The 56,770-nt window shown below is 74.7% G+C and carries 47 protein-coding genes and 3 pseudogenes (1 of these 50 cut by a window edge); 24 read left to right on the top strand and 26 right to left on the bottom strand.

The window, feature by feature from the left end; genetic code table 11:
* The 4 genes and pseudogenes from AB0910_RS25345 to AB0910_RS25360 form a co-directional block, all read right to left on the bottom strand.
* Positions 1-135: pseudogene (locus tag AB0910_RS25345) on the bottom strand (50S ribosomal protein L23); the annotation flags it as partial.
* Positions 93-1,058 (bottom strand): LLM class F420-dependent oxidoreductase, encoded by a 966-nt coding sequence (locus AB0910_RS25350; RefSeq protein ID WP_366746942.1) that lies wholly within the window; start codon positions 1,056-1,058, stop codon positions 93-95. The gene AB0910_RS25350 and the pseudogene AB0910_RS25345, both read right to left, overlap by 43 nt.
* A 70-nt stretch (positions 1,059-1,128) precedes the next feature.
* Positions 1,129-1,455, bottom strand: a complete 327-nt coding sequence (locus tag AB0910_RS25355; RefSeq protein WP_366746943.1) for a plasmid stabilization protein — start codon at positions 1,453-1,455, stop codon at positions 1,129-1,131.
* Between the two features lie 138 nt (positions 1,456-1,593).
* Complete coding sequence (locus tag AB0910_RS25360; protein WP_366746944.1) at positions 1,594-2,004, bottom strand: metalloregulator ArsR/SmtB family transcription factor; 411 nt, start codon at positions 2,002-2,004, stop codon at positions 1,594-1,596.
* Between the two features lie 100 nt (positions 2,005-2,104).
* On the opposite strand from AB0910_RS25360, the gene AB0910_RS25365 reads away from it, so the two are divergent.
* Both AB0910_RS25365 and AB0910_RS25370 read left to right on the top strand, forming a co-directional pair.
* Positions 2,105-4,162 carry a heavy metal translocating P-type ATPase gene (locus AB0910_RS25365; protein WP_366746945.1) on the top strand — a complete coding sequence of 686 codons (2,058 nt, stop codon included), beginning with the start codon at positions 2,105-2,107 and terminating at the stop codon, positions 4,160-4,162.
* A 106-nt stretch (positions 4,163-4,268) separates the two neighbouring features.
* Positions 4,269-5,834 (top strand): FMN-binding glutamate synthase family protein, encoded by a 1,566-nt coding sequence (locus AB0910_RS25370; RefSeq protein WP_366747006.1) that lies wholly within the window; start codon positions 4,269-4,271, stop codon positions 5,832-5,834.
* 18 nt (positions 5,835-5,852) lie between these two features.
* On the opposite strand, the gene AB0910_RS25375 is transcribed toward AB0910_RS25370, so the two are convergent.
* On the bottom strand, positions 5,853-7,421 hold the full coding sequence (locus AB0910_RS25375) for a glycoside hydrolase family 3 N-terminal domain-containing protein (RefSeq protein WP_366746946.1): 1,569 nt from the start codon (positions 7,419-7,421) through the stop codon (positions 5,853-5,855).
* Between the two features lie 739 nt (positions 7,422-8,160).
* On the opposite strand from AB0910_RS25375, the gene AB0910_RS25380 reads away from it, so the two are divergent.
* The 6 genes from AB0910_RS25380 (at position 8,161) to AB0910_RS25405 (ending at position 14,822) form a co-directional block, all read left to right on the top strand.
* Entirely contained in the window at positions 8,161-9,225 is a 1,065-nt protein-coding gene (locus tag AB0910_RS25380) for a phytanoyl-CoA dioxygenase family protein (protein ID WP_366746947.1), read from the top strand.
* Positions 9,207-10,538, top strand: a complete 1,332-nt coding sequence (locus tag AB0910_RS25385; RefSeq protein ID WP_366746948.1) for a DUF6271 family protein — start codon at positions 9,207-9,209, stop codon at positions 10,536-10,538. Before AB0910_RS25380 ends, AB0910_RS25385 begins: the two co-directional genes overlap by 19 nt.
* Positions 10,535-11,749: a type III PLP-dependent enzyme gene (locus tag AB0910_RS25390; RefSeq protein ID WP_366746949.1), complete on the top strand. Its 1,215-nt coding sequence runs from the start codon at positions 10,535-10,537 to the stop codon at positions 11,747-11,749. Before AB0910_RS25385 ends, AB0910_RS25390 begins: the two co-directional genes overlap by 4 nt.
* On the top strand, positions 11,746-12,360 hold the full coding sequence (locus AB0910_RS25395) for a GNAT family N-acetyltransferase (protein WP_366746950.1): 615 nt from the start codon (positions 11,746-11,748) through the stop codon (positions 12,358-12,360). Before AB0910_RS25390 ends, AB0910_RS25395 begins: the two co-directional genes overlap by 4 nt.
* A gap of 5 nt (positions 12,361-12,365) precedes the next feature.
* Complete coding sequence (locus AB0910_RS25400) at positions 12,366-13,658, top strand: MFS transporter (RefSeq protein WP_366746951.1); 1,293 nt, start codon at positions 12,366-12,368, stop codon at positions 13,656-13,658.
* A 294-nt stretch (positions 13,659-13,952) separates the two neighbouring features.
* Complete coding sequence (locus tag AB0910_RS25405; RefSeq protein ID WP_366746952.1) at positions 13,953-14,822, top strand: GH25 family lysozyme; 870 nt, start codon at positions 13,953-13,955, stop codon at positions 14,820-14,822.
* A gap of 77 nt (positions 14,823-14,899) precedes the next feature.
* Here the strand turns inward: AB0910_RS25405 and AB0910_RS25410 are convergent, their stop codons facing one another.
* Positions 14,900-15,541, bottom strand: a complete 642-nt coding sequence (locus tag AB0910_RS25410) for a phosphatase PAP2 family protein (RefSeq protein WP_366746953.1) — start codon at positions 15,539-15,541, stop codon at positions 14,900-14,902.
* Positions 15,542-15,797: 256 nt separating this feature from the next.
* On the opposite strand from AB0910_RS25410, the gene AB0910_RS25415 reads away from it, so the two are divergent.
* Entirely contained in the window at positions 15,798-16,619 is an 822-nt protein-coding gene (locus AB0910_RS25415) for an LLM class F420-dependent oxidoreductase (protein ID WP_366746954.1), read from the top strand.
* Positions 16,620-16,706: 87 nt separating this feature from the next.
* Here AB0910_RS25415 and AB0910_RS25420 read toward each other — a convergent pair whose 3' ends face one another.
* Together AB0910_RS25420 and AB0910_RS25425 are read right to left on the bottom strand one after the other, a co-directional pair.
* Positions 16,707-18,995, bottom strand: coding sequence for a prolyl oligopeptidase family serine peptidase (locus AB0910_RS25420; protein ID WP_366746955.1), 2,289 nt, complete (start codon positions 18,993-18,995; stop codon positions 16,707-16,709).
* Positions 18,996-19,414: 419 nt separating this feature from the next.
* Positions 19,415-20,821: an FAD-linked oxidase C-terminal domain-containing protein gene (locus AB0910_RS25425; protein WP_366746956.1), complete on the bottom strand. Its 1,407-nt coding sequence runs from the start codon at positions 20,819-20,821 to the stop codon at positions 19,415-19,417.
* A gap of 213 nt (positions 20,822-21,034) precedes the next feature.
* Between AB0910_RS25425 and AB0910_RS25430 the strand changes: the two genes are divergently transcribed.
* Entirely contained in the window at positions 21,035-22,000 is a 966-nt protein-coding gene (locus AB0910_RS25430) for a pyridoxal-phosphate dependent enzyme (protein ID WP_366746957.1), read from the top strand.
* Between the two features lie 18 nt (positions 22,001-22,018).
* Here the strand turns inward: AB0910_RS25430 and AB0910_RS25435 are convergent, their stop codons facing one another.
* A complete protein-coding gene (locus AB0910_RS25435; RefSeq protein WP_366746958.1) occupies positions 22,019-22,912 on the bottom strand; it encodes a helix-turn-helix transcriptional regulator in 894 nt (297 codons plus the stop codon).
* 140 nt (positions 22,913-23,052) lie between these two features.
* Between AB0910_RS25435 and AB0910_RS25440 the strand changes: the two genes are divergently transcribed.
* On the top strand, positions 23,053-24,072 hold the full coding sequence (locus tag AB0910_RS25440; RefSeq protein WP_366746959.1) for an aldo/keto reductase: 1,020 nt from the start codon (positions 23,053-23,055) through the stop codon (positions 24,070-24,072).
* A gap of 55 nt (positions 24,073-24,127) precedes the next feature.
* Here the strand turns inward: AB0910_RS25440 and AB0910_RS25445 are convergent, their stop codons facing one another.
* Both AB0910_RS25445 and AB0910_RS25450 read right to left on the bottom strand, forming a co-directional pair.
* Positions 24,128-24,733, bottom strand: a complete 606-nt coding sequence (locus AB0910_RS25445) for a TetR family transcriptional regulator (protein WP_366746960.1) — start codon at positions 24,731-24,733, stop codon at positions 24,128-24,130.
* Between the two features lie 98 nt (positions 24,734-24,831).
* Positions 24,832-27,489 (bottom strand): SpoIIE family protein phosphatase, encoded by a 2,658-nt coding sequence (locus AB0910_RS25450; protein ID WP_366746961.1) that lies wholly within the window; start codon positions 27,487-27,489, stop codon positions 24,832-24,834.
* Positions 27,490-27,734: 245 nt separating this feature from the next.
* Here AB0910_RS25450 and AB0910_RS25455 point away from each other — a divergent pair, with 245 nt between their 5' ends.
* Positions 27,735-29,327 carry an MDR family MFS transporter gene (locus AB0910_RS25455; protein ID WP_366746962.1) on the top strand — a complete coding sequence of 531 codons (1,593 nt, stop codon included), beginning with the start codon at positions 27,735-27,737 and terminating at the stop codon, positions 29,325-29,327.
* A gap of 184 nt (positions 29,328-29,511) precedes the next feature.
* Here the strand turns inward: AB0910_RS25455 and AB0910_RS25460 are convergent, their stop codons facing one another.
* Positions 29,512-29,949: an Lrp/AsnC family transcriptional regulator gene (locus tag AB0910_RS25460; protein WP_366746963.1), complete on the bottom strand. Its 438-nt coding sequence runs from the start codon at positions 29,947-29,949 to the stop codon at positions 29,512-29,514.
* A gap of 239 nt (positions 29,950-30,188) precedes the next feature.
* Between AB0910_RS25460 and AB0910_RS25465 the strand changes: the two genes are divergently transcribed.
* From AB0910_RS25465 to AB0910_RS25485, 5 genes and pseudogenes are all read left to right on the top strand, one after another.
* Complete coding sequence (locus tag AB0910_RS25465) at positions 30,189-31,331, top strand: acyl-CoA dehydrogenase family protein (protein WP_366746964.1); 1,143 nt, start codon at positions 30,189-30,191, stop codon at positions 31,329-31,331.
* 46 nt (positions 31,332-31,377) lie between these two features.
* Positions 31,378-31,521: pseudogene (locus AB0910_RS25470) on the top strand (hypothetical protein); the annotation flags it as partial.
* A 390-nt stretch (positions 31,522-31,911) separates the two neighbouring features.
* Complete coding sequence (locus AB0910_RS25475; protein ID WP_366746965.1) at positions 31,912-33,198, top strand: extracellular solute-binding protein; 1,287 nt, start codon at positions 31,912-31,914, stop codon at positions 33,196-33,198.
* A 101-nt stretch (positions 33,199-33,299) separates the two neighbouring features.
* Positions 33,300-34,250 (top strand): sugar ABC transporter permease, encoded by a 951-nt coding sequence (locus AB0910_RS25480; protein WP_366746966.1) that lies wholly within the window; start codon positions 33,300-33,302, stop codon positions 34,248-34,250.
* Complete coding sequence (locus AB0910_RS25485; protein WP_345642479.1) at positions 34,247-35,167, top strand: carbohydrate ABC transporter permease; 921 nt, start codon at positions 34,247-34,249, stop codon at positions 35,165-35,167. The genes AB0910_RS25480 and AB0910_RS25485 overlap by 4 nt, the downstream gene beginning before the upstream one ends.
* A 103-nt stretch (positions 35,168-35,270) precedes the next feature.
* Here the strand turns inward: AB0910_RS25485 and AB0910_RS25490 are convergent, their stop codons facing one another.
* Positions 35,271-35,837: a TetR family transcriptional regulator gene (locus AB0910_RS25490; protein ID WP_366746967.1), complete on the bottom strand. Its 567-nt coding sequence runs from the start codon at positions 35,835-35,837 to the stop codon at positions 35,271-35,273.
* Positions 35,838-35,920: 83 nt separating this feature from the next.
* Here AB0910_RS25490 and AB0910_RS25495 point away from each other — a divergent pair, with 83 nt between their 5' ends.
* Positions 35,921-36,841, top strand: a complete 921-nt coding sequence (locus AB0910_RS25495) for an SDR family oxidoreductase (RefSeq protein WP_366746968.1) — start codon at positions 35,921-35,923, stop codon at positions 36,839-36,841.
* Positions 36,842-36,898: 57 nt separating this feature from the next.
* Here the strand turns inward: AB0910_RS25495 and AB0910_RS25500 are convergent, their stop codons facing one another.
* Positions 36,899-37,477, bottom strand: a complete 579-nt coding sequence (locus AB0910_RS25500; RefSeq protein WP_366746969.1) for a helix-turn-helix domain-containing protein — start codon at positions 37,475-37,477, stop codon at positions 36,899-36,901.
* An 85-nt stretch (positions 37,478-37,562) separates the two neighbouring features.
* Here AB0910_RS25500 and AB0910_RS25505 point away from each other — a divergent pair, with 85 nt between their 5' ends.
* Positions 37,563-38,444 (top strand): SDR family oxidoreductase, encoded by an 882-nt coding sequence (locus AB0910_RS25505; protein WP_366746970.1) that lies wholly within the window; start codon positions 37,563-37,565, stop codon positions 38,442-38,444.
* Between the two features lie 295 nt (positions 38,445-38,739).
* On the opposite strand, the gene AB0910_RS25510 is transcribed toward AB0910_RS25505, so the two are convergent.
* Positions 38,740-39,429, bottom strand: a complete 690-nt coding sequence (locus AB0910_RS25510) for an HAD family phosphatase (protein WP_366746971.1) — start codon at positions 39,427-39,429, stop codon at positions 38,740-38,742.
* A gap of 163 nt (positions 39,430-39,592) precedes the next feature.
* Between AB0910_RS25510 and AB0910_RS25515 the strand changes: the two genes are divergently transcribed.
* The gene (locus AB0910_RS25515) at positions 39,593-40,645 is read left to right on the top strand and encodes a lactonase family protein (protein WP_366746972.1); all 1,053 of its coding nucleotides are present in this window, start codon (positions 39,593-39,595) and stop codon (positions 40,643-40,645) included.
* A 76-nt stretch (positions 40,646-40,721) separates the two neighbouring features.
* Here the strand turns inward: AB0910_RS25515 and AB0910_RS25520 are convergent, their stop codons facing one another.
* From AB0910_RS25520 to AB0910_RS25535, 4 genes are all read right to left on the bottom strand, one after another.
* Positions 40,722-41,648 (bottom strand): hypothetical protein, encoded by a 927-nt coding sequence (locus AB0910_RS25520; RefSeq protein ID WP_366746973.1) that lies wholly within the window; start codon positions 41,646-41,648, stop codon positions 40,722-40,724.
* A gap of 159 nt (positions 41,649-41,807) precedes the next feature.
* Positions 41,808-42,788 carry a BadF/BadG/BcrA/BcrD ATPase family protein gene (locus tag AB0910_RS25525; protein ID WP_366746974.1) on the bottom strand — a complete coding sequence of 327 codons (981 nt, stop codon included), beginning with the start codon at positions 42,786-42,788 and terminating at the stop codon, positions 41,808-41,810.
* Entirely contained in the window at positions 42,785-43,459 is a 675-nt protein-coding gene (locus tag AB0910_RS25530; RefSeq protein WP_366746975.1) for a uracil-DNA glycosylase, read from the bottom strand. Before AB0910_RS25530 ends, AB0910_RS25525 begins: the two co-directional genes overlap by 4 nt.
* A 114-nt stretch (positions 43,460-43,573) precedes the next feature.
* Complete coding sequence (locus AB0910_RS25535; protein WP_366746976.1) at positions 43,574-44,653, bottom strand: NADH:flavin oxidoreductase/NADH oxidase; 1,080 nt, start codon at positions 44,651-44,653, stop codon at positions 43,574-43,576.
* A 216-nt stretch (positions 44,654-44,869) separates the two neighbouring features.
* Between AB0910_RS25535 and AB0910_RS25540 the strand changes: the two genes are divergently transcribed.
* The 3 genes and pseudogenes from AB0910_RS25540 to AB0910_RS25550 all read left to right on the top strand — a co-directional run bounded on the left by AB0910_RS25540 (position 44,870) and on the right by AB0910_RS25550 (position 46,275).
* On the top strand, positions 44,870-45,217 hold the full coding sequence (locus tag AB0910_RS25540; protein WP_366746977.1) for an ArsR family transcriptional regulator: 348 nt from the start codon (positions 44,870-44,872) through the stop codon (positions 45,215-45,217).
* Positions 45,218-45,360: 143 nt separating this feature from the next.
* Positions 45,361-45,702 (top strand): annotated as a pseudogene (locus AB0910_RS25545) (DUF6214 family protein); the annotation flags it as partial.
* 18 nt (positions 45,703-45,720) lie between these two features.
* Entirely contained in the window at positions 45,721-46,275 is a 555-nt protein-coding gene (locus AB0910_RS25550; RefSeq protein WP_366747007.1) for a DUF6214 family protein, read from the top strand.
* 21 nt (positions 46,276-46,296) lie between these two features.
* On the opposite strand, the gene AB0910_RS25555 is transcribed toward AB0910_RS25550, so the two are convergent.
* From AB0910_RS25555 to AB0910_RS25575, 5 genes are all read right to left on the bottom strand, one after another.
* Positions 46,297-46,935: a helix-turn-helix domain-containing protein gene (locus tag AB0910_RS25555; protein WP_366746978.1), complete on the bottom strand. Its 639-nt coding sequence runs from the start codon at positions 46,933-46,935 to the stop codon at positions 46,297-46,299.
* Positions 46,936-47,098: 163 nt separating this feature from the next.
* On the bottom strand, positions 47,099-47,809 hold the full coding sequence (locus AB0910_RS25560; RefSeq protein WP_366746979.1) for an HAD-IA family hydrolase: 711 nt from the start codon (positions 47,807-47,809) through the stop codon (positions 47,099-47,101).
* A 19-nt stretch (positions 47,810-47,828) separates the two neighbouring features.
* Positions 47,829-48,479, bottom strand: a complete 651-nt coding sequence (locus AB0910_RS25565) for a phosphatase PAP2 family protein (protein WP_366746980.1) — start codon at positions 48,477-48,479, stop codon at positions 47,829-47,831.
* Between the two features lie 81 nt (positions 48,480-48,560).
* The gene (locus AB0910_RS25570) at positions 48,561-49,496 is read right to left on the bottom strand and encodes a M56 family metallopeptidase (RefSeq protein WP_366746981.1); all 936 of its coding nucleotides are present in this window, start codon (positions 49,494-49,496) and stop codon (positions 48,561-48,563) included.
* 119 nt (positions 49,497-49,615) lie between these two features.
* Positions 49,616-50,221: a DUF5134 domain-containing protein gene (locus AB0910_RS25575; RefSeq protein WP_366746982.1), complete on the bottom strand. Its 606-nt coding sequence runs from the start codon at positions 50,219-50,221 to the stop codon at positions 49,616-49,618.
* Positions 50,222-50,628: 407 nt separating this feature from the next.
* On the opposite strand from AB0910_RS25575, the gene AB0910_RS25580 reads away from it, so the two are divergent.
* Positions 50,629-51,894, top strand: coding sequence for a glycoside hydrolase family 71/99-like protein (locus AB0910_RS25580; protein ID WP_366746983.1), 1,266 nt, complete (start codon positions 50,629-50,631; stop codon positions 51,892-51,894).
* A 50-nt stretch (positions 51,895-51,944) separates the two neighbouring features.
* Here AB0910_RS25580 and AB0910_RS25585 read toward each other — a convergent pair whose 3' ends face one another.
* Positions 51,945-54,158: an ROK family protein gene (locus tag AB0910_RS25585; protein WP_366746984.1), complete on the bottom strand. Its 2,214-nt coding sequence runs from the start codon at positions 54,156-54,158 to the stop codon at positions 51,945-51,947.
* Positions 54,151-56,770, bottom strand: partial view of a glycoside hydrolase family 38 C-terminal domain-containing protein gene (locus AB0910_RS25590; protein WP_366746985.1) — the 3' portion only. Its footprint extends 545 nt past the window's final position; only the last 2,620 of its 3,165 coding nucleotides appear in the window; its start codon lies off the right edge, out of view — the gene reads right to left on this strand; it ends in the stop codon at positions 54,151-54,153. The genes AB0910_RS25585 and AB0910_RS25590 overlap by 8 nt, the downstream gene beginning before the upstream one ends.

The following is a 56,770-nucleotide window of genomic DNA, read 5'->3' on the forward strand; positions in this document are numbered from 1 at the left end:
GTTGGCCCGCGGGTCGACGACGAACGTGTACTTGTTCTCGTCGAGGAGCGCGTAGCTCTTCTCCGACACGACCGGCTTGACGCGGGACCGGCTCACAGCTCCCGCAGCGCGGGCAGCAGCTCCTTCTCCGCCCAGCCGAGGAACGGCTCCTGGTGGTCACCGCCGATCTGGACCAGGGCGACCTCGGTGAAGCCCGCGTCCGCGTAGGCCCGCACGGCGTCCACGAACGCCGCCACGTCGCTGCCGCAGGGAATCGCCTCGGCGATGTCGTCCCGGGTGACGTACTGGGTCGCGCCGTCGAACGCCGCGGGCGTCGGCAGCTGCGCGTTGACGGGCCAGGGCCCGACGGACCAGCGGAACTGCGCGTGCGCCCGCGCCACGGCGGCGTCGCGGTCCGTGTCGTAGCAGACCGGCACCTGGCCCACCCTGGGCTTTCCGGCGCCGCCGTGCCGGTCGAAGGCGTCGAGCAGGGCGCGCTTCGGCTCGGTGGCGATCACCAGGTCGCCGAGTTCGCCCGCGATGCGGCAGGAGCTCTCGCCCGAGACGGCGATCCCGATCGGGGGCGCGGTCTGCGGCAGGTCCCAGAGCTTGGCGCTGTCGACGGTGAAGTGCGTGCCGCGGTACGAGACGTAGCCGCCGGCGAACAGCCGCCTGATGATCTCCACGGCCTCGGCCAGCTTCTCCTGGCGCTCCCGTACGCCGGGCCAGCCGTCCCCGACGACATGCTCGTTGAGGTTCTCGCCCGAGCCGAGGCCGAGGCGGAAGCGGCCCTCGGAAAGCAGCTGGACCGTCGCCGCCTTCTGGGCGACCACGGCGGGGTGGTAGCGCGTCGTCGGGCAGGTCACATACGTCATCAGCGGGATGCGGGAGGTGGCCTGCGCGGCCGCGCCCAGCACGCTCCACGCGTACGGCGAGTGGCCCTGCTCGGTGAGCCAGGGGAAGAAGTGGTCGGAGGTGACCGAGAAGTCGAACCCGGCACGCTCGGCGCCCACCACGTGCCCGACGAGCTCGCGGGGCCCGGCCTGCTCCGTCATCATCGTGTATCCGATTCGCACCATGATCCGCGAGTAGCCCGCCGTCGCGAGGTGAAACGCCCCCGTCCGGGCGGGGCCGGGCTCCGGCCGGGGGTCAGCGCCCGAGCGCCCGCCGCAGCTGGTCCTTGTTCATGGACGAGCGGCCCTCGACGTTCTTCTTCCTCGCCTCGGCGTAGAGCTGGTCCCTCGTGGGGCTCTGCGGGCCCTTGTGGGACCGCTCGCCACCGCGCTGCGACGCGGACTTGGGGTCGCGCGTGGACACCTTGCCCGCGGAGCCGGCCTCGCCGCTGCGCGCGCGCTCCTTGTTCACGGTGCGCGCGGCGATCTCCTGCGCACGCCCCGGGGAGGCGCCGCGCTCCTGCGAGCTCTCCTTGATGTGCTCGTACTGCCGCTCACGCTTGCGGTTCGATCCTGCGGGCATCGGAGCCCCTCCTCACCAGTCGGACGCGGTGCGGTCCCGCACCGAGTGCCCGGCGGGCCACCGCTCATGCACCCGGGGTGTCCCGTGCCACCCGTACGGCGGCGCGCCGCGGTCGCGTACGGAAGGGGCGCGGCGGGATCAGCGCGCGGCCGGGGCGGCCGCGCGGCCTGCCGCACGCGCCGGCGGGTCCACCAGGCCGAGCCGCAGGTGCTCGACATGGTGGACGGCCTGGTCGAGGAGGGCGGCGACATGGCTGTCGTGCAGCGCGTACACGACGGAGCGGCCGGTGCGCGTGCCGGTGACCAGGCCGAGGTTGCGCAGCAGGCGCAGCTGGTGCGAGCAGGCGCTCTGCTCCATGCCGACCGCGGCCGCGAGCTCCGTCGCGGCGCAGGGCCCCTCGCGCAGGTGGGCGAGGATCAGCAGCCGCGAGGGCGTGGACAGGGCCTGGAGGGCGGTCGCGACCTGCTGCGCGTTCTGCGGCGTCAGCCGCGTGCGCGGCGCTTCGCCTTCGCCGTGACCGCCGTCCTGGGGAGCTGCTCCGTGGCCCATGGGCCCATCCTACGGACTCAGATCCATGAATGGATGTTCAAGTATTCCTGTTAGGGTGGCGCCGTCGGTCTCCGCTCCCGTGCGAAGGGCACGCTCCGCCATGACGCCCACCCAGGCCCCGCCCCTTCCGTCCGCCCCCGCGGGCCGCCTCGCCGCGCCGGCCCGCCGCACCCGCGCGCTCGCCCTGCCCGAGGCGCGGTGGGCGCTCGCCGCCCTGCTGCTGTTCCTCGCCGCGCTCCCGCTCGACCTCGCAGGAGCCCCCGCGTGGGCCTGGGGGCCGCTGTTCGTGGCGGTCTACGCCACCGGGGGATGGGAGCCCGGCCTCGCGGGGCTGCGCGCCCTGCGGGAGCGCACGCTCGACGTCGACCTCCTGATGGTCGTCGCGGCGCTCGGCGCCGCCGCCATCGGCCAGGTGCTCGACGGCGCCCTGCTGATCGTCATCTTCGCCACGTCGGGCGCCCTGGAGGCGCTGGCCACGGCCCGTACCAGGGACGCCGTGCGCGGCCTGCTCGACCTCGCGCCCGCCACCGCGACCCGGCTCGTGGCGGCGCCCTCGGGCGCCGTGCGGGAGGAGCGGGTGCCCACCGGCGCACTCGCGGTCGGCGACACCGTCCTGGTGCGCCCGGGCGAGCGGATCGGCGCGGACGGGCACGTCGCCGACGGGGCGAGCGAGGCCGACCAGGCCACCATCACGGGCGAGCCGCTGCCGGTGGCCAAGCGGCCGGGTGACGAGGTGTTCGCCGGGACCCTCAACGGCACCGGCGCGCTGCGCGTGACGGTCGGCAGGGACCCGGCGGACTCGGTGATCGCCCGGATCGTCGCCATGGTGGAGGAGGCGTCGGCGACCAAGGCCCCGGCCCAGCTGTTCGTCGAGAAGGTCGAACAGCGCTACTCCCTGGGCATGGTGGCCGCCACCCTCGCGGTCTTCCTGGTCCCGCTCGCCTTCGGCACCCCGGTCACGACCGCGCTGCTGCGCGCCATGACGTTCATGATCGTCGCGTCGCCGTGCGCGGTGATGCTCGCCACCATGCCGCCCCTGCTGGCCTCCATCGCCACCGCCGGGCGCCACGGCGTGCTGGTCAAGTCGGCGCTGGTGATGGAGCGCCTCGGCCAGGTGGACCGGGTCGCGCTCGACAAGACCGGCACGCTGACGGAGGGCACCCCGCGCGTCACGGACGTGCGCCCGGTGCCCGGCTGCGGGCTCGGCGCCGACGAACTGCTCGCCCTGGCGGCGGCAGCCGAGCACCCCAGCGAGCACCCGCTCGGCCGGGCCGTCGTCGCGGCCGCGGGGGAGCGCGGCCTCGCCCTGCCCGACGTCGAGGACTTCGCCTCGGAGCCGGGTGTCGGCGTCAGGGCGCGCGTCGGAGGGCGCACCGTCGAGGTCGGCGCGCCCGCGCGCCACCCCGCGGCCCGGGGCCCGCGCTCCGGCGCGGCGCCGCTGGTGGCGGAGATCGAGGCGGGCGGGCGCACCGCCGTGCTCGTCAGGTGCGACGGGCGGGCCGTCGGCGTGCTGGGCGTCGCCGACCGGCTGCGCGGGGACGCCGCCCGCACCGTCGCGGCCCTCGCCGTGCTCACCGGGACCGGCGTGACGCTGCTGACCGGTGACAACGAGCGCGCCGCGGCCCGGCTCGCCGCCGAGGTGGGCATCGACGACGTACGCGCCGGACTGCTGCCCCAGCAGAAGGCGGCGGCCGTGGGGGACGAGGCGGCGCGCGGAGCGCGGGTGCTGGTCGTGGGCGACGGGGTCAACGACGCGCCCGCGCTCGCCACCGCCCATGTCGGCGTCGCGATGGGCCGCGCGGGCTCCGACCTGGCCCTCGAGACGGCCGACGCCGTCATCGTGCGCGACGAACTGGCCACCGTGCCCGCGGTGGTGGCGCTGTCACGCCGCGCGCGGCGGCTCGTCGTGCAGAACCTCGTGATCGGCGGTGTGTTCATCGCGGGCCTCGTGGCGTGGGACCTCGCCGGCCGGCTGCCGCTGCCGCTCGGGGTGCTCGGCCACGAGGGCTCCACCGTGGTCGTCGGGCTCAACGGCCTGCGCCTGCTGCGGGACGCGGCATGGCACCGCGCCCGGCCCGCCGCGCCCCTGCCCGCCGCGCGGGAGGACGGCCCCGGCGGGCGCGGGCGTCAGGCGCGCCGCGCCGGGTCGCCGGTGTGACACCGCCCGCACCCGCCTGCCGCGGGCCTTGGGGGATTTTTGGGCCGCCGCCAGGTGTGGGCCGCCCGCGCCGGGCAACGCGTTCCGTGTGACACGTATCGGCTCGGTGGTTCTCCTGTGGTGTGCGGCGGTGGCCGCCGCGGCGCTCGCGGCCGGGGTCTCCCCATGGTGGTCGTTCGGCGCCGTGCCGCTCCTGCTCCTGGCCGCGCTCGGCCTGTGGGACCTGCTCCAGCGCAGGCACACCGTGCTGCGCAACTACCCGGTGCTCGGCCACGCCAGGTACCTGCTGGAGAGCATCCGCCCCGAGATGCAGCAGTACTTCGTGGAGCGCAGCTACGACGGCCGCCCCTTCGACCGCGACACCCGCAGCATCGTCTACGAGCGGGCGAAGGGCACCGCGGCCGAGGAGCCGTTCGGCACGGAGCGCGACGTCTACGCGACCGGGTACGAGTTCCTCGTCCCCTCCATGGCGCCCCGCCCGGTGCCCGAGACACCGCCGCGGGTGCGCATCGGCGGGCCCGACTGCACACGCCCCTACGACATGGCGCTGCTCAACGTGTCGGCGATGAGTTTCGGCTCGCTCTCGGCCAACGCGGTCCTCGCGCTGGGCGGCGGTGCGGCGGCCGGGGGTTTCGCCCAGGACACCGGTGAGGGCGGGCTGTCCGAGTACCACCTGAGGCCGGGCGGCGACCTCGTCTGGGAGATCGGCACCGGCTACTTCGGCTGCCGCACCCGCGACGGCGGCTTCGACCCGGGGGAGTTCGCGCAGAAGGCGGCCCACGACAGCGTGAAGTGCGTGTCCCTGAAGCTGTCGCAGGGCGCCAAGCCCGGCATCGGCGGTGTGCTGCCCGGCTCCAAGGTCAACGCCGAGATCGCCCGCGTACGGGACGTGCCCGAGGGGCGCACGGTCGTCTCGCCGCCGTACCACCGCGTCTTCTCCACGCCGCGCGAACTGGTCCGCTTCCTCGCCAGGATGCGGGAGCTGGCCGGGGGCAAGCCCACCGGGTTCAAGATCTGCCCCGGCTCGCGGCAGCAGTTCCTCGCCGTGTGCAAGGCGATGCTCGACGAGGGCACGGCGCCCGACTTCATCGTCGTGGACGGCGGCGAGGGCGGGACCGGTGCCGCGCCCCTGGAGTTCGCCGACCACATCGGCACACCCCTGACGGAGGGGCTGCTCACCGTGCACAACGCGCTTGTCGGCACGGGGCTGCGGGACCGCGTCAGGATCGGCGCGAGCGGCAAGATCGCCACCGGCGCCGACCTGGTCAAGCGGCTGGCGCAGGGCGCCGACTACGGCAACGCGGCCCGCGCGATGATGTTCGCTGTGGGGTGCATCCAGGCGCAGCGCTGCCACACCAACACGTGCCCCACCGGCGTCACCACCCAGGACCCCCGCAGGGCGCGGGCCCTGCACGTCGGGGACAAGACGGAGCGCGTCCGCAGGCTCCAGGAGGCCACCGTCGCCGGCGCCCTCCAGATCATGGCGTCCATGGGCGTCACCGACCCGGCGCAGCTGCGGCCGCACATGCTGCGCCGCAGGATCGACCCGTACACCGTGCGCTCCTACGAGGAGCTGTACGAGTGGCTCGAACCCGGCAGGCTGCTCGACGAGCCGCCCGCTGACTGGGCCGCGGACTGGGAGGCCGCGGACCCGGACCGCTTCACCGTATGAGGCGGCCCGGGCGCCGTGTCAGACGCGCGGGGCCGCGAGCACCTCGGACGCCTGGGGTGCCGCGTCGGCGGTGCGGCGCGAGCCGGCGAGGACCTCGGCGGCCGCCACCCCGGAGGCAGCCGTGGCGCCGTGCGTGAAGATGTGCAGCGACCCGGGGGCCGTCGCCGCGCCGGGCAGGCCCATCTCCACCACGATCGCGTCGGGCCGTGCCGCCGTGAGGTCCGCGAGCGCGCTGCCCATCCAGGCGTGCCGGGCGGCGTCGCGTACGACCACCACCAGGGGGCGTCCGGCCGCCGGCGCGAGCCCGTACTCGCGCAGGGCGGCCGGGCCCTTCGCCAGTTCCTGCGGGTGCAGGCGGACGAAGGTCGTGCCGGGGACGCGCTCGCGCAGCGGCACGGCGACGCCCCACGGCGTCTCCTTGCCGATGGCCAGATTGGTCGAAGGCACCAGCTCCACGACGTGCGGGGCGTCCGCGAGCGGCAGGGCGTCCGCCGCAGGCCCGCTCAGCCGGACGGCGCGGCGCGCGGCGACATAGCCGATGTCCCGGCTGACCGGGTCGACCGGGACCGCATCGCCGAGCCTGGTCGACCAGTCGGCGAACTCCCGCACCCGCTCGCTCGCCTCGGCGAGCCGGTCGAGCGGCAGTTCACCCGAGGCGACGGCGTCGACCACGGACGCGGTGAGGAGCCGGGTCGTCGACTCCTCGGCGCTCTCGCCGCCGACGCAGATCGCGTCGGCGCCTGCGGCCAGCGCCCGCACGGTGGCGCCGCCGATGCCGTACAGGCCGGTGACCGCGCCCATCTCGATGGCGTCGGTGACGATGAGCCCGTCGAACCCCAGCTCCTTGCGGAGCAGTTCGACCAGGATGCGGCGGCTGAGGGTGGCAGGCGACTCGGGGTCGTAGGCGGGCACGAGGAGGTGGCCGCTCATCACGGCGCGCACGCCCGCGGCGAGCGCGGCGCGGAACGGTGGCAGCGCCTGCTCGGCGATCTCGTCCACGCCGGCGTCGTAGCTCGGCAGCCCGTGGTGGGAGTCGACCGCCACGTCGCCGTGGCCGGGGAAGTGCTTGGCGCAGGCGGCCACGCCCGCCGACTGGAGCCCCTGGACCCAGGCGGCCGTGTGCCGCGAGACCACGTCGGGCGCGGTGCCGAAGGACCGCACGCCGATGATGGGGTTGTCCGGGTTGGAGTTCACGTCGACGCTCGGCGCGTAGTCGAGGCTGACGCCGGCCGCGTGCAGCTGCCTGCCGAGGTCCCGCGCGACGGACTCCGTGAGCTCGACGTCGTCCACCGCGCCGAGGGCGAAGTTGCCCGGCCGGGTGGAGCCGGTGGCCGATTCGAGGCGCGTGACGTCGCCCGCCTCCTCGTCGATCGCGATGACGAGGTCGGGGTTCTCCTGCCGCAGCTGCGCGGTCAGGCGCGCGACCTGCTGGGGCGAGACGATGTTGCGGGTGAACAGCACGACCGACGACAGGCCGTCGCGGATCGCGCCCAGGACCCAGTCCGGCGCCTCGGTGCCCACGAAACCCGGCTGGAGAACGGAGAGCGCGAGCCTGCGCACGTCCTTGGTGTGCATGCTGGAGGTCATCGACCGGGCCTTCCGGGGGAGCGGGGACATACCGAGCGAGCGGGTGTGATTGGTACAGGCCAATTGGATATTGGCCTGTACCAATCGAGGTGTCAAGGGGGCGCAGGCGGTGCGTCCCACTCCCCGCCGCGCCCCCTTGCGGCCCCGCAGTGGACTCCCCGTGCGGCCCCCGGGTAAGGCGTCACGGCGCCGGGTGCGGCCGGATGCCGCTATTGACAGGCGAGTTGGTCTAGTCCATTTTGGTGGAACGCGGGTGACGCGTGCGGCGCAGGACGCGAACCGGCCTCGCCGGTCCTTCCGTCCGCCGCGCACCACCACTGGGACGCGCCGAGCGTCCATGGCCCGTACGGCGACGGGCGGTAAGCGCAAGGGCAAGTGCAAGGGGCGAGAAGCTGGTGCTGTATCCGCTGAGAACCACACCGTCGGCGGCCGTTCCCGCGGCCCGGCCGTGCGTGCCCCCCGACCCCCGATCCCGCGCAACCGCCTGAACCCCACCCGGCCGGCGCCCCCTTCCCCCCTCCCGCGGGCGGCCCCGGTCGCGACAACGGCCTCCTGACGGCGCCCCTCGGCGCCCGCGAGACGGCCCGCCCCCGCGCGGCCCGTCCACCGGTCCCGCGACACCGCTGTGTGAGGCGGCGGCCGTGCATGTCCCCCCACACCGGTCCCTCCGCCGCGTCCGCGCGCCCGGAGGCGCACCGATCCGTGACCGTGACAGAAGAACGAGCCTTGGAGCGACCGCATGCCGGCATCCGACCGCCACCTGTACCGAGCTGCGTCCCCCGTCCCCTACTTCAGCGCCGACGCCGACACCTACCTCGCCCAGACGCCCCTGCGCGAGCTGAAGAAGGAACAGAAGCTGCGCGTGCTGTCCGAGGAGGACTTCGCGTTCTGGCAGACCTACGGCTACACCGTGGTCAAGGAGGCGGTGCCGCGCGCCGTCGCCGAGCAACTGCTCCAGTTCGCCTGGGACTTCCAGGGCCTCGACCCCGAACGCCCCGAGACCTGGTACGAGGAGCGCGAGTACCGCTCCGACCTCGACCGCGAACTGCACATCTACGGCTTCGTCGAGGCGTACCAGCACCAGCTCATCTGGGACAACCGGCAGGCCCAGCGCGTGTACGACGCGTTCGCCGACGTATGGGACTGCGAGGAGCTGTGGGTCACGCTCGACCGGCTCAACCTCAACCCGCCGAACGTGAAGACCCGTGACCGCGCCCTCATCCCGCACACCGAGCGCGGCTTCGACATCAGGCTGCACTGGGACATCGACTCCACGCTCGGCGTGGTGCCGCAGCGCGTGCAGGGCATCATCGCGCTCAACGACACCAAGCCCGACCAGGGCGGCTTCCAGTGCAACCCCGAGCTGTTCCGGGACTTCGACCGCTGGAAGGTCGGCCAGCCCGAGGACCGCGACCCGATCAGGCCCGCCTACGACCCCGACGAGTACCCCGTCGTACGCCCCGACCTCGAAGCGGGCGACCTGCTCATCTGGAACGGCGCCCTCGCGCACGGCGTCGCGCCCAACGTCTCGGCCGACGGCGTCCGCGCCGTGCAGTACCTCTCGATGATGCCCGCGCTCGAAACCCACGAGCAGCTGCGCCGCTCCCGCGTGCGCTCCTGGCGCCACCTGACCACCCCCGAGTGGAACAAGACGCTCCTCGGCGACCCGGTCAGGCACGAGTCGCTGCGCTACGGCCCCGCCGAACTGACGGACCTCGGCTCCAAGCTGCTCGGCCTCACCTCCTGGAGCGGCCAGCCCTTCGCCGACACCACCGGGGACGCGGCATGCGCAGAGTCTGCCTGAGCCTCCCCACCAACCGGGAGTGCGCCGAGACCCTCTCGGCCGTCTACGGGGAAGCGGCCTACGCGGCCGAGCGGTTCGGCGTCGAGGTGCACCTGCTCGTCCTCGACTCCGCGCCCGGCGCCGTGCGCGCCCGGCACGCCGCGGCCCTCGAAGCCCTCGGCAAGACGCCCGGCGTCGTCGTCCACCACCTCGACGAGGACCGCCAGCGGGAGTTCCTGCTGCGGGCCGTCCGCCACGCGGGGCTGTCCAAGCCCGACCTGATGCTCGCCCTCATGCTCCCCGAGGGGCTCTCCTACGGGGCCTGCACCAACCGGGCGTTCCTCATCGCCGCGGCCCTCGGCTGCGAGAGCGTGCACCGCAGGGACTCCGACAGCCGCTACCAGGAAGCGGACGGCGCGCCCGTCCACCCCATCCACCACGAGCTGGCCTCCCTCGGCCTGCCCGCCCGCGAGGCGGCGCGCCACGCCACCGCCCACGCACTCGACCCGGCGCTCGCCGACCGTCCCGTGTCGCTGGCCGGTGCCTCCTTCATCGGCGAACTCTCCGTCGACATCGGGGAGATACGGGAGCTCGACCCCGGCGTCTACGCCGACATGGTGAGCCTGTGGGCGCCGCGGGACTGGAGCGCGGAGCAGAAACGCGCGCTCGTGGCCGAGTCGTTCAGAGGCGCGGGCACCGAGCCGTTCACCGAGGACCGCGCGGTCCTCACCGTGGTCGACCCGATGCGGATCGACATGTGCAACATCGGCTTCCACGGTGTGCACGAGCAGCTGCCGCTGCCCCCGGCCACCGACACCATCGGCAGCGACTACTTCCTCATGCACGCCGTGTACGACGCCGGGCTGCCCGGCGTCCTGCACAACCGCGACATCGTCAACTTCTACACGCCCGAGCGGCGGACGGGCGCCGGATTCACCGCGTACCAGCTGAGGTTCGTCAAGTTCCTGCTGTCGATGCTCTACTTCAACCACCTCTACGAGCAGATGGGCCGCGCGGGCGGCGCCCTGCTCGACGACCGCCACCGGCTGCGGGCGCCGCTCATCGCCCAGATGGTGCGCGAGAGCGCTGCCCTCGACCGGACCCCGAACGTCGAACGGCTCGCCTCGCTCGACGTGTCCTACCGCCGACTGGGCGGAAAGTACGCCGAGTTCGCCGACCTGCTGGCCGGGCGCGGGCAGCGGCTGCTGGACGAGGCACGCCACGACATCGAGGACTTCGCGCTCCTGGCCGAGGCCTGGGGGCCGCTGGTGGACGCGGCACGGACCCTCGGCCTCGCGGGCGCGGGCGCCCTGCGGGAGCGGGGCGGCCGATGACGCCCGGGAGCGCGTCACTGCGCGCGGCCCTCGCCGCCTCGCCCGAGGACAGGATCGTCTTCGACCTGGCCGGCATCCGCCGGCGCTACGAGACACTGGTCGGCGAACTCCCGGGTGTGGCAGTCCGGTTCGCCATGAAGGCATGTCCGGTCGAAGAGGTGCTCGACTGCCTCGCCGGCAGCGGTGCCGGATTCGACGCGGCCAGCCCCAGGGAGATCGAACAGGCCCTCGCCACCGGGGTGCCTGCCGCCGCCGTGCACTACGGCAACACCATCAAGTCCGACCGCAACATCGCCGACGCCCACCGGCTCGGCATCCGGGACTTCGCCACCGACAGCCGCCAGGACGTGGCCGCGATCGCCGCCCACGCCCCCGGCTCCCGGGTGTTCTGCCGCCTCGCCACCGACGGCGAGGGCGCGCTGTGGGGCCTCAGCAACAAGTACGGCTGCTCCCCGGCCGACGCCGTGCGCGTCCTCACCGACGCCAGGGACGCGGGACTCGTCCCCTCGGGGCTCTCCGTGCACGTCGGCTCCCAGCAGATGACCGCGGGGGCCTGGCGGTCCGCACTCGACCGCATCGGGGACGTACTCGCAGAGCTGCGCCGCGTCGGCATCCGCCCCGACCAGGTCAACCTCGGCGGCGGACTGCCCGCAGCCGGCTACCTGGACGTGCGCGGCAGACCTCTCGACCCGCCCACGGACAAGATCTTCGCGGTCATCAGGGAGGGCATGCAGCGGCTGCGGGACGAGGCGGAGGGCGCCCTGTCGTTCCTGGTGGAGCCCGGCCGCTACCTCGTCGCCGACCAGGGCGCCATCCGGGCCCACACCGCACGCCTCACGGTGCGTCAGGACCTGCACGGCGAGCGAAGACACTGGCTCTACCTGAGCTGCGGGAAGTTCAACGGCCTGTACGAGATGGACGCGCTCCAGTACCGGCTCGTCTTCCCCACCCACCCGGAGGGCCCGTACGTGCAGGCCGTCGTCGCCGGCCCCACCTGCGACAGCGACGACGCCTACGCGCACGAGCACGGCCTGGTGGCGGTGCCCGAGGCCCTCGCGAGCGGCGACCCGGTGTGGGTGATGTCGAGCGGCGCCTACGCCACCAGCTACATGACGCAAGGGTTCAACGGCTTCGCGCCCCTGCCGTACACCTGCCTGCCCGACCCCGGCGCCCCCGCCGCAGCCGGGCCGGGGGCGGTGGCGCGCGGATGAGCGCACCCGGCCGCGGCCCGCGGATACGGCACGTCGCCGACGGCGACTGGGACGCCCTCGTGGCCCTCGAAGCCGCGGCCTACGCGCCCTCAGGGCTCTCCGAGGGGCGCGCGCCGCTCGAATCCATGGTGCGCGCCTCGCCGTCCACCTGCTTCGTCCTCCACCAGGGGGCGCGCCTCGCCGCGTACGCCCTCGCCCTGCCCTACCCCGAGTCCGCCTATCCGGCGCTCGCGGCCACCGGCGCGGCGGCGCGCGCGTCGAGCAACCTGCACCTGCACGACCTCGTCGTCGCGGCCGACCTGCGCGGACGCGGCCTGGGCAGGCACCTGTTCGGCCACCTCGCGGCCACCGCGCTGGCCCAGGGCTACCTGCGGATCTCGCTGGTCGCCGTCGGCGGCTCCGACACCTTCTGGGCCGCCCGCGGGTTCGCCCCGCACCCCGAGATCGCGCTTGCCGCCGACTACGGTCCCGGCGCGCTCTACATGAGCCGGCCGGTCACCGCGGGGCACGGCCCCGCACGCACCCGCGGACCCGCGCAGGGGAGGCGCCCGGTGCCCCGGGCCGCGTCCGCCCGCGTGCCGGGCACCCCGCTCCACCACGAGAAGGGCTGATACGCGTGCTCCGCGTCACCGATCCGTTCCGAAGGGCACAGCTCGCCACCGCCGCACTGTTCAGCTCCCTCGGCTTCCAGTACGCCACCTGGGCCTCACGGGTCCCGGCGATCAAGGCGCACCTCGGCCTCAGCACGGCCGAGGTCGGCCTGCTGCTGATGGCCACCGGGGTCGGGGCTGCGGCCTCCTTCCCCCTGGTGGCCTGGCTGATGCGGCGCCTCGGCCCGCAGCGGCTCGCGCTGCTGTCCGCGCTCGGCCTCGCGCTGCTGCTGTTCGCGCTCGCCGCCGCACCCGACTACCCGGTCGCGCTCGTGGTGATGCTCGCCGACGGCGTCCTCGTCGGCGGCCTCAACGTCTCCATGAACGCGCAGGGCGCCGCCCTCGAAGTCCGGTACAAGCGCAACGCGATGGCCAGGCTGCACGCCACGTTCAGCGCGGGCTCGCTGGGCGCGGCCCTGCTCGCCTCCGGCATGAACGCCGTGACGTCCTCGGTCACCGCGCACTTCGCCGTCGCGGCCGCGCTGCTCCTGCTGCTCCTCGCCGTCGCCAGGCCGGGCCTCGCGGACGAAGGGACGGCAGCCGCCGCCGAGCAGGCAGCGGCCGCCGAGCAGGCGTCAGCGGACGCGGGACAGCCGGCGGCCCCGGGCACGGCGGCCAAGAAGCGCGGCCGGTGGACGCTGCCGACCCGCATGACGCTGTGGATGTGCTGCGCGATGGCCTTCGGCACCGTCACCGAGGGCGCCATGAACGACTGGTCGGCGCTCTACCTCAAGGACGTCGCCAGGGCGTCGGCCGAACTCGCGCCCATGGGCATCGCCGTCGTCTCCTGCATGATGGTGCTCGCGCGCCTCTTCGCCGACGGCTGGCGCAGCCGCTGGGGCGACGGGCTCGTCGTGCGGGCGGGCAGCGCGCTCGCCGGAGTGGGGCTCGCGCTCGCCCTGCTCAGCGGCGGGGTGGTGCCCGCCCTGATCGGCTTCGCCTGCGTCGGCATCGGCATCGCGGCCGTCACCCCCTGCGTGTACGTGGCCGCTGCCGCGCAGGGCTCGGACGCCCTCACCCTGGTCGCCGCCATGGGCACGACGGGTCTGCTCGGCGGGCCGCCGGTGATCGGCTTCATCGCGAACTCCACCAGTCTCGTGTGGGGGCTCGGCGCCGTCGCCGTGTGCGCGCTCGTCGTCACCCTCTGCGCCACGCGGATCCGCTGGCCGCGCCCCGCCCGTGGCACCGGGGACGGCGCAGCCGCCGACGGCGCGGGACCGCGGAGGTCCGAGCTGGTGACAGGGCCCGCGGAGAGCTGACCCGCCGCCTCCCGCCGGCCGTGGCACGAGAGGGCCCCGCGCCGCCGCGCCACGGCACCGGCGGGCAAACGCCCGCCGAACAAGGGGAGTCGGGAACCTACGGGCCACTTCCACCTGACTGAAAGTTTCTTTCAGCCCCGTGGTGGCCGCCGCTTTCCCCGGTATAGACCAACGGCGTGCACCGACCCCCCTTCACATCCGCCTCCACTGCGCGCCACTCTTTCGCCATGCGACGCCCGCACCCTGGGCGCGTCGCGAGCGCACCGGAACCTCCCCCCACCTCTGGAGGCACTGATGGACCCCGCCCGCATGTTCCGCCGCAGATCCGTCCGCCGCGCGCTGTGCTGCGCCGCTGCCACCTTCGCGGGCCTCACCGGACCGGCCGTCGCGCTGCCCGGCACGGCGGCCGCGGCCCCCGCACCCGCGGCCCCCACCGCCCAGGCCGCCCAGAACCCGGAGCTCGACTGGATGGGCTCCACCGTACGGGCCCACGAGGGCTCAGCCGCCCGGCCGCCCGCCGCACCCGCACCGCGCGCCACCCAGACCCCCGGCATGGACGTGAGCCACTACCAGGGCACCGTCAACTGGGCCTCCGCGTACGGGAACGGCGCCCGGTTCGCCTACATGAAGGCGACCGAGGGCACCACCTACCGCGACCCGAACTTCTCCGCGAACTACACCGGTTCGTACAACACGGGGTTCATCCGCGGCGCCTACCACTTCGCCACGCCCAACACCTCGACCGGCGCCGCGCAGGCCGACTACTTCGTCGCGCACGGCGGCGGCTGGTCGAAGGACGGCAAGACCCTCCCGCCGATGCTGGACATCGAGTACGGCTCGTCGTCCACCTGCTGGGGCCTCAGCCAGGCGTCCATGGTCAGCTGGATCACGTCGTTCGTGAACGAGGTGCACGCCAAGACCACCCGCTGGCCCACCATCTACACCACCACCGACTGGTGGACCACCTGCACCGGCAACACGGCCGCGTTCTCCGCCGACGACCCGCTGTTCGTCGCGCGCTACTCCTCAAGCGTGGGCACCCTGCCGGCGGGCTGGCCGTTCTACACGTTCTGGCAGTTCGCCGACTCCGGGACCTTCCCCGGCGACCAGGACCGCTTCAACGGCCCGCTGAGCGGCGTGGTGAACCTCGCGAACAACGTCTGAGACGCGCGGCGCGCTCCCCTCCGGCACCGGACCGCGATCCGGCTGCCGCAGGGGAGCGCCGCCGTCCGGGGGGCTGGTCAGCGGGCGTGCGCCGGGGTGCGCGCCGTGAGCAGCGGCGCCAGCGCCCCGGTGCTGAGCCGGGCCACCAGCGGACCGACCGCGCGGGCGAACAGCCTGCTCACCGCGTACGCGACCGGCAGGGACAGCACGGCCGACGCGATCACGTCGTGCGGGTAGTGCGCCCCCACGTAGACCCGCGTGAAGCCCTCGAACAGCGCGAAGAGGGTGGCGACGGAGGCGAGCCGCCGGTCGAGCAGCCACAGCGCGGCCACCGTCGCGAAGGCCGTGGTGCTGTGGCCGCTGGGGAAGGCGTAGTCGCTGCGCACCGGGCACGCCTCGACGAAGTAGTCGTGCGGCAGCGAGTAGCACGGCCGCACCTCGGCGATCAGCTTCTTGAACACCTCGGCGACGGCGAAGGTGACCGCGACCGCCACCGGGACGGCGAGCGCGAGCGTCATCGCGGGGGCGCCGCGCCTGCGCGCCTTCCACCAGCCGATCACCATGAGCACCGCGAAGACGCCGAGGCCCGCGTTGGTCCACAGCGCGAGGGGCCCGTTGAGCGAGGGCGTGTGCCGGGCGAAGTCGGTCACGCCGGTGAAGAGGGAGCCGTCGATGCCCGAGCCGTCGAAGGCGAGGGTCACCGCCGCGTGCGTGGTCATCAGCCGCTTCCTCCACAGGTGTCGCACGGGCGCGCCGGCGGGGGAGCCGGTCGGCCAAGTTCGTCTACAAGACTGTAGACGAAGGGTCGGAGGCGGCCAAATCGATGAACGACAGGTGGCCGGAGAGTGAACGACGGGGGTGCGTGCGAGGTTCCCGCCCCCGGCGGGCCGTCGCGGTGACGGATGTCCGTAGAGCCGTTGCGCGGGCGGACAACGGGGAAGGGATCACCCCGAAGGACACGCGAAAGGGACCACAGTGAAGTACGGCATCTCCACTTTCATCACCGACCAGGGCATCGGCCCCGCCGCCCTCGGCAGGGCGCTCGAGGAGCGCGGCTTCGACCAGCTGCTGATCGCCGAGCACTCCCACATCCCGGTGGACCGCCGCTCGCCCTGGCCGGGCGGTGGCACACTGCCCGCGAAGTACTACCGCACCCTCGACCCGTTCGTCGCCCTCACCGCCGCCGCCGTGGTGACCGAGCGGCTGCTCGTCGGCACGGGCGTCGCCCTGGTGGGGCAGCGGGACCCGATCCACACGGCGAAGGAGGTCGCCTCGCTCGACGTGGTGTCCGGCGGACGGGCCGTCCTCGGGGTCGGCGTCGGCTGGAACCGCGAGGAGATGGCCAACCACGGTACCGACCCCGCCACCCGGGGCCGCCTGGTCAACGAGCGCCTCGCCGTCATCCGCTCCCTGTGGACCGAGGAGACCACCGAGTTCCACGGCGAGTTCATCGACCTCGATCCCCTCTACCTCTGGCCGAAGCCGGTGCGCGCGCCGCACCCGCCGGTGTACGTGGGCGGCGGGGAGCGCGCCTTCCCCCGCGTGGCGGAGCACGGCGACGCCTGGCTCGCCAACGCGCTGCCGCCCGCGGAACTCGGCCCGCTGATGAAGCGGCTCAACGACCTCGCGGGCCGCGAGGTCCCCGTGACGGTCTTCGGCGCGGGCCACCGCCCGGAAGAGGTCGCCGCCTACGCAGAACTCGGCGTGGACCGCGTACTGTTCGACCTCCCGACCGAACCCGGGGCGGACTCGCTGCGCGCCCTCGACAGCATGGCCGCCGTGGCGGCGCTGAGCTAGGCGGCCCGCCCGCACCGCGGGCTCCCCGGCCGGACGGCCGCGGCGCGGGTCTCGCCGGGCGAGCGCCGCGCCGCGGGGCGGCTGCCGTCAGTCGTCCGGGTGCAGGTGCGTCGTCGTGGAGCGCCACAGCCGCACCGCGGGCGACGGTGCGGGGGCTCCGCGGTGCTTGCCCCGCCCGTGGCCGGTCCGCTGCTCGGGCACCGCGCCCTGCGGGGCGAGACCGGTGTGGTGGGCGAGGAAGGTCAGGATGTCGGCTTCCAGAGCCGAGGACGACGAACCGTGCTGCGCCTCGTGGTCGCGGCGCATCAGCACCGGCGGACCCGCGGTCGCGTGCTGGAGCGCGGCGCACATCTTGCGCACGTGCTCGGCGCCCGTGTGCGTGTCGCCCGCGGCGCCGCACAGCAGGGTGGCCGGGTAGCGGACGCCGGGCGTGACACGGTGGTACGGGGAGAGCTCCAGCAGGGCGGCCGCCTGGCGCGGTCCTTCCGGGGTGCCGTACTCCTTGGTCCAGGTGCTGCCGAGGCCGAAGCGGTCGTAGCGCACCATGTCCGTCAGCGGGCCGTTGACGGCGACCGCGGCGTACAGGTCGGGGCGGCGGGTGACGGCGGCCGTCACCAGCAGACCGCCGTTCGACCCTCCGAACGCGGCGAGCCTGGTCCGGTCCGTCCAGCCCTCCCTGATCAGCCACTCCGCCGCGTCGTTGAGGTCGTCGGCGGCGCGCGTCCTGCCGAACGGGCCGCTGCCCGCCTCGTGCCAGCCGCGACCGCCCTCGCCGCCGCCGCGCACACACGCGATGGCGAACACCCCGCCCGCGGTGGCCCACGCGTAGGCCATCGGCCGGTAACTCGGTCTCATGAGCACGCCGAATCCGCCGTATCCCGTGATCATCAGCGGACGCGGCCCGTCGTCCGCGTCGCCCCTGCTGAGCAGGAAGAGGGTGACGGGCACGCTGTCGCTCGCCCAGTACGTGAACTGCCGCGTCGTCAGGCCCGTACGGGGCAGCTGCACCGGCGTGTACACGTTGGCCGGCGCGTACGCGGTGTCGCCCGACGGCGCGTCGGCCGGCGCGACGGGCGCGGGCGTCTCCGGCCACTCCTGCCACGGGAAGACCGTGCCGGTGGTCGCGTCGTAGCAGTACACGCGGGGCGGCGTGCCGAAGTCGGAGTAGGTGAACCAGGCGCGCGGGCCGCCCGCGGGATCGGCGCGCAGCGCCGTGACCGTGCCCGTGCCCGGCAGGGGGACCTCCGCCATCTCCTGGCCGTCCGTCGCGTTGTGCACCGTCAGCCTGCTGACCGCCGCCGTGGTGCGCAGCACGAGCAGCACCGGCGCGGCGAGCGAGACGTGGTGCAGCATCGCGCTGTCCCCGAGGACCGCCTTCGGGTGCTCGGGCACCAGCTCGCGCCACCGGCCGGCCCCGTGGCGCGGCGTCAGCGGCCCCGCGGAGGCGAGGATGCGCCCGCGCGGCGCCAGGTGGTCGGTGTGCATCCGGGCCGTGCCGTCGGGGTGGAGCCGCACGGAGGCCAGGGCGCCCCGGGGCGAGCCGCTCACGATCCGGTGCCAGCTCGGCCGCGCCGGGTCGTCCTCGGGGACCCAGGCGAGCCACAGGTCGTTGCCGGAAGCGGCGCCCGTCACCACCGAGACGATCAGCCGGGTGCCGTCGGACGAGATGGTCAGCCCGAAGTGCGTGGCGCGGCCGACCGTGTCCCCGAACACCTCCTCGTCCTCGGCGGCGGGACGCCCGATGCGGTGCAGCCGCACGCGCAGCGGGTCGTCGGCCGACTCCGACCCCGACACGTAGTAGAAGGCGGCCGCCCCGGGCAGCCAGGCCACGGGGGAGTGGCGCAGCCCGGGGACCGGCTCGCCGAGCGGGCCGCTGCCGTCCGCCGCGTACACCAGCAGGACCGTGGTGTGCCCGCCGTCGGGCGCGAACTGGCAGGCCACCCGGTCGCCCTCCCACGAGGGCCGCCACAGCGCGAGGCGCGTGCGGCCCCCGAGGTCCGCGGCCGGGTCGGCGACCACGTACTCGCGCGGCTGGTCCCACGCGTCGGGCTCGGTCGCGCACAGCACGGCCTGGTCCCGGCCGGGCAGCAGGCGCTCGGTGAAGGAACGCCGGCCCCGGGTGACCGGCGCCGACATCCGGAACGGCGCCGTGGCGTCGGCCAGCGCGCGCCCCCACGCCTCCCCGTCCGTCCAGGTGGCGCGGTGGGCGGCGAACAGCGCGTCCTGCCGCGCCGCCCAGCTGCGGGTGCGCGAGCTGTCGGCCGATTCGAGCCAGCGGTACGGGTCGGGTACCTGCGAGCCGTGGACGGTGTCCACGAGCGGCTGCCGGTACGTGTCGGGTGGGCGGAACGCGTCGTCGGAACGGGATGGGCACATGGGGCGGCCGTGGCCTCTCGGTCGAAGGAGGGGGGAAGCCGACGAGGGGCGCGGACGCCGGGCGGTCCACGCCGTCCGCCGAGCCGCGCCGCCACGCCGTGGGAACCTGGCCCGCCGCAGGGCGGACACTGCGTCACTTCGTCAGTTCTGGTCGCCCTCGTACACGTCGGCGATCCACCGCGGCACCGAGGCGTCTTGGACCGGTCCGTCGTGCGGGCTCCAGTCATCCGCCGGAAGAAGCATCTCTTCTCTCCCTTTGTCCCTGAACAGCCGGACATCACCGGCTTGGACACAACACTGCCCACCGGTCACCTGGAGTAACGCGAAGTAACCTGGGAGCGTGAAAAGGAAGTTCGTCCTACAACCCCGCATCCGCGGCGTGCGACGGCGCGCGCCGCGCGCCGCGGCGAGCCCCTGCCTCAGGAACCCGGCATCCCCACCACCTTGCCGGGGTTGAAGAGGCCGAGCGGGTCGAGCGTACGCTTCACCGCCTCCTGCATCGCGCACACCTCAGGGCCGAGCTCCGCCCGCATCCCGCCCCGCTTCAGCAGCCCCACGCCGTGCTCGCCCGTCACCGTGCCGCCGAGCGCCACCGCCTGGTCGAGCAGCTCGTCGAACGCCGCCTGCGCCGCCCGGCGCGCCGCGTCGTCGCCCGGCGGGGTGATCAGCAGCGGGTGCAGATTCCCGTCGCCCGCGTGCGCGATCGTCGCGATCCGCACCCCGTGCCTGCGCCCGATCTCCTCCGTGCGGGCCAGCATCGCCGGCACGGCGGACCGCGGCACGCACACGTCCTCGGTGAGTACGGGGCCGAGCCGCTCCAGCGCGGGGTAGGCCAGCCGCCGCGCCTCGAACAGCGCCTCCGCCTCGACGGCGTCCGTGGACCGCTCGGCCCAGCGCGCGCCCGACTCGGTGAACGCCCGGGCCACCGCCCGCGCCTCCTCTGCGCCCGCCTGCCCGGGCGCGTCGAGCCTCGCGAGCAGCAGCGCCCCCGCGTCCGGTTCGAGCCCCAGGTGCTTCCACTCCTCGACGGCTTCGAGGCAGGCGCGGTCGAGCAGTTCGAGCGCGGCGGGCGCGAGGCCGCGCCGGGTGCAGAGCGCGACCGCCTCGCCCGCGGCCACCAGGCTGTCGAACGCGCCCACCACCGTGTGCGGGACGTCGCGCCGCGCGGGCCGCAGCCGCAGGGTGACCTCGGTGACCACGCCGAGCGTGCCCTCGGAGCCGACGAACAGCGAGGCCAGGTCGTATCCCGACACGCCCTTGGTCGTGCGCCTGCCGAGCCGCACGGCCGTGCCGTACTCTCCGGCCGGCCCGCCCACCACCGCTTCGAGGCCGAGCACGTAGTCGCGGGTCACGCCGTACTTGAGGCAGCACAGGCCGCCCGCGTTCGTCGCCACGTTCCCGCCGATCGTGGACCACGGCGCGCTCGCCGGGTCCGGCGGATACCAGAGCCCGTGCTCGGCGACGGCCCTCTTGAGGTCGTCGTTGACCACGCCGGGCTGGACCACGGCGACCAGGTTCTCCGCGTCGATCTCCAGCACCCGGTCCATCCGGGACAGGTCGAGGACGAGGCACCCCTCCGTGGCGTTCGCCCCGCCGGACAGGCCCGTGCCCGCGCCGCGCGGCACCACCGGCACGCCGAGCTCCGCGCAGGCCCGCACGGCCGCCCGCACCTGCGCGGCCGAGACGGCGCGCAGCGCGGCGAGCGGCCGCCCCGCGGGCGCCCACTCGGCGTCGTCCGCGCTCAGGGACGCCAGCACGTCGGGATCGGTGACCAGGTCGGCCTCCGGCAGGGCCGCGGCGAGAGCCGCGCGGGGATCGGCGGACATGAGGGTGACCTCCTCGGTCGTACGGGCCCGCGCGCCGCGCCCCGGGAGGGGCGCGCGCCGCAGGCGCCCTGTGCGCCTCTCACGCTAACCGGCGCGCCCGGGACCCGGCAGGGCCGCCAAACCCCCCGGCGGAAGGGGGTGCCCGATGGGATACGTTCGGGACCGTTCGCTGACCCGTACGGCCCGAGTGCCGTCCCGCCCTGGAGCGCCCGTATGACGAACACCCCGCCGGTCACCCTGGACGATGTGCGCGACGCCGCCGAGCGGATCGAGGGCGTCGCCCACCGCACGCCCGTGCTGCGCTCCCGCACTCTCGACGAGCTGGCGGGCGCCGAGGTCTACCTCAAGTGCGAGAACCTCCAGCGGGTCGGGGCGTTCAAGTTCCGCGGCGCCTACAACGCCGCCTCGCGGCTGTCCGCAAAGCAGCTCGCCGCGGGCATCGCCGCGTACTCCTCGGGCAACCACGCGCAGGCCGTCGCGCTCGCCGCGCGCGAACTGGGGAGCACCGCCGTCATCCTCATGCCGGAGGACACGCCGCGCTCCAAGCGGGAGGCGACCGCCGGGTACGGCGCCGAGATCCTCACCTACGACCGCTACACCGGCGACCGGGTCGCGCTCGGTGAGGCGATGGCGGCCGAGCGCGGGCTCGCGCTGATCCCGCCGTACGAGCACCCGCACGTCATCGCGGGCCAGGGCACGGCGGCGCTCGAACTCGCCGAGGAGGTGGAGGGGCTCGACACACTCGTCGTGCCCGTCGGCGGTGGCGGGCTGCTCGCGGGCTCCGCGGTCGCGGCGAAGGGGCTCGACCCGGCGATCCGGGTGGTCGGCGTCGAGCCGGAGACCGGCGACGACACCAAGCGGTCCCTGGAGGCTGGTGTCCGCGTCAGCATTCCGGTGCCGCGGACCATAGCGGACGGCCAGGCGGCCTCGACCCCCGGCGAGCTGACGTTCTCCCTCAACCGGCGCCTGGTCGACGGCATCGAGCTCGTCTCCGACGACGAGATCCGCGGCGCCATGCGGCTCGCCTTCGAGCGGCTGAAGACCGTGATCGAGCCGAGCGGCGCGACCGGCCTCGCCGCCCTGCTGAACCGCCGGGTCGCGGGCGCGCGCCGCGTCGGTGTGATCATCTCAGGCGGCAACATCGACGCACGGCGCTTCGCCGAGCTCTGCGGCGGCTGACCTGCCGGGCGCCCCGGCTCAGGGCAGCAGCGGGGGCGCGGCGGCCAGGGCGGCGAGGCGCCGCAGCGCCGCCTCGGACGGCGAGCCGGGCTCCGCGGTGTGCGTGCCGAGAACCTGGTCGGCGTCGGCCGTGGGCGCGAGCGCCTCGTAGCCGAGCACCAGGTCGCCGACGAGCGGATGGCGGTAGTGCTTCACCCCGTGGCCGCGCTCATGCACGTCGTGCTCACCCCACCAGCGCCTGAAGTCCGCGTCGAGGTCGCACAGTTCGCCGGCGAGCTCCGCGAGTCTCCGGTCGCCGGGGTGGCGCCCCGCGTACAGGCGCAGCCCGGCGACCGTGCTGCGGGCGGCGGCCGGCCAGTCCGCGTAGAGCGTCCTGGCCGCCCCGTCGAGGAAGAGGAAGCGCACCATGTTGCGCTCCCGCACCGGCAGCGCGTCGAAGTCCGTGTAGAGCGCGCGGGCCGCCGGATTCGCCGCCAGGACGTCGTAGCGGCGGCCGAGCACCAGCGCGGGCGTGCCGCCGAGCGCGTCGAGCAGCCGCAGCAGCCCTGGCCGCACCCGCTGCGCCGACCGCACGGCGGACGCGTCCGCGCCCGGCGGCGCACCGGCGGAGCGCCGCCGCGCGGGCACCGCGAGCGTGCACAGGTGCGCACGCTCGGTCGGATCGAGCCGCAGGGCGCGCGCCAGCGCGTCGAGGACCGCGTCCGACACGTGCGCCGCTCGCCCCCGCTCCAGCCGCACGTAGTAGTCGACGCTGACCCCGGCGAGCCCGGCGACCTCCTCGCGCCGCAGGCCCGGCACCCTGCGGGGGCCTGGGCCCGCGGGCAGGCCCGCTTCGCGCGGCGCGAGGCGGGCCCGCCGGGACCGCAGGAACGCGCCGAACTCCCCGTTGACCCGGTCCTCCGCCTCGTCCATACGGCCAGGGTATGCCGCGCGCCCCGGCCCGAGGGGGCGCGGCAGTACCCCTCTCACGCGCTGCGGGCACCCGGCTGCGGTGGTTGGCTTGACGGCGAGGGCGGGGGACGAGGCGAGGCCGGAAGGCGGAAGCACAGGACATGGAACGCAGGATTCTCGGCGGCACGGGCATGTCGGTCAGCGAGTTCGCGCTCGGCACGATGATGCTCGGCGCGATGGGCAACACCGACCACGACGAGTCGGTGCGCATCGTCCACGCCGCGCTGGACGCCGGCATCAACTTCGTCGACACGGCGGACGTCTACTCGGACGGCGAGTCCGAGACCATCGTCGGCAAGGCGCTCAAGGGCCGGCGCGACGAGGTGGTGCTCGCCACCAAGTTCGGGATGCCGATGGGCGAGGACGCCGCCCTGCGGGGCGGCTCACGCCGGTGGATCGTGCGCGCGGTGGAGGACAGCCTGCGCCGCCTCGGTACCGACCGCATCGACCTCTACCAGATGCACCGCTGGGACCCGCACACCGAGCTGGACGAGACCCTGGCCGCGCTCACCGACCTGGTGCGGGCAGGGAAGGTGCGCGCGTTCGGCTCGTCGATGTTCTACCCGGAGCAGATCGTCGAGGCGCAGTGGGCCGCCGAGCGCCGCGGGCACCTCAGGTTCAGGTCGGAACAGCCGCAGTACAACATGCTGGTGCGCGGCATCGAGTCCAACGTCCTTCCCACGGCGCAGCGTTACGGCATGGGTGTGCTCACCTTCGGGCCGCTGGCGTCCGGCTGGCTCTCCGGCCGCCGCGACCCCACGGCCGGACACCGCAACGCGGGCCTCGGCGCCCGGCTGTTCGACCTCTCCGACCCGGGCAACCGGGCCAAGGCCGAGGCGGTGGAGCAGCTGGCCGAGGTCGCCGACGAGGCGGGGCTCGACATGCCGCGCCTCGCGACCGCGTTCGTCAGGTCCCACCCTGCCGTCACGTCCGTGCTGATCGGGCCCCGCACCCCGGAGCACCTGGCGGGGCTGCTCGCCGGCGCCGACACGGTGCTCGGCGACGACGTGCTCGACCGGATCGACGCGATCGTGCCGCCGGGCACGGACCTGAACCGCAACGACCTGATGTTCGTGCCCTCGGCACTCGACGACCGGCGGGCCCGGCGCATCGCCCGCTGAGGCGGGCGCCCTACGGCCCGCGGGACCCTCCGGCGGCCTACGGGACCCCGGGGTCTCACCTCACAGGGACGGCACCCTCGCGCATCCGCGCGATGCTCCAGTCGAGCGCCGCTTCGAGGTGGCCTGGACGGCCCGTCGCCAGCATGATCGACACCCCGCCCTGGATGCCGGCGAGCAGCGCGGCCGCGGCCGTGTCGACGTCGTAGGAGGCGGGCAGCAGGCCGTTGTCCCGTACGGCGCGCACGCCGGCCGCCAGATGCTCCTGCCAGGCGCGCAGCAGCTCCACGACGATGGCACGCGCGCCCGGCGTGGAGCGGCCGACCTGGTGGAACAGCGCCCCGAGCGGACAGGTGTCGCCCTGCGCCTCGTACCGTGCCACCACCACGTCCCGCCAGCGGTACCAGGCGTCCCAGGTGTCGAGGCAGCCCAGGTACGGCTGCTGGTCGTCGAGGACGCGGTCCGCCTCGTACTGCGCGATGGCGAGCAGGAGCTGGTCCTTGCCCTCGGGGAAGTAGTGGAACAGCTGGCTCTTGCTCGTCCCCGACCGCTGTCTGATGTCGTCGAGGGTGGCGGAGACGCCCGACTCGCGCAGCACCAGCGCAGCGGACTCCACGATCCTGGCGCGCGTGGCACGGCCCTTGGCGGTGAGGGCTGCGGTCATCGGATCCTCCCGGGGGAGCGGCGCGTCTGGACCCGGCGGTCCAGGGACGCCAGGCTACCGCGACGCCCCTGCGCGCGACGCGCGCGGGGGCTGCCCCCTCACCCGCGGGACATCTCCGCCCAGATCGTCTTGCCCTGGGGGGTACGGCGCGTGCCCCAGCGGTCGGCGAGCTGCGCGATGATGAACAGGCCGCGCCCGCCCTCGTCGTGGGTGCGCGCGTGGCGCAGGTGCGGCGTAGTCGGCGAGGCGTCCTTCACCTCGACCGTCAGCACCCGGCCCAGGATGAGCCGGAGGGTCAGCGGCGGGACGCCGTACCGCACGGCGTTCGTCACCAGCTCGCTGACGACGAGTTCGGCGCCGAACGCGGCCTCCCCGCCGACCCGGCCGGCCAGCCAGTCGACGGCCAGCGAGCGGGCGCGCGCCGGTGCCTGCTCGTCCGGGTCGAGCCGCCACGACACCGTGGTGTCGGCGGGCAGCGCCGTGGTCTCTGCGGCGAGGAAGACGGCGTCTGAGCCGTCCCCGTCCGCTGCGTTCTCCCCGCTGTTCCCGTGGCCCCCGCTGTCCCCGCGCGCGTCGCGCGCCAGCGCCTCGCAGATCGCACGGACGGAGTCGGACGCCGTGAAGGAGCCCAGCACCGGGCGGACCCGGGCGGCGGGCGAAGCGGAGAGCACGAGGGCGCTGCCCTCGGCGAGCTCGACCGTGAGCGAGGCGAACGGCGCGATGTCGAGGTCGCCGAGCACCGGACCCTCGGGCGCGCCGAGCGGCGCGAACGGGCCGCCGGGCGCGGCGAGCCAGGGGTCGGCGCCGCCGCCGCGCGCCACCGTGCACAGGCCGTCGCCCGCGTCGTGGACCGCGTACACGCAGGCCACGGTGAGCGGTTCCGCACGCAGCGGGTCGTGCGCCGGCAGGGCGCGCCGCTCGGCGGCCAGCTGGGCGACCACCTCGTCGACCCGGGCGAGCAGCTCGTCGGGTTCGATGCCGAGCGTCGCGAAGGCGCGCACCGCGGTGCGCACCTGCCCCATGGCGGTCGCCGCGTGGATGCCGTCGCCCGCGACCTCGCCCACCACGAAGGCGCTGCACGCCCCGGACAGCGGGATCACGTCGTACCAGGCGCCGCCGCCCGCCGGCCCCGGCCGGTACGCGTGCGCCGTACGCACCCCGAGCGGCGGGTCGTCGGCGCGCTGCGGCAGCAGCCTGCGCTGCACGGTCGCGGCGAGCGCCCGCTCGTGCGCGTACCGCCGCGCGTTGTCGACGGCGAGCGCCGCGTGCGCGGCGATCTCGACGGCCGTGGCGACCTCGTCGCGCGTGAACGGCTCCGACGCGCCCGTGCGGTACAGGTGCAGCAGCCCGAGCGCGCCGCCGCGCAGGGCGAGCGGCACCACGAGGAGCGTGTGCGTTCCGGGCGGCACCGGCTTCCCGCCCTCCGTGCGCGACCCGCTGCCGCGCAGGTCGGCCAGGTGCGGCTGCAGGTCGTCGAGCGCCCGCGCCTCAGGACCCGCCCTCCGCAGCACCCGGGCCTCCCCGGCCCGCTCCCCGCAGGGCCGAGCGGCAGGCCACGCCCCCGACACCCCGCCCGCGCCTGCGGGCGTGACGGCGCCTTCTTCGTCCGTGACGGCCCCGACGCCCGCCGCCGCATCCCCGGCGCCCGCGCCGCCGTACCCCGCCGCCGGACCGGCGCCCGCATCGGAGAGGCTCCCCGCGTCCGCCTCGCTGCCCTCTGACGCACCGGCGCGAGCGGCCTTGCCCGCGGCGGTGTCCGCCCCGCCGTCCTCGGCCGGTTCCGCGGCGGCGGCGCCGGCGGCTCCGGCGGAGGGCGCGCCGCGGGCCGGCGCCCGGTCGTGCAGCGGGGTGCCGACGGCGGCCGCGCACCGCAGGAGTGGGGCCTGGGCGCCGCCCGGCACCGGGGGCTGCGCGCCGTGGACGACGGTGTCCGCGATCTCCACCTCCACGCGGTCCGCGAAACCGGGGGCCAGGGTCTGCGCCAGGTCCTGGCAGGTGGCCACGGTGTCCAGGGACCTGCCGACCCGGTCGCGTGCCGTGGCGAGCAGGTCGGCGAGCGCCTTCGCGCGCTCCCGCTCCGTGCGGTCGACGGCCACCACCGCGAGGCCGAGCACCCTGCCGTCCGCGCGGTCGTGCAGCCGGAAGCAGGAGACGGCGTACAGCCGTTCACGCGTGCGCTGCGGGTCCGCGAAGACGCGGACCGTGCGCTCGACCGCCGGGACGCCGGTGGCGAGGATCCGCCGCGCCGCCGCCTCCTGGCCCGCCGGGTCCGCGAGCCGGTACACCTCGTCGAAGCGCCGGCCCGCAGGGGCCGAGCGCGCCGTACCGCTGTCGGCCCGCACGACGCGCAGATCCGTGTCGAGGATGTGCAGCCCCACCGGCGACTGGCCGAACAGCGCGTCGAGCACCGCCGCGTCCCAGGCCCTCTCCTCGGGCCCGTCCCCGCCCTCGCCCGCCTCCGCCAGCTCCACTGTCCAGCACAGCGCGCCCGCGGCCCCGCCGGTTTCACCTGCCTCACCGGTCCCACTGGTCGCCTCCGCCTCCGCGGGCCACCGCGCCCCGTCGTCCACGTACGGCCGTACGCGCAGCGCCGCGTCGCACGTCGACGTGGCCCACACCGCAGGCCTGCCGACCGCCTCGGCGCGTGAGCGGCCGAATACCCGCTCGGCCCGCGCGCTCCAGCGGCACACCGTCCCCGCGCCGTCCATGATGAGCAGGGGGCCCTCGCCCGCCGGTGCCCGCCGCTCCTGTGCCACCTCGGGCTCCCTTCGCTGCCGGTACGCGCCGCCCCGCGTGGCCTCGCCGTACAGGCAACGGTGCCAACAGCCGGGCCGTACGGCGACCCGAGGCGGTCCACCGGGCGGTCCCGGGGCCGGGCGGCGCCCCGCGCGGTTCCGCCGCTTGCCAACTTGCCGGTCGGCCAGTAAGTTACTTGCCGACCGGTAAGTAAGCGGGCGTGGTGACGGCGTCCCGCAGGCGCAGACGGACGGACGGTTCCCCGATGACCCCACAAGCACCGAGCGCGGCACCGCCGCGGCTCTCCCCCCGGCAGATCATGGCGGCGATGGTCGCCCTGCTCATCGCCATGCTGCTGGCGATGCTGGACAACACGATCGTGGCGCCTGCGCTGCCCACGATCGTCGGCGACCTCGGCGGCCTCGAACACCTGTCGTGGGTGACGACCGGCTACATCCTGGCCTCCACCGCCGCCACGCCGATCTGGGGCAAGCTCGGCGACCTGTACGGCCGCAGGAAGACCTTCCTCGCCTCCATCGCCCTGTTCCTCGTCGGCTCGGCGCTGTGCGGCATGGCCCAGAACTTCGGCGAACTGGTCGGCTTCCGCGCCCTCCAGGGGCTCGGCGCGGGCGGCCTGATGGTCGGCGTGCTGGCCGTCGTCGCGGACATCGTGCCGCCGCGCGAGCGCAGCAAGTACCAGGGCGTGATGATGGCGGCGATGCCGGTCGCCATGATCGGCGGACCGCTCGTCGGCGGCTTCATCACCGACCACCTCAGCTGGCGGTGGGCCTTCTACGTCAACCTGCCGCTCGGCGTGCTCGCCCTCGCCGTCGCCTGGTTCACGCTGCGCACCCTGCCGAAGGGCAGCGGCGCGGGACGCGTCGACTGGTGGGGCGCGGCGCTGCTGACCACCTGGATCACCGCGCTCGTGCTGCTCACCAGCTGGGGCGGCGGCCAGTACGCCTGGCTCTCCGCGCCGATCATCGGCCTCGCCGTCCTCACCGTCGCCGCGTTCGCCGCCTTCGTGCTGGTCGAGCGGCGGCTCGCCGACCCGGTCATGCCGCTCTCCGTCTTCCGCAGCCGCAACTTCTCGCTCGCCGGGACCCTCGCGTTCCTCTCCGGCTTCGCGATGTTCGGCGGCGTGACGTTCCTGCCGCAGTTCCAGCAGTTCGTCCAGGGCTCGTCGGCCACCAACAGCGGCCTGCTGCTGATGCCGATGATGATCGCCGCCATGGTGGTCTCGATCGCGAGCGGCACGCTCATCGGCCGCACCGGCCGCTACAAGGCCTTCCTCGTCGCGGGTGCCGCGCTGATGGCGGCAGGACTCGGCCTGTTCGCCACCATGGACACCGGCACCTCGTCGCTGGTGACCTCGTTGTTCATGGTGCCGCTCGGCATCGGCCTCGGCTGCCTGATGCAGACCACCACGCTCCTCGCGCAGAGCAGCGCCCCGCTGAGGGACATGGGCGCGGCCACCGGCGCCTCCACCTTCCTGCGCAACATGGGCGGCTCGGTCGGCGTCTCCGTCCTCGGCTCGGTGTACGCGAGCGGGCTCAGCTCCCGCCTCGGCTCCGCGGGCGGCGCCGCGGCGGGCTCGGCGCAGTCCATGACGCCCGAGGCGCTGCGCCGGCTGCCCGAGGCGGCCAGGCACCTGTTCGCATCGGCCGTCACCCACGGGGTCGTCGAGGTCTTCACGGTCGCCTCGGTCGTCGCCGCGTGCGGCGTCGCGGTGGCGCTGTTCGTCAAGCACGTCCCGCTGCGCGGGTTCGGCGGCGCGGACAAGGCCGCGGCCGGGCCCGCCGCCTCGGGCGCGGAGCCGGAGCGGCAGCCCGCGGCCGAGGCGGCCGCCGCCGGGTGAAACGGGGGAGCGGGGGAGCTGTCCTGCCCGGGGCCCGCCTTCCGAGCCGTCCGCCGCCGTCGGGGACCGTCCTTCTCACCGGACGGTCCCCGGCGGCGGTCCCCGTCGTGCGGCCCCTGCGCGGATCCCGGCCCCGGCCTTACGGGAGTACGGCCGGGGCCGGCCGTACCCAGGACCGCCGCCGTCACGGCCGCGACCAGGACCCCAGCACCATCAGCGTCTTGGTGCCGGTGATCTGGCCGGAGCGGCGCAGCCCGTCGATGACGTGCTGGAGGTGGTCGAGGTCGCGCACCCGCACGTGCAGCAGCGCGTCGGGGTCGCCCGCCATGGTGAACACCGCCTGGACCTCCGGCACGGTGTACGCGCTCGCCACGATCTCCCGCACCGGTGTCGTGCCCGCGAACCGCAGCTCGACGAACGCCTCGATGCCCCGGCCGAGCTTCGCGTGGTCCACCCGCGCGGTGAAGCCGGTGATCACCCCCGTCTCCCGCAGCCGGTCCACCCTGCGCTTGACGGCCGCGACGGACAGCCCGACCTCGGCCGCCATCTCGGAGAACGTGCGCCTGCCGTCCTCGCGCAACAGCCGCAGCAGCCGGTGGTCCGTCTCGTCCACATCCGCCATCGAACGCCCCTCCGCCTCACCGACCGACCCGTGTCAAGCAAACTATTGCAGGCTTTCCCCGCTACGGCGGAAAGACTTTGCGACTTGGCGGCCTGTGCGCGCCAGATACTTGCCTGGCACCCGGCGCCGCGTTCTGATCAGCGAGTAGCGTGGCGTGGCCCCCCCGCCCGGCCGGAGGATGGCCCCGTCCGCACCCGTCCGTCCGTACCCCTGCCGGTACTTGCCAGAAGGAAGCCGCCGTGTCCGTCGACCGCCTGCTGCCCAGTGAAGAGGCCCAGGACCTGCTGGCGCTCACCCGCCGGCTCGCCGACCGCGAACTCGCTCCGATCGTCGACGGCCACGAGCGCGCCGAGACCTACCCCGAGGGGCTGTTCGGGCTGCTCGGCGATGCCGGGCTGCTCGGCCTGCCGTACCCGGAGGAGTCCGGCGGCGGGGGGCAGCCGTACGAGGTGTACCTGCAGGTCCTCGAGGAGCTCGCGGCGCGCTGGGCGGCCGTCGCGGTGGCGACGAGCGTGCACACCCTCGCGGCCTACCCGCTGATGACCTTCGGCACGGCAGCGCAGCGCGAGCGGTGGGCCGAGGACGTGCTCTCCGGCGCGCTCGTCGGCGGCTACAGCCTCTCCGAGCCGCAGGCGGGCTCCGACGCCGCGGCCATCGCCTGCAAGGCGGAGCCCGCGGACGGCGGCTACCGCGTCACCGGCTCCAAGGCCTGGATCACGCACGGCGGCAGAGCGGGCTTCTACGCCCTGTTCGCGCGCACCGGCCCCGGCACCCACGGCGTCTCCTGCTTCCTCGCCCCCGGCAGCGCGGACGGGCTCACCTTCGGCGCCCCCGAGGAGAAGATGGGGCTGCACGCCGTGCCGACCACCGCCGCCTACTGGGACGGCGCGCTGCTCGAAGCCGACCGGCTGATCGGCACGGAGGGCCAGGGCCTCGAAATCGCCTTCAGCGCACTGGACTCGGGCCGCCTCGGCATCGCCGCCTGTGCCACCGGCCTCGCCCAGGCGGCGCTCGACGCGGCCGTCGCCTACGCCAACGAGCGGACCACCTTCGGCCGCCGCATCATCGACCACCAGGGGCTCGGCTTCCTGCTCGCCGACATGGCCGCGGCCGTGGGCTCGGCCCGCGCCACCTACCTGGACGCGGCCCGCAGACGGGACGCGGGCCGCGACTACAGCAGGCACGCGAGCATTGCCAAACTCACCGCGACGGACGCGGCGATGAAGGTCACCACGGACGCGGTCCAGGTCTTCGGCGGCTACGGCTACACCCGCGACTACCCGGTCGAGCGCTATATGCGCGAGGCCAAGATCATGCAGATCTTCGAGGGCACGAACCAGATCCAGCGCCTGGTCATCAGCCGCGGCCTCGCCACGCACTGACGTGGGAGCCCGGCCCGCGCGTACGCCCGCGCCCCGGCGGACAATCGTGCACACGCCGGGGATCGGCCGCGGCCTCGCCGGCGGCGAGTGGTCGCGCGTGCAGCCGCTGATCGAGGCCGAGTTGTGCGACCGGGGCGTCGCGGTCACGGTCTACGACCTCCCGGCGGCCCGGCCCTCGGGCGGCCGCTGACACCCCGGGCGGGGCGCGGGCCTGGCGGGGCGGTGTGACTACTGACGGGTATGGTGAGGCGGCAGGCGGCGCGGACACCTGCCGCTTCCGCGTACCCGCTCGCAGTACCCACATTCCCGATCAGGAACCAACTTTTCTCAACAGCTGTCCGGAATGCCGCCAACGGGGGCCATGCGGCGTTGTGTTGCCGTCTGTCCGGTGGAAAACGGGCACACGTCGATATCGCAATCGTTTGATGTCTTGACACTCGACCTGTGTATTGGTGACATCTGTCGGGTCACGTTCGTTTGTGTTCTATTCGCAGCAGCCCCGCAGGGAGGGGTCATGAAGCTTTTCTCGACTGACGGTCGACGATCGGGACCCGGTATACCCATACCTGACATGTCGTCCATGTCCCGACGGTCCGTGCTTCGTGGCGCCGTCCTGGGCGCCGGAGTGGTCGCGGCAGGGCCGCTGCTGACCGCGTGCGGCGGCAGCGGCGGGAGCTCGGGCGGCTCCGGCGGCAAGACGGTCACCTTCGGCTCCAACGCGGCGGTGCCGCAGCCGAAGGGCGCGTACGTCAACGTCTTCGGCGCCGCCAAGAAGGCCACCGGCATCACGGTCAAGCCCAACTGGGTCGACCACAACACCTTCCAGCAGAACATCTCGAGCTACCTCCAGGGCAACCCGGACGACGTGTTCAACTGGTTCGCGGGCGAGCGCATGCAGTTCTTCGCGGGCCAGGGCCTCGCCAGCGACGTCGACGACGTCTGGAAGAAGATCGGCTCGCACTACACCGACGCCATGAAGGCCCAGAGCAAGGCGCCGGACGGGCACTACTACCTCGTGCCGTTCGACTACTACCCGTGGGCCGTCTTCTACAGCAAGAGCCTGTGGAAGAAGAAGGGCTACTCCGTCCCCACCACCTGGGACGAGTACATCGCCCTCGCGAAGAAGATGAAGGGCGACGGCATCACCCCGATCGCCTTCACCAACAAGGACGGCTGGCCGTCCATGGGCACGTTCGACTACCTGAACATGCGCATCAACGGCTTCGACTTCCACATCGACCTGATGCGCAAGGGCGACAAGTGGAACACGCCCCAGGTGAAGGCCGTGTTCGACCAGTGGCGCGAGCTGATCCCGTACTACTCACCGGGGTTCGCCGGCCAGACCTGGCAGGAGGGCGCCCAGGCGCTGGTCAACCAGAAGGCCGGCATGATGGTCCTCGGGCTCGACCAGATCGGCACGATCTTCACCGGTGACAAGGCGGCCGACCTCGGCCTGTTCGCCTTCCCCGAGATCAACCCGAAGTACGGCCAGACCGCGGTCGAGGCGCCCGTCGACGGCTTCATGGTCTCCAAGTCGCCCAAGAACAAGGACGGCGTCGACAAGCTCCTGAGCTACCTCGGCACCGCGCCGGCGCAGCAGCTGTGGCTCGGCACCAACCCGGCGGACATCGCCACCGCGAGCGGCGTCGACACCTCGAAGTACACCCAGCCGCAGAAGGACGCCGTCAAGCTGATCACCGGCGCCAAGAGCCTCTCGCAGTTCATGGACCGCGACACGCGGCCCGACTTCGCCGACCCGGTCATGATCCCGGCGATCCAGAAGTTCCTGAACAGCCCCGGCGAGACCGCCTCCATCCTGTCGAACGTCGACAAGCAGGCCAAGACCATCTGGGCGAGCGGCAGCTGATCCGTCCGCTCGACCCCTGAGGGCCGGGTGCGGCGCCCGCGACCGCGGGCCCCGCACCCGGCCCCTACGGCACAGCCCGGTGTGAGAACGACGAGGAACACATGACTGTTGTGGACGGCGCGGCGCCGCCGCGGACCACGCCCCCCAAGACCAAGCGACGCCATCTGAGGCAGCTCACCGTGCGGGACCGGGTGAGCCTCGGCCTGATGGCCGGCATCCCCACCCTGATCACCGTGGCGTTCGTCTGGGTGCCCGCCCTGGCATCGATCGTCCTGTCGTTCTCCAGCTGGACCGGGTTCGGCGACTTCTCCACGATCCAGTGGGTCGGCACCGAGAACTACAAGAACATCTTCACGATCTACCCGCCCTTCGACCCGGCGATCGAGCACAACCTGATCTGGCTCGCGGTCTTCTTCGTGCTGCCCGCGCCCTTCGGGCTGTTCCTCGCCGTGCAACTGGACAAGCAGATCCGCTACTCCCGGATCTACCAGTCCATCCTGTTCCTGCCCGTGGTGCTCTCCCTCGCGCTGATCGGCTTCATGACCGAGCTGATCTTCTCGCCCACCCAGGGACTCATCAACAACCTCACCGGGCACGCGGACCACCACGTCGTCGACTGGATGGGCAACCCGCACCTGAACATCTGGGCCGTCATGATCATGGCCTGCTGGCGCCAGGCCGGCTATGTGATGGTGCTCTACCTCGCGGGCCTCAAGAGCGTCGACCCGTCGCTCAAGGAGGCGGCGGCGCTCGACGGCGCGGGCGGCGCGCAGACCTTCCGGCACGTGGTCTGGCCGGCGCTGCGCCCGATCAACGTCGTGGTCCTGGTGATCACCGTCATCGAGTCCCTGCGCGCCTTCGACATCGTCTACGTCATCAACAAGGGCACCAACGGCCTCGAACTGCTCTCGGTGCTGGTGACGGACAACATCGTCGGTGAGGCCAGCCGCATCGGCTTCGGCTCCGCGCTCGCGACGATCCTCCTGGTGATCTCGCTGGCCTTCATCGTGCCGTACCTGATCAGCATGTTCCGGAAGGACGAGCGAGGATGACGACGCTGACCACCGAGCGCACCGGGCTGCCCGCCGCCGCGCCCGCGCCCCGCGAGCGGCGCACCCCGCGGGCCGGCCGGATCGCGCTGCACGCCTTCCTGATCGGCACGTCCATCGTCTGGCTGCTGCCGCTGCTGTACGCCTTCTACACCGCGCTGCGTCCGTACGCGGACACCCAGAAGCACGGATACGTCTCCGTCGGCGGCCACTTCGGCTTCGGGAACTTCACCGCGGCGTGGGACCAGGCGCAGCTGCTGCACTACTTCTGGAACTCGGTCATCATCACCGTGCCCGCGCTGGTGGTCACGCTCTGGCTGTCCAGCATGGTCGCCTTCGTGGTGGCGCGGTTCAACTTCAAGCTGAACATCGCGCTGCTCATGCTGTTCACCGCGGGCAATCTGCTGCCCCAACAGGCCATCATCACGCCGCTGTTCAAGATGTACCAGATGATCCCGCTGCCGGAGTGGCTGGCCGCCTCGGGCAAGCTCGACGACTCGTTCCTCGGGCTCATCCTGATCCATGTCGCCTTCCAGACCGGGTTCTGCGCCTTCGTGCTGTCCAACTACATGCGCACGATCCCGAAGGAGCTGGGCGAGGCGGCGCTGGTGGACGGCGCGTCCGCCTGGCGGCAGTACTGGCAGCTCGTGCTGCCGCTGTGCCGTCCGGTGCTCGCGGCCCTCGCCACGCTCGAATTCACCTGGATCTACAACGACTTCTTCTGGGCGACCGTGCTGATGCAGACCGGCAGCAACCGGCCCATCACCGCGGCCCTCAACAACCTCCAGGGCCAGTTCTTCGTGAACAACAACCTGATCTCGGCCGCCGCGCTGATCGTGGCGGTCCCCACCCTGGTGGTGTTCTTCGCCCTCCAGAAGCAGTTCGTCTCCGGCCTGACGCTCGGCGCCAACAAGGGCTGAGCACAGGCGCGTACGCGCGACACCGCACACGGCGGTGCACGGTGCCCAGGGCACCGTGCACCGCCGTGTGCGTTCTCCCGGCCGCAGAGGCCCGCGCCTCCGTTCAGGCGCCCCCGGCCAGCGACCCCAGCTCGGCCAGCGCGGCCCGCATCAGCTGGGCCATGTCGCGCTCCTCGCCCGGCGCGACCCAGCGCTCGAAGCCGACCTTGAACACGGCGACGCCCGCCTCCGCCGCCAGGCTCGCCTCGGCCGGCGCCACCCCGCGCTGCCGCAGGGCGCCGGCGAGCGCCGCCGCCAGCGAGGCGAGCTTCATCAGCTCGCGCTCCAGGAGCTCCGCGTTCTGCAGGACCACGTCCTGCCGCTTGCGGGCGAAGTCGCGGCGGTCGGCGAAGAAGCCCGACACCGCGTCGTACCCCGCGGCCAGCGCCTCCATGGCGGCGGCGGACGGCTCGGCCCCGGCGACCGCGGCCACGAACACGTCCTGCATCGCGGGGGAGCTCGCGAAGAGCACCTCACGCTTGTCGGCGTAGTGGCGGAAGAAGGTCCGCTCCGTCAGCCCGGCCCGCCTGGCGATCTCCGCCGCGGTGGTCTGCTCGAAGCCGCGCTCGCTGTACAGGTCGAGCGCCGCCTTCGCCAGGCGTCCGCGCGCGTCCGGCTCCCATCGTCCCATGGTCGGATTCTATGCGATGGCAGTCACTGACATGGTGCGCTAGGCTGACGGCAGTCACTGACATCAATGTCTGGGGTTCTCTCATGCGCATCTTCGTGACCGGGGCGTCCGGCTGGATCGGCTCCGCCACCGTCCTCGAACTCATCGGCGCCGGCCACCAGGTGGTCGGGCTCGCCCGCTCCGAGAAGTCCGCGGCCGCCCTCGCGGAGGCCGGGGCCGAGACCGTACGGGGCACGCTCGACGACCTCGGCGTCCTGCGGGACGCCGCGGCCGCGTCCGACGGGGTGATCCACCTCGCCTTCAAGCACGAAAGCGCCTTCTCCGGCGGCTTCCAGGAGGCTGCCGAGGCGGACCGGCGCGCCGTCGAGGCCTTCGGCGACGCGCTCGCCGGGTCCGACCGGCCCTTCGTCCTCGCCTCGGGGCTGCTCGGCGTCGCACCCGGCCGGGTCGCGACCGAACGGGACATGCCGGCGGCCGAGGGCTCCCCGGTCGCCGTGCGGCTCGGCACGGCGGCGGTCGCGGTCGGCTTCGCCGAGCGCGGCGTGCGCTCCAGCGTCATACGGCTCTCGCCGACCTGTCACGGCGACGGCGACCAGGGCTTCATGGCCGCCCTCGTCGGCCTCGCGCGCCGGCACGGCGCCTCCGGCTACCCGGGCGACGGCGCCAACCGCTGGCCCGCCGTGCACCGCGACGACGCGGCACGGCTTTTCCGCCTCGCCGTCGAGAAGGCGCCCGCCGGCTCGATGCTCCACGGCGCGGCGGAGGAGGGCGTCGCCCTGCGCGAGGTCGCCGAGGTCATCGGCCGCCACCTCGGCGTGCCGGTGGGCCCCGTCGCCGACGAGGACCTGTCCGAGCGCTTCAGCTGGCTCGGCGGCCTCGTCGGACTCGACGCCCCGGCGTCCAGCGCCCGCACCCGCGAGCTGCTCGACTGGCACCCCACGGGCCCCGGCCTCCTGGAGGACCTCGACAAGGGCCACTACTTCACGGCGCCCGCCACGGCCTGACGGCCTGGCCCGGCAGCGCCCTGCCCCGGGCACGGCCGGGCCGCGCGGCCGGGCGGCTCAGGTCAGCGACGCGCTCGCCGCGCGCAGCTCCTCCAGCGCGGCGAGCACGCACCGGGCGAGCTCGTCCCCGCTGCTGCGCTCGCCCTCGGACCACTGCGCGAACCCCCGCTTGAAGGCGAGGACGCCCAGCTCGCCCGCGAGGGCGGCGGCCGGGCCCGGCACGCCGCGGTCGGCGAGCGCCGCGGTCATCGCAGCGGCGAGGCCGACGGACTTGAGCGTGTCGCGCTCCTGGAGCTCGGTGCTCGCGGCGACGGCCGCCTTCAGCCGGGGCGCGAGCTCGTGGTTGGCCGGGCCCATCGAGGTCGACGCGCGTTCGAGGCCCGCGGCCACTGCGGCGAGCGGCCCGGCGTCGGCCGGCGCCTCGGCTGTCCCCTCGGCCAGCAGCCTGCTCAGCGTCTCCTGGCCCGCCACGAGCAGCTCGCGCTTGTCGGGGAAGTGCCGGAAGAACGTGCTCTTGGTGACGCCCGCGCGCTCGGCGATCTGCGCGACCGTCGTGGCGTCGTACCCCTGCTCGGTGAACAGGTCGACGGCGGCCATGACCAGCCGTTCGCGCGCTCCCGGTGCCCATCTCCCCATGGGCCGATCATACGTGATGGGAGTCTTGTCCCATCACCCTGCTAGAGTCACGGGACAAGAGTCCCATCACGTTCTGGAGAGCCTCATGCGTGTCTTCGTCACCGGCGGTACCGGCCTGATCGGGTCCGCCGTCGTCGCCGAGCTGCTCGGCCACGGCCACACCGTCCTCGCGCTCGCGCGCTCCGACGCCTCGGCGGACGCGGCACGGGCGGCGGGCGCAGAGGCGCTGCGGGGCGGCCTCGCCGACCTGGACGTGCTGCGCTCGGGCGCGGCAGGGGCCGACGGAGTGGTCCACCTGGCGTTCGCCAACGACTTCAGCAGCCCCGAGGCGCTCGCCCGTGCGGTCGCCGAGGAGAGCGAGGCCCTCGCGGCGCTCGGCGGGGAACTCGTCGGCAGCGACCGCCCCTTCGTCACCGCCTCGGGCACGCCCCACGCGCCGGGCCGCGCCGCGACCGAGGCGGACCCCGTGCCCACCGAGGGACCGGTCGGCGGCCGCGGCCGAGCGGTCACGGCGGTGCTCGACCTGGCCGGGCGCGGCGTCAGGAGCGCGGCGGTGCGGCTGCCGCGCACGGTCCACCGCGACGGCAACGGCGGCTTCGCCGGGGTGCTGACCGGCATCGCGCGCAGGACCGGGGTGTCCGGTTACCCGGGCGACGGCACGCAGCGCTGGCCCGCTGTGCACGCGCTCGACGCCGCGGTCCTCTTCCGGCTCGCCCTCGAAGGGGCGCCGGCCGGCAGCGCCTGGCACGCCGTGGCCGACGAGGGGGACGCCGTACGCGACATCGCCGCCGTCATCGGCCGCAGGCTCGGCCTGCCGGTCGAGTCGGTGCCGACCGGGACGTACGGCCCGCTCGGCCCGATCTTCGAGGCCGACCAGCCCGCTTCGAGCGCCCGCACGCGGCAGGAGCTCGGCTGGCGGCCCGAGCACCCCGGCCTGCTGGAGGACCTGGAGAACATCCGGCCCTGACCGGCGCCCGGGTGCCGCCGCACGCGCGGGCGGCCGGATCATGCGGGACGCGGACGCCGGGCGCCCGCCCTGGGCCGCCGCGGTGTCGCCCGCGTACGGCTGCCGCGCGGCGGCCCCGCCCGGTCACGCGGCCGGGCGCCGCGCGGGGCGCCGGGCCGCCGAAGGCGTGCCGCGCGTGCGGCCGCCCGGGCCCGGGGGAGCGGTCGGCGGCTGTGCCTGTGCCCGGTGTGTCCGCTCCGGCGGCCCCGTGCGGGCGGTGGCGCGTCCCGCGCGGCCGCCGCGTGCGGACCGTACGTCAGACGGCCAGCCAGTCGTACGCGGCCTGCGCGGTGAACCCGGCGTGCCCTTCCCCGAACACCAGCTCCGCCGTGCGGAACTCAGGGCCCGGCCGTTCACCGGGCCCGACCGGCACGGAGAGCACCGCGAGGCACCGCATGCCCGCCGCATGCGCCGCCGCGACCCCGGGCCCCGAGTCCTCGACGACGGCGCACGCGTCCGGCGCCGCCCCGAGCCTGCGCGCCGCCTCGAAGAAGACGTCGGGCTCCGGCTTCCCCGCGCCGACCTCCTCGGCCGACACCGTCACGGGGAAGAACTCCGCGAGGCCGCCGTGCGCGAGCGCGGCGCCGATCGCCTCGCGCGAGGACCCGGACGCCACCGCCATCGGCACCCCGGCCGCACGCAGCCGCTCCACCAGCTTCCGCATCTGCGGGAACACCTCGGCCGACGACCGCAGCAGCTCCAGGTGCTCGGCGTTCAACTCGGCGAGCAGCGCGTCCACCGGGGGAGCGAGCGAGAAGCGCGCGGCCAGCACGTCGAGCGTCTCCCTCGTGCCCACGCCGATGAAGTCCGCGTGCTGCTCCCAGCCGAAGTCCGCCACCCCGTGGCGCGCCAGCACGCGCCGCGTGGCCTCGTAGTACAGCGGCTCGGTGTCGATCAGGGTGCCGTCGAGATCGAACAGGACGGCGGCGGTACGCGGGGAGCTCATGCACCCAGCATGCCAAGAAGCGGCCGACCCGGCCCCCGTCTCGCCCTGTACCAGCGCAAACGCCCCTGCTACGGTCGCCGGGGCCGCCTCAGGGGCACCCGCGCGCACGGCGGGCGGGCGCCGGCGGACGGCCGGCAGCCACCAGGAGCAAGGGGAGTTGAGCGTGAGCGAGCACCACGGCGGACGTGCCTTCATCGGGTCGTACACGGGAGCGGGGGGCCGTGGCATCGCCGTCGCGGACGTGGCGGCGGACACCGGGGCGCTCGCCGTGCGCTCGGTGCTCGACGCCGTGCCCGACCCCTCGTACCTGAAGCTGAACGCCGACGCGTCCGTCCTGTACGCCGTCTCCGAGACCGGCCACGGGCTCGCCGCCGCCTTCGCCGCCGCAGCGGACGGGACCCTCGCCGCGCTCGGCCGGGCCCGGGAGCTCGACGCGGCCGTACCGGCGCACCTCACCCTGGCCGACGGCCACCTGCTCGTCGCGAACTACGGCTCCGGCAGCTTCACCGTGCTGCCCGTCGCGGCCGACGGCTCCCTCGGCGAGGCGACGGACGTCCACGCGCACGAGGGCACCGGCCCGAACGCCGAGCGCCAGGAGGGCCCGCACGCCCACCAGGTGCTGCCCGACCCCAGCGGCCGCTGGGTGCTCGGCGTGGACCTCGGCACCGACGCGGTGCGGGTGTACCGGCTGGACCCGGCGGCCGGCAGGCTCGCCGTCCACTCCGAGACGGTGCTGACGCCCGGCCGCGGCCCCCGCCACCTGGCCTTCCACCCGGACGGCCGGCACGCGTACGTCCTGCACGAGCTGCACCCCTCGCTGAGCGTGTGCCGCTGGGACGACCGCACCGGGACGCTCGACGTGCTCGGGGAGGCCCCGCTGCTCGGCGCCGACGTGCCGGGCCGCGACACGAGCAACGCCTCCGCGATCGTCGTGGACCGCGGCGGCCGCTACCTCTGGGCCGCCAACCGCGGCCCCGACTCGCTCTCCGTGCTCGCCCTCGACGACACCCGCGAGAAGGCAGAGCTGGTCACCACCGTGCCGTGCGGCGGCCGTTGGCCCCGCGACCTGGCGCTCGACCCGGCGGGCCGCCGGCTCTACGCGGCCAACGAGCACTCGGGCGACGTCACCTGGTTCGACATCGACCCGGCCACCGGCGTCCCGGCGCGCGCCGGCTCCCTCGACCTGCCCGCGCCGTCCTGCGTCGTCTTCGGCTGACACGCACGCCCGGGGGGCCCGTCCGGAACGGCCGTTCCGCGCGGGCCCCTTCCGCAGGTCGGCGGCGGGCGTCGGGTCAGGCCTCCGGCGACTCCTGCGGCTGCGGCACGACGCCCGTCGCCGCGACATAGCGCGCCAGCACCAGCTTGCCGATCGCCGGGTAGGCGCCAAGCGGCTCCGCGGTGGCGCAGTCGGCCTCCTTGACCGCCGAGTCGAGGAGCCCCTCGGGCAGTTCGGGGCCGACCAGGTACGGGGCGAGCGCCAGCTGGGACGAACCGGCGTCCCGCAGCTGCTGCGCCACGGAGGCCACCGAGCCCTCCTCGTCGAGCGCGGCGGCCATCACGGGCACGGCGAGCCGCGCGGCGAGCAGCATGCCGGTGATCCCGGCCGTCTGCACCGCCTCCTTGCCGCCGACGGACGCCAGGATGATGCCGTCGGCCGCGGTCGCCACCGTGAACAGGCGGGCGCGGTCGGCGCGCGCGAGCCCCGCCTCGGAGAGGCGGACGTGCAGCGCCTCCGCGAGCAGCGGGTGCGGGCCGAGCACGTCGGTGACCTCCGCCTGCGCGCCGCTTTCCGCGACGGCCTCGCGTATCCGGGCGATCAGTGAGCCGTCGGGCCCCGCGAGCAGCGGCACGACCACGGCCGCAGGGCCCTCGGGCTCCGCGGCCTCCCGGCCGGCCGCCCTGGCCAGCTCGTACCGCTCGTCGCGCAGCGCGGCGGCCCGCGCCACCGCACCGCCGACGGCCGGGTAGTCGCGGTCGGCGTCGCCGCCTTCGAGGAACGCCGCCGTGGCTTCGAGCCCCGGCAACTCGGAGCGCGTGATGCTGGCCAGTTCGTCGGCGAGCGCGCGGACGGCCGGCCCCGGCGTGCCGGGCACGGCGAGGACCAGCGTGGGCGCCCCCTGGGGAGCGGCCACGGGTTCCGGGCGTCGGTGGCGCCCCGACTGTCGGGGGCGCGGCATTCGTACGGGCAGGCCGGGTGCGGGCCCAGTGGGGGTGCTCATGGCGCCGAATGCTACTGGTTTTACCGGTGCGGCTGTTCGGTCAGGCCCGAGATCCGAGCGAGCCGTCCGCATTTGTCGCTTAGATGGCTTTCCGGTTATGCGCCCGGCGGTATCCCCGCACGCGGGGGGCGTGCGCGGGCGCACCAGCCGCTGCGCGCCTCAGGGGTGCGATACGGACAACAGCCGCGGATCGAGCGGCAGATGCGGCGCTCCCGCGGCCAGTGCCGCCGCCGTCAGCAGCGCCCCGGCGAGCGGATCCCCGGCCGCGGCCACCAGCGGCGCGTGCGGCAGCCGCTCGGCCAACTCCGCCCGTACGGGGCCGACAAGAGGCTCCCCGATGCCGAACAGACCACCCGTGAGGGCGATGCGGCAGTCCCCGGAGGGCGGGCAGGCCGCCGCGGCCGCCTCCGCGATGTGCCCGGCCGCCGCGGCGAGGATCCCGGCCGCCACCGCGTCGTGCCCGGCGCACGCGGCGACCTCGGGCGCGAAGGAGGCCAGCACGGCCGCCCGGTCCGTGCGCGGATACAGCAGCCCCGGCAGGCCGGGCGCGGGTCCGAGGGCCGCCTCGGCGCGGGCCAGCAGCGCGGCCGAGCCGCCGCGCCTGCCGTCGTACGCGCGCAGCGCCGCTTCGAGCCCCGCGCGGCCGATCCACGCGCCGCCGCCGCAGTCGCCGAGCAGATGGCCCCAGCCGTCAGCGCGCCGCCAGGTCGCCAGGTCCGTGCCGAGGGCGATCAGGCCCGTGCCTCCGGCGACGACGGCACCCCGCCGCCGGCCGAGCGCCCCCGCGTACGCGATGACCGCGTCGGCGGCCAGCGCGAGCCGCCCGACGCCGAGCGCGTCCCTGAGCGCGGCGGGCAGCCGGGCGCGCAGGTCGCCGCCGAGGGTCGCCATCCCGGCCGCGCCCACGGCGACCGCGTCGAGCGGCCCCGGCCCGCCCGCCTCGGCGAGCAGCGCCCGCGCGGCCGGCACCACCTGTGCGAGCAGGTGGTCGGCTTCGATGCCGCGCGCACCCGTGCGCACGGGCTCCCCTGTCCTGACGGCGCCCGCCGTGCGGACGGCCTCGGGCCGCCCGTGCGGGGCTGTCCCCAGCGCGATCCTGAGCCCCGACCCGCCGGAGTCGACGCCCAGCACCCGGATCACGGCAGCTGCCAGTCCACCGGCTCGGCGCCCTGGCGCACCAGGAGGTCGTTGGCCCTGCTGAACGGCCGCGAGCCGAAGAACCCGCGGTCCGCCGACATCGGCGAGGGGTGCGCCGACTCGATCGCCGGGCAGTCGCCGAGCAGCGGCCGCAGATTGCGGGCGTCGCGGCCCCACAGGATCGAGACGAGCGGCTTCCCGCGCGCCACGAGCGCGCGGATGGCCTGCTCGGTGACCTCTTCCCAGCCCTTGCCCCGGTGCGCCGCCGGCTTGCGCGGCGCGGTCGTCAGCGCCCTGTTGAGCAGCAGGACGCCCTGCCGCGTCCACGGCGTCAGGTCCCCGGTCGACGGTCTCGGCAGGCCCAGGTCGCCGTGCAGCTCACGGAAGATGTTCTCCAGGCTGCCGGGCAGCGGGCGCACCTCGGGCGCCACGGAGAAGCTCAGCCCCACGGCGTGCCCCGGCGTCGGGTACGGGTCCTGACCGACGATCAGCACCCGCACGTCGTCGAAGGGCTGCTTGAAGGCCCGGAGCACGTTCTCCCCCGCGGGGAGGTACGTACGGCCCGCGGCGATCTCCGCCCGCAGGAAGTCGCCCATCGCTGCGATGCGCCCGGCGACGGGCTCCAGCGCGTCGGCCCAGCCGGATTCCACGGTCTCTTTCAACGGTCGTGCCACGGGGCGTCACTCTACTGGTGGACAGCACCTCCCGATCACCGGACCGCCCGCCGCGCCGCGCGGAGGCGGGCGGCGGGCTGGGGAGACCCACGGCGGCTCAGAGGGCGCGGGCGTTCAGAAGGCGCGGGCGTACTGCACAGGGACGTAAGCCGTGCCGCCGAGTTCCGCGGCGGCGCGCTGCGGCCACGAGGGGTTGCGCAGCAGCTCGCGGGCGAGCAGCACCGCGTCGGCCTCCCCGTTGGCGAGGATCTTCTCGGCCTGCTCCGGCTCGGTGATCAGCCCGACCGCGGCGACCGGCATCCGGGTCGCGGCCCTGACCTGCGCGGCGAACGGCACCTGGTAGCCGGGGCGCAGGGGGATGCGGACACCGGAGGCGTTGCCGCCGGTCGAGATGTCCATCAGGTCGACGCCGTGGGCGAGCAGTTCGTCCGCGAACCTGACGGTGTCCTCGGGCGTCCAGCCGTTCTCGTCGAGCCAGTCGGTCGCCGAGATCCGGAAGAACACCGGCAGGTGGTCGGGCCACACGCCGCGCACCGCGTCGACGACCTCGAGCGCGAACCTGATCCGGTTCTCGAAGGAGCCGCCGTAGGCGTCGGTGCGGTGGTTGCTGTGCGGCGAGAGGAACTGGTTGACCAGGTACCCGTGCGCGCCGTGCACCTCCGCGACCTGGAAGCCCGCGTCGAGCGCCCGCCGGGCGGCGTCGGCGAACTGCCCGACGATCCCCGCGATGTCCTCGGCGGTCAGCTCGGCCGGCACCGGGTGGCCTTCGGCGAACGGCAGTGCGCTCGGCGCGACGACGTCCCAGCCGCCGTCCTCGGGGGCGATCGGGCCGCCGCCCTCCCACGGCGCGCGCGTGCTCGCCTTGCGCCCCGCGTGGGCCAGCTGGATGCCGGGGACCGAGCCCTGGTCCGTGATGAAGCGGGTGATCCTGCGGAACGCCTCCACCTGGGTGTCGTTCCAGATGCCGAGGTCGTTCGGGGAGATGCGGCCCTCGGGGCCGACCGCCGTCGCCTCCGTGATGATCAGCCCCGTGCCACCGGCGGCACGCGCCGCCAGGTGCGCGAAGTGCCAGTCGCCCGGGGCGCCCGCGTCGGGGCCCGCGGCCTCGGCGGAGTACTGGCACATCGCCGCCATCCATATCCGGTTGGGGAAGGTCAGCGATCGCAGGGTGTAGGGCTCGAAGAGGGCGCTCACGGGAGCTCCAATCGGAACGCGGGCGGAGAGAGGCGCTAGTACGATACCTTTCGTATTACGACGTGTGTCAAACAAGTGCCTCCCGCCCGACTCGTACGATGAGAGGCCCGCAGGCCTCTCGGGCGTCCGCGGGGCGGGGCCGCGGGTGCGCGTCCGCAGCTGGCAGATGTACGTACAGGCATGCGTCCTCGGGCATGCAGACGAGTGGGAGTCGCCGTGACCGCCCAGACGAACCGGCGTGAACTCGCCCACCCCTCCCGGGCCGAGATCCGCCTGGAGGACGTACTGCACGCGCTGTCCGACCCGCAGCGCCTGCGGATCGTGTGCGAGGTGGCGCGGGAGGCCGAGGGCCTCACCTGCTCGCAGGTCGGGCTGCCGGTGGCCAAGTCGACCCTCACCCACCACTTCCGCGTCCTGCGCGAGTGCGGGGTGGTCCAGCAGGTGTACCGGGGCACCGCCAAGATGAACCGGCTGCGCCGTGAGGACCTGGAGGCCCTCTTCCCCGGCCTGCTCGACGGCGTGCTGCGGGCGGCGCGGGCGCAGGCGGGGCGCGGCACGGCCTGACGGGCGGTCCGACGGGCGGCGCGGGGCCCGGACGCGCGGGATCCGCCGCGTGGGCCTCAGGCGTGCGGCGCGAGGTGACGGCGCGTCACGACGATGAGGGCGGATTGCCTGATTAAGTTGTGAATGTGTCGGAACACAAGCTGATGACCGCCCGAAAGTGTGACCAGTACACCGCGCAGGGCCTCCCCGTGTGGGAGGTGCAGGGATACGGCACGGTGACCGGGGCCGGGCAGCAGGTCCGCCCGCCCTGGCTCGACGTGCGCCTGACCCTGCCGGACGGGGCGCGCGTGGACGTACTTGCCGTGGTGCGCGGCGACACGATCGCCATCGAGGACGCCCAGGCCGACCCGCCGCTGCCGCTCACGGGGCTCGCCGCGCTCGCCACCGCCCTCCATGCGCCGCTCAAGGCCGCCTGCGCCTCGGTGACCTCGCCCGGTGCCCCGCCTCCCGGCGAGCCGCCCGCCGCCCCCGCAGCCCATGCCGCCGGGCAGGGAAGCGCCGCCATGGCGGCCGACCCCGGCTCAGGAGCGCCCGCGGCCGCCGAGCAGGGGGATGCCGCCGAGCACGGAGGCCCCGGCGCCGTGGCGTGGCAGGGGAGCGCCGTCCCCGTGGACGGCTTCGTCGGCGACCCCTGCGCCGTCGGCCCGGGAGCGGGCAGCGGACCCGCCGCGGACACGGCGGGGGCCGCTCCTGCCCCCGCGGTCCCGTCCGGGACGCTTCCGGCCGTGGCGGGCGGGGACCGGGACGCCGGGCTCTCCGTGCCCGCCGCCGCTGCCGCGGGTCACGGCGATCCGGCCGTACCCCGCGATCCCGGGCAGGCGGGCGGGGACGCCCAAGACCGCGCGACCGGCGGGCGGCACCGGGGCCGCGGCGTCGCGCCGTGGGGCGCCGCACGGCGGCGTGACGTGGCGCAGGTGTACCGGGCCGCGCGGGAGCGCGGCGACGACCCGGTGCTCGCCGTCATGGCGGCGACGGGCCGCAGCAGGCGCCGCAGCCTGCGCCTGATCGCGGGCGCGCGCGACGAGGGCCACCTCCCTTCGCGCCGCAGACGCGGCTGAGGCGGCCAGGGCGGCGCCGGGTCAGCCGCGTACCGGTGTCTCCCGCACCGCGGCGGCCGGCGGCTCGCCCTCGGGGGGGACGCCGAGGTCCCAGTCGAGTGCGTAGCGCCGGAAGAGGTCGGCCCGCAGCCGCGCAGGCGGCATGGCGGCGCCGGGGATCAGGATCGCGAACACGGCGCCCATCAGCTGCGAGCGCAGCAGCGGGTAGTCGGCGTCCGGATCGCTCGACCCGTAGCAGACCACCGTCTCGCGCAGCAGCTGGGCCAGGCGCTGCTGCTCGGGGCACTGGACGAACCCCTCGGCCTGGAGGATCCCCGCCATGTGGGTGCGCATCAGAGTCGGCCTCGACACCGCGAGGCCGAGGATCGCGTCGACGGCCCGCGCCATCAGCTCGCGGCCGTCGTCCGTGCGCGGCTCTCGCTCCAGGCCCGCCTGGAGGGTACGGTGCATCAGCCGGTGTACGGCCGACTGGAGGAGCTGCCGCTTCCCCGGGAAGTAGTACGAGACAAGACCCCGCGCGGACCCGGCGCGATCGGCGATGTCGGCCAGTGTCGTCGCCTCGTACCCGGCCTCGGAGACCAGCTCGACGGTGGCGTCGAGCAGGCGCTCGCGCGAGCGTCGACGCATTTCCTCGTTGACCTCTGCGCTTCGGGGAGACATGCTTACTCCTGCGTTGACTGGCTCTTAGCCAATATACTCAATGCGTCTTGCCGCCGACCCCTGCGGGTCCTGTCGGCTGGGCTCGTCTGCCTTGGGCGACGCGGGGGATCGTCCAAGGCAGACGGATTTCTCCTGTCGCCGTCGTCCCCGTGCGGGGCGCGGTTCAGGAGAGCGCGCCGGCCCCCGCGAGCTGGAGCACGGGGCGCAGCCCCGCGGGACGCTCCTCGACCGGCAGGTGGTCCACGAAGAACACCTCGCAGCCGAGGGCCGCTGCGCCGCCGTCCGCCGCCTTGCTGTCGCCGACCATCAGCACGTCGTGCGGGTCCTGGCCCAGCTCGTCGCAGGCCGCCTGGAACAGCCGCGGGTCGGGCTTCTGCGTGCCGTGTTCGTACGACAGGACGTACGCGTCCACCAGGTCGTCCATGCCGTGCGCGCGGAACACCGGCCGCAGGTCCCAGCCGATGTTGCTGACGACGCCGACCGCGATGCCCGCGCGCCGCAGTCCGCCGAGCACCTCGGCCGTGTCCGCGTAGGGGCGCCAGGCCGCCGGCGCCATGTGGCGCTCGTAGAGCGCGTCGTACAGGGCCTCGTCCGGCAGTTCCACCTGGCGCGCGACGCCCGTGTACGCCGTGCGGTGCAGCTCCGCGCTCTCGTCCCGCGCCTCCCACGCCCCCGCGAGGTGGTCGGGAACGCGCTCCGGGAGCGGCCCGCCGGGCAGCGCGCCCGCGACGACCAGCCGCATCGCGCTGCGCCGCACCTCGTCGGCGGGCATGTCGACGCCGGTCTGCGCGAGCGCCGAACTCAGCCACGACTTGGCCGATTCGATACGGAACAGGGTCCCTGAGAAGTCGAAGAGGACTGCCTTGAACGTCATGGACCGAATCCTTGCGGGATCACCGTGCCCGGGACAAGGCCAAACGCCCGTAACAGACGACGGACAACGCGACAACGCACACCCCGAGGAGCCACCCGCCGACCACGTCGGACAGCCAGTGCACCCCCAGCCACAGCCGACTCGCCCCCGCGCCCGCCGCCGACACCGCGCCGGCGGCCAGCGCCGCACCCCACCGCACGCCAACGGCGCCGTGGCGGCGCAGCACCCACAGCAGCAGCCCGCACGCCACCGCGGCGGCCAGCGCGTGACCGGAGGGGAACGCGGCGAAGTGCGCCGAGTCCACCGGGTGGCGCCAGCGCGGACGGCCCCTGCCGACCGCGGACTTGAGCGCCTGCTGGAGCACGAGCCCGGCGAGCGCCGCCCCCACGGCGCAGGCCGCGTACGACCGCTCTCCGCGCCGCCACAGCACGGCGGCCGCCGCCGACGTCAGCAGGCGCATGGTCCACGGGTCCCACACCCAGTCGGTGAGCACCCGGGCGGTGCGTGTGAGGCCGGGCCGCGCGAGCGCCTCCCCGTGCAGGTCCGCGGCGACCGCGCGGTCGAGCGCGAGCAGCGGCTCCCACCCGGCCGCCACGAGGGCGAGGAGCACGGCGAACCCGGTACCGCTCACCGCGGCGGCCGCGGCCGCGGGTGTCTTGGTGGGGCGCATGGCCGTGATCCTTGCCCGGAACGGCCGCTCCACGCGCGCGCCTCCCCGGTCGGCCCGCGCGGTCACCCGGCCGGGCCCGGCTCAGCCCAGGGCGCGCAGCCCCGGCACCAACGCCACGAGCAGCGGCACCGCGGGCACGAACGCGGCGGCAGCGGTGAGCCGCAGCCGGCGGATCGGGGCCAGCCTGGGAACCGGCGAGAGCAGCCGGTCGACCCGGTGGGGCAGCTCCGCGTCGGAGGCCGGTGCCGGACCGAACACACCGCGCTCCTCGTTGAGTTCGACCAGTGCAAGGGCTATCGCCCGGTGCCCGTAGCGGCGGGAGGCCGAGTCGTCGGCAGCCAGCTCGACCAGCCGGTGGATCTCGTCGCGGAACGCCGCGAACACCGGTATCTGCGGGAAGCCGTCGGCCAGCGCCGCCGAGCAGTGCCGCAGCCAGTCGTGGCGCGCCCGCGCGTGGCCCTGCTCGTGCGCGAGGACGGCGTCGAGCTGCCGGCCCTTGAGCCGGCGCAGCGCCGCCGTCGTGATCACCAGCTGGGGCGCGGCGCCCGGCAGCCACCAGGCGTCCGGCCGGTTGCCCTCAAGGACCACCAGCGGGTCACCGCCAGGCTCCTCGCCCGGCAGGACGGGCGAGCGCACGAGCAGCTCCCTGCGCCGCCGCCTGCGCCGCGCACGGGCCCGGTGGATCTCTCGGGTCAGCATGGCGGCCGTCCACAGGCCGCCGCTCGCCAGGAGGATCGCAAGCGCCGCCGACCAGGGCCGGTGCCCGTCGAGCGCGTACGCACGCGCGACACCGGCGGGCGCCGTCGCGAAGACATGGCCCCGCACGGAGCTCCAGGTGGCGGCCGCGCTGAAGACCATCGAGAGGGCGAAGCTCAGCAGCACGGCGGCGACCACGCACTGCCACACCCACAGCGCCACCACGGGCTCGCGCTCGCGCCAGTCCGCCCGGGAGAGGACGCGCGGCGCCACGACGGCGGCGAGCGTCCCGAGCAGCAGCAGCGCCAGCGAGACCACCATGGGCCCAGCCTATGAGCGCGGCGGCGCCCCGGATAAGACCGCGGCGGCCAAGTGACGCAGGACACGCTCGCGGTGGGCCGCACGCGCTCCGGCGCGCGCTCCCGCGGGGGCCGTACGCGTCAGAGCGTGAGCAGCATCGCCACCATGGCGGTCGCCATCGAAAGGCGGCAGGCGAGTGCCAGTTCCGGCCGCTCGCCCCAGCGGGGCCCTGGCCCGCCGTCCACCGGCCCCTGGCCGCCCGCAGGGCCCGCCGCCACCGTGCCCGGCAGCAGCCGCGCACCCGCCCACAGCACATAGCCGGCGAAGTAGAGCAGCAGCACGCCGGTCACCGCGGGCGCCCCCGCGGAGGCCATGCCCGCCATGCCGTCCGTCGCGGCGCCGCCCGCCGGGGCGGCCGCCATCGCCCACGCCATGTAGGCCATGGCCGCCATGCCGAGGAGGTGGTGCAGATGGTGTCCTGTGAGGCCGCGGCGGACCGCAGCGCCCGAGGCCGCGGCGAGGGCGCCCGCGCCGAACAGTGCCGCGTACCCCGTCCACACCCAGCCCGGCGGCGCGAGCGCGGCCGCGGGCACCGCCATGGCGGCCATGCCGAAGCCCATCAGCGCCTCGCCGCGTGCCGTGGCGCGCCCCGTCGGCGAGACGCTGCGGGCTCTGAGCACGCAGTACGCGCCCGACCCCGCACACACCGCGACGAGCAGCCAGCCCACCACCGACGGCGCGTGCACCCGCCACCACCCTCCACGACGTGCCGGTAGGACCGAGCGGCTCCTGAAGGCACCGAAGGCACCGAAAGCACCGGAAGCCCGGAGCCCGGGCACCTCGTAGGTTCGAAGGACCCGGGGAGGAGATGCCCAGCGGGAGCGGTCCGCATGCCACCGCGCAGCCGGACGCCGGCCAGGCGCCGCCGCGGCAGCGCATTCCGCAACAAACGGAAAGCGTCAAAGAATTGGCCTGACAAGCCGGTGAATTCCCGGCCGATTCCGCCCCGTTCCCGTGTCTTGTGCCCCGGGCCCGGCCCGACTACGTTGCACGGGCGTCCCCGTGGAAGCCGGGCGGGCTGCCACCGCCTGAAACCCCCCACTTCCCCGGTTATTCGCAGTGACTGGCAGAATTCGACCGGAGGAACACCTCGGTGAGCATTTCACGACGGCACGTCATCACATCGGCGCTCGGCGCGACCGCGGCCCTCGGCCTCGGCGCGGCCCAGCAGGCCACCGCGGGCGCTGCGCCCCGTGCCCGCGCGGTCCCCGCGGCCTCGGGCCCCGGCGACGTGGTCGGAAAGATATCCGTCGGCTATCAGGGATGGTTCGCCTGTATCGGCGACGGCGCCCCGATCAACAGCTGGTGGCACTACAGCCAGAACGGCGGACAGGCCCCGTCGCCCGGCAATACGACCATCAAGTCCTGGCCGGACGTGAGTGAATTCAGCCGTACCTATCAGACGGCGTACGCGAACCTGAACGGCGGCGGACCCGCGAAGCTGTTCTCGTCCTGGGACCAGCAGACCGTCGACACCCACTTCCTGTGGATGCAGCAGAACGGCATCGACACGGCAGCCCTCCAGCGCTTCAACCCCAACAGCCCTGAGGGCCCCACCCGCGACGGCATGGCGCAGAAGGTGCGTCAGGCGGCCGAGGGCCACGGCCGGAAGTTCTACATCATGTACGACGTCAGCGGCTGGACGGCCATGCAGTCCGAGATCAAGACGGACTGGGCGAACAAGATGAAGGCCCACACCGCGTCCTCCGCGTACGCCACGCAGAACGGCAGGCCGGTGGTCTGCATCTGGGGCTTCGGGTTCAACGACGGCAACCACGACTTCAGCGCGGGCGCCTGCCTCGACGTCATCAACTGGTTCAAGGGACAGGGGTGTTACGTCATCGGCGGCGTGCCGACGCACTGGCGCACCAACTCCGACGACTCGCGCGCCGGATTCTCGGACGTCTACCACGCGCTCAACATGATCTCGCCGTGGATGGTCGGGCGGATCGGCTCGATCGCGGACGTGGACAACTTCTACGCCAACGTCCAGACCCAGGACCTCGCGGACTGCCAGTCCCACGGCATCGACTACCAGCCCTGCGTCCTCCCCGGCGACCTCCAGGAACGCCAGCGCGCCCACGGCGACTTCATGTGGCGGCAGTTCTACAACATGTGCCGCCTGGGTGTGCAGGGCATCTACATCTCCATGTACGACGAGTTCAACGAGGGCAACCAGATCGCCAAGACCGCGGCCGACGCGGCCGCGGTGCCCTCGGGTTCCGGGATCTACGCGCTGGACGAGGACGGCACCGCCTGCTCCTCCGACTACTACCTGCGCCTCACCGGCGACGGCGGCCGCATGCTCAAGAAGCAGATCGGCCTCACCGCCACCCGCCCCACCCCGCCGGTCGCCTGACGCCGGTGCGCCCTCCGCCCCGCCGGGGCGGAGGGCGCCGGTCCACCGCGTCAGCGGCCCCGCAGGCGCGGAGTGAACGTCGCATGGAAGATCGTCGAGGCCGCGCCCACGGCGGCGGCCTGCGCGCTGAGCACCGACGGCTCGACCTCGACCCGCCGCAGGCGCCGTGCGGTCGGGAAGGCGTTGACCGCCCTGCCGATCTCCTCCAGGTAGAACCCCGCCACGTCGTCCGTGTAGAACGGGCCGCCCAGCACGATCAGGTCGATGTCCAGCAGGTCGACGAGGCCGAGCGCGCCCCTGCCCACCGCGCGCGCCACCTCGCGCACCGCGGCCTCGGCCGCCGGGTCGCCCGCGGCCGCCGCCCTGCCCACCGCGCGGTAGGCGGCCGTCGAGCCGCCCGGCGGCGGTGCGGGCCGCATCCCGCCCCGTGCCGCCAGGTCGGGCACCGACGCCGGCGGATTGCACTCCGGCAGCAGCTCCGGCCTGCCGTCCGCGCCGACCCGGCCGAGCGCGATCGCGCACAGCTGCCCGAACTCCCCGGCGTTCGCGCTGACTCCGCGGTACAGGTCGCCGTTGAGGTAGAGGCCGGTGCCCACGCCCGTACCCAGGTACAGATAGGCGAAGTCCCGCGCCCTGCGGTCCCGGCCGATCCACCGCTCGCCCGCCGCTGCCGCCGTCGAGTCCTTCTCCATCAGGACCGGGCAGGGGAAGTGGTCCTGGAGCAGGTAGAGCAGCGGCAGGTCGCCCCACGCCGACATCAGCGGCGGCCCGAGCACCGTGCCGGACGCGATGTCGACGGGACCCGGCACGGCAACCCCGATGCCGAGGAAGCCGTCGGGCCGCACCGGGCCGCGGGCCCGCGCGAGCGTCTCGCGCCCCAGCGCGGCCACCCGCTCCACGAACTCCGCGGGCGCCGTGTCCGCCGAGACCGGCCGCGTGCGCGTGCAGACGATAGCCCCGTCCAGGTCGATCACGACCGCCGTCAGCACCTCGGGGTCGATGTGGATGCCGAGCGCGTGCGCCGCGGTGCCGGAGAGCCTGACCGGCGTGCGGGGCTTGCCCGAGGTGGCGCGCCGCTGCGCGTCCTCGATGAGGATGCCCCGGTCGAGCAGTGAACGCGCGATCCGGGAGACCGACTGCTGCGTCAGGCCCGTGCGGTGTGCGATCTCCCCGCGGGTGATGGTGCCGGAGAGCCGTACGGTCTCGATCACGACGCACTCGTTGAACGAGCCCAGGTCGATCTGGTTGACCCCGCTCCACGACTGGCCGCGCGCCGCGCCGGGCCCCGCACCCCCGCCGGGGTGCCCCGCCACGCTCTCCCGCAGCCAGCGCACCGCCGCGCCCGGCCCGGGGGAGCGCGCGGTGTCCGCGCAGACGCGCGCGTACCGACCGAGGTCGCGCGCCAGGTCCAGATAGACGCGGCGCGACGACTCGGGGTGGCTGGTCGAGTCGAGCGCGATCATCGCGCGCAGGAAGCTCCGGTGGCCCGACCGCAGCGGCATCAGGTGTCCGCTGACCCGGCCGTGCGGTGCCGGCGGGAGGACGGGGCCGCCCGCCGCCGTGTCCCACAGCGCCACGGCGTGCAGATCGAGGTCGGGATGGCGCAGGCACGCCTCGGCCAGATACGCGGCCAGGCCGCCCGCGTCGTCGGGGGCGGGCGGCGCCGTCGCCGCGAGGGCCGCGTCGAGCGCGCCGTCGAGCCCCGCGAGCACGTCGGCGCCGATCACCGTGCCGGGCGCCGGCCGGTGCGCGGCGGCGCCGCGCGAGCCGAGCAGCAGCACCCCGCGCCGCGCGTCCGCGTACAGGCCCATCACCCACACGTCGGCACCGGGCAGCGGCGGCCGGGTCGGCACGCACGGCGCCGGTGCCTCGTCGGGCACGAGCCGCCAGCGGCGCCGCACCCCCGCGACCGTCGCGTGCGAGAGGCCCAACTCCCGGGCGATCGCCCGCGAAGCGCCGCTGCCGCCGGGCGCGAGCAGCGACCTGGTGACCACCTCGGACTCGTCCACCGTCGCGGGCCGCCCGGTGCGCGGGCGCTGCGCGAGCCCCTCGATGCCCTCGCTCGTCCACCGCTGCCGCCACGCGCCGACCGTCTGCCGCGACACACCGAGGCGCCGCGAGATCTCCGCGTCCCGCAGCCCGTCGGCGGCAAGCAGCACCACCCTGGCCCTGGTCGCGAGCGGGCCGCCCGCTTCGGCCCAGCCCCGCAGGACGGTCCGCTGCTCGGGCGGCAGGGCGGCAGCCCCGGTACGCGTCTCAGGCACCGGCGGCCCCGCCCCGCCCGCGCACCAGCCGCACCGTGCGCACCTCGAAGGGCCGCAGCGCGAGCCGCACCGCGCCGTCCCGGCACTCCAGCACCGCCGAAGGACGCTCCAGCAGGTCCACCGCCTCGGCCCGCACCACCGGGAACGCGGCGGTCAGCACCGTCGCGGCCCGCCCGCCGCACGCCTCGTAGAGCCGTACGACCACGTCCCCCGAGCGGTCGTCGGCCAGCTTCACCGCCTCCACCAGCACGCTCTCCCCGCTGGTGGCCACCAGCGGAGGCCGCGCCGGCGCCGGGCCGCCCGGGCGCAGCGGCAGGGCCAGCGCGTACCCCTCGGCGAGCGCGTCGCCGACGCCCGCGCCAGGGCGCACGGTGTGGCGCATCCGCTGCGGCCCGCGGTCCGCGTGCGGATCGGGCGTGCGGGCCGACCGCAGCAGGGTCAGCCGTACGGCCGTGGTCGTGCCGCCGTCCTGCCGGGTGTGCCGGGCCGCCTCGTAGCCGTGCGCCGAGTCGGCGGCGAACGCCACACCCCAGCCGGGCTCGCCCACATGCAGCCAGCGGTGCGCCCACCGCTCGGCGCCGCGGGCCCCTGGCGTGTCCACCGGGCGCACGGGCCACGCGGTGTGGCCGAACTGCGCCTCGCCCGTGGTGTGCCCGGCGTGCACGTCCAGCTCCCAGGAGCTCGCCAGCACGGTGTCGCGCTCCCGCCAGTCGACCCGCGTGTCCACCTCGAACGCCCGCGCGCCGGCCGCGAGCGAGAGCCGCTGCTCGACGGCCGAAGTGCCGGTCGAGCACACCACGCGCACCGCGCCGAGCAGCGGGCCGCGCTCCAGCACCTCGACCCGCACCGCGGCGCCGAGGCCGCGCGGCGGCGCCCCGCACCGCGTGTCCCGCTCGTACGCGCCCCACTCGGGCGGATCGTCCCGGTGGAGCAGAAGGACGTTGCCCGCGGCGCCCGGCGCGATCGCGTCACGGCCCGTGCCCAGGTCGACGGCGGTGCGTACCAGGCCCCGGCCGTCCACCACCACGCGCAGGAGGCCGTTGTCCAGGGCCACTTCGCCGTTCTCTGCCTGCGTGACCGCGACCGGGGCCCGCTCGTCGAGCGGGACCACCACGCGTCCGGCGCCGAGCGCGGGGGCCTCGGCGAGCACCGCGACACGGCCGTCGGAGAGCAACTGGCCGCCGCCCGAACGGGCGTGGACCTCGCAGTCGGCGTCCTCGCCGACCAGCACCACCTCGCGGCGCGGCAGCGGACCCGCGTTGAAGACCGCCGTGCCCGGCGCCGGGGCCGCACCCGGCGCGCCGGTCGCCCGCAGGACCAGCCTGCCGAGGGCCCGGTGGAGGCGGCGGTGCGCGAGCTCGGCCTCCTCGTGCACCCACGCGATCGAGGTGCCGCCGAGCACCGGCGCGGCCTGGAGGCGCAGCACCTCGCGCCAGATCGCGTCCAACTCCTCGTAGGGGTAGGGCACGCCGTCGAGGACCGCGGCCGTGGCCGACCACAGCTCGGCCTCCCGCAGCAGTGCCTCGGCGCGCCGGTTGCCGCGCTTGGTGCGCGCCTGCCCCGTGTAGGTGCCGGGGTGCGCCCCGGCGAACAGCTCGCCGTCGAGTACGGGTACGCCCCGTCCGGCACTCTCGTACTCCCGCAGCGCCTCGCGGAAGAACCGCCCCGGGTGCTTGAACACCACCCGGGGCGCGCCCTCCAGATCGGCCAGCCTGCGCGCCCGCTCCAGCGTCGCGGCGGTGGGCCCGCAGGACTCCGCCGCGCCCCACACGGCGAGCGAGTCGCCGCGGTCGCCCGCATCGGCGAACGCCGCTTCCTGCGCCACCAGTTCGCGCACCGTAGAACCCGGCCCCGTGAGGCCGTCGCCGTCTTCGCCGGAGGCGCCGGGGGAGTGGGGCGGGACATGGGTGAGCAGCCGCGTGCCGTCCAGGCCCTCCCACCGGAAGGTGTGGTGGGCGGGCGCGCCCCCCGCCGGCCACCGGGGCGGCCGCCGCGCGAGCAGCCACCTGACCCCCGCGAGGGCCGCGAGCTGCGGCAGCGCCGGGCTCAGCGCGCCGGAGCCGCCGAACCACAGGCCGTCGGCGGCGGTGCCCAACTCCTCGCGGCAGAAGCGCAGTCCGAGTACCAGCTGCCTGACGAGCGACTCACCCCCCGGCAACACCCCTTCGGGCTCGGCCCACATGCCGCCCGCCGGGACCCAGGTGCCGTACGCCACCGCCTTCCTGATCCGCTCGAACACGTGCGGATGGCTCTCCCGCATCCAGGCGTGGTGGTGCGGAGCCCCGGCCGCCACCACCAGCTCGGGATACTCGTCCGCAAGCGCCGCGAGAGCGCCGAAGGCCCGCGCTGCCCGCCGCACGGACTCCCGGTGCGGCCACAACAGGCCCTGTTCGCCGCCCTGGTGGCCCACGACGGCCACGGTGTGTGCGGACGCGTGGGCACCCCTCGCGAGCACCGGCGCGAGCAGGTCCCGCGCGGCCCGCGCGGTGCCCGCGACATCGCGCGGGTCGACCGCGTCCACGGCCAGGTCGAGCGCGCACAGGATCTCGTGGCGGCGGGTCGGCGAGCCGGGCAGCGCCCGCGCCAGCCCGTCGAGCACCTCCACGTCGTGC

This window comes from Streptomyces sp. NPDC047002, from assembly GCF_040704505.1.
Taxonomy (GTDB): Bacteria; Actinomycetota; Actinomycetes; order Streptomycetales; family Streptomycetaceae; genus Streptomyces.

What these genes read in the sequence shown, in the direction of transcription:
- AB0910_RS25555 (WP_366746978.1), bottom strand. Translation starts at nt 46,935, where the DNA reads ATGTCTCCCCGAAGCGCAGAGGTCAACGAGGAAATGCGTCGACGCTCG.
- AB0910_RS25510 (WP_366746971.1), bottom strand. Translation starts at nt 39,429, where the DNA reads ATGAGCTCCCCGCGTACCGCCGCCGTCCTGTTCGATCTCGACGGCACC.
- AB0910_RS25435 (WP_366746958.1), bottom strand. Translation starts at nt 22,912, where the DNA reads ATGGACGAGGCGGAGGACCGGGTCAACGGGGAGTTCGGCGCGTTCCTG.
- AB0910_RS25550 (WP_366747007.1), top strand. Translation starts at nt 45,721, where the DNA reads ATGGCGGCCGACCCCGGCTCAGGAGCGCCCGCGGCCGCCGAGCAGGGG.
- AB0910_RS25395 (WP_366746950.1), top strand. Translation starts at nt 11,746, where the DNA reads ATGAGCGCACCCGGCCGCGGCCCGCGGATACGGCACGTCGCCGACGGC.
- AB0910_RS25520 (WP_366746973.1), bottom strand. Translation starts at nt 41,648, where the DNA reads ATGAGCACCCCCACTGGGCCCGCACCCGGCCTGCCCGTACGAATGCCG.
- AB0910_RS25505 (WP_366746970.1), top strand. Translation starts at nt 37,563, where the DNA reads ATGCGTGTCTTCGTCACCGGCGGTACCGGCCTGATCGGGTCCGCCGTC.
- AB0910_RS25430 (WP_366746957.1), top strand. Translation starts at nt 21,035, where the DNA reads ATGACGAACACCCCGCCGGTCACCCTGGACGATGTGCGCGACGCCGCC.
- AB0910_RS25365 (WP_366746945.1), top strand. Translation starts at nt 2,105, where the DNA reads ATGACGCCCACCCAGGCCCCGCCCCTTCCGTCCGCCCCCGCGGGCCGC.
- AB0910_RS25475 (WP_366746965.1), top strand. Translation starts at nt 31,912, where the DNA reads ATGTCCCGACGGTCCGTGCTTCGTGGCGCCGTCCTGGGCGCCGGAGTG.
- AB0910_RS25445 (WP_366746960.1), bottom strand. Translation starts at nt 24,733, where the DNA reads ATGACCGCAGCCCTCACCGCCAAGGGCCGTGCCACGCGCGCCAGGATC.
- AB0910_RS25410 (WP_366746953.1), bottom strand. Translation starts at nt 15,541, where the DNA reads ATGACCACGCACGCGGCGGTGACCCTCGCCTTCGACGGCTCGGGCATC.
- AB0910_RS25500 (WP_366746969.1), bottom strand. Translation starts at nt 37,477, where the DNA reads ATGGGGAGATGGGCACCGGGAGCGCGCGAACGGCTGGTCATGGCCGCC.
- AB0910_RS25420 (WP_366746955.1), bottom strand. Translation starts at nt 18,995, where the DNA reads ATGTGCCCATCCCGTTCCGACGACGCGTTCCGCCCACCCGACACGTAC.
- AB0910_RS25495 (WP_366746968.1), top strand. Translation starts at nt 35,921, where the DNA reads ATGCGCATCTTCGTGACCGGGGCGTCCGGCTGGATCGGCTCCGCCACC.
- AB0910_RS25405 (WP_366746952.1), top strand. Translation starts at nt 13,953, where the DNA reads ATGGACCCCGCCCGCATGTTCCGCCGCAGATCCGTCCGCCGCGCGCTG.
- AB0910_RS25355 (WP_366746943.1), bottom strand. Translation starts at nt 1,455, where the DNA reads ATGCCCGCAGGATCGAACCGCAAGCGTGAGCGGCAGTACGAGCACATC.
- AB0910_RS25570 (WP_366746981.1), bottom strand. Translation starts at nt 49,496, where the DNA reads ATGGTGGTCTCGCTGGCGCTGCTGCTGCTCGGGACGCTCGCCGCCGTC.
- AB0910_RS25390 (WP_366746949.1), top strand. Translation starts at nt 10,535, where the DNA reads ATGACGCCCGGGAGCGCGTCACTGCGCGCGGCCCTCGCCGCCTCGCCC.
- AB0910_RS25560 (WP_366746979.1), bottom strand. Translation starts at nt 47,809, where the DNA reads ATGACGTTCAAGGCAGTCCTCTTCGACTTCTCAGGGACCCTGTTCCGT.
- AB0910_RS25565 (WP_366746980.1), bottom strand. Translation starts at nt 48,479, where the DNA reads ATGCGCCCCACCAAGACACCCGCGGCCGCGGCCGCCGCGGTGAGCGGT.
- AB0910_RS25385 (WP_366746948.1), top strand. Translation starts at nt 9,207, where the DNA reads ATGCGCAGAGTCTGCCTGAGCCTCCCCACCAACCGGGAGTGCGCCGAG.
- AB0910_RS25455 (WP_366746962.1), top strand. Translation starts at nt 27,735, where the DNA reads ATGACCCCACAAGCACCGAGCGCGGCACCGCCGCGGCTCTCCCCCCGG.
- AB0910_RS25425 (WP_366746956.1), bottom strand. Translation starts at nt 20,821, where the DNA reads ATGTCCGCCGATCCCCGCGCGGCTCTCGCCGCGGCCCTGCCGGAGGCC.
- AB0910_RS25360 (WP_366746944.1), bottom strand. Translation starts at nt 2,004, where the DNA reads ATGGGCCACGGAGCAGCTCCCCAGGACGGCGGTCACGGCGAAGGCGAA.
- AB0910_RS25485 (WP_345642479.1), top strand. Translation starts at nt 34,247, where the DNA reads ATGACGACGCTGACCACCGAGCGCACCGGGCTGCCCGCCGCCGCGCCC.
- AB0910_RS25375 (WP_366746946.1), bottom strand. Translation starts at nt 7,421, where the DNA reads ATGACCTCCAGCATGCACACCAAGGACGTGCGCAGGCTCGCGCTCTCC.
- AB0910_RS25460 (WP_366746963.1), bottom strand. Translation starts at nt 29,949, where the DNA reads ATGGCGGATGTGGACGAGACGGACCACCGGCTGCTGCGGCTGTTGCGC.
- AB0910_RS25440 (WP_366746959.1), top strand. Translation starts at nt 23,053, where the DNA reads ATGGAACGCAGGATTCTCGGCGGCACGGGCATGTCGGTCAGCGAGTTC.
- AB0910_RS25380 (WP_366746947.1), top strand. Translation starts at nt 8,161, where the DNA reads ATGCCGGCATCCGACCGCCACCTGTACCGAGCTGCGTCCCCCGTCCCC.
- AB0910_RS25480 (WP_366746966.1), top strand. Translation starts at nt 33,300, where the DNA reads ATGACTGTTGTGGACGGCGCGGCGCCGCCGCGGACCACGCCCCCCAAG.
- AB0910_RS25490 (WP_366746967.1), bottom strand. Translation starts at nt 35,837, where the DNA reads ATGGGACGATGGGAGCCGGACGCGCGCGGACGCCTGGCGAAGGCGGCG.
- AB0910_RS25350 (WP_366746942.1), bottom strand. Translation starts at nt 1,058, where the DNA reads ATGGTGCGAATCGGATACACGATGATGACGGAGCAGGCCGGGCCCCGC.